This window comes from Paenibacillus sp. 1001270B_150601_E10 (assembly GCF_015558675.1).
Classification (GTDB): Bacteria; Bacillota; Bacilli; order Paenibacillales; family Paenibacillaceae; genus Paenibacillus_B.
Genome location: NZ_JADMOL010000001.1, coordinates 990,865 through 1,048,535, shown reverse-complemented (window position 1 = coordinate 1,048,535; position 57,671 = coordinate 990,865). Strand labels below are relative to the sequence as shown.

The window sequence follows — 57,671 nt, the reverse complement described above, 5'->3', positions numbered from 1 at the left end:
GTTTTCAATGGATGGGTAGGGCTTCTAGGCTCAGGTTCAAGCATGGTTGCACCGTGGCTGTCAGGGCTTCTTATCGGCTACTTTTCTGATATAGGCTACAACTATATCTTTATGGCATCCATCGTGATCTTCTCCATCGGTGTCGTTCTTAGCTTTTGGCTGAAAAAGCGACCGCCTGGATGCGCCTATCAATGGTCCATACCGTTAAAGCTGTGGATGAATGCTGACAGTCCATGGCAAAAAACCTTTTTTGCCTTAGCGGCACAAGGACTAAGAGACGGTTCCTATGGATTTTTGATCGGTCTTCTCGTATTCGTTGCGACTGCAAATGAAGTCAAGCTTGGCAATTATACCTTAATCACCTCTGTTGTGGGATTAATGTCTTACTATGTGGTTGGCCGCTTCATGAAATGGAAGTATCGATCGCTTGGATTGCTGGCGGGAGCGATCGCAATGGGGATCGTCGTCATTCCGTTGTTTGTAAAGGTGCAATATATAACACTGCTCCTGTTCGGCATGGGAATGGCACTTGCTTCGCCGTTATTCGTCATTCCTATGACCTCTACAACCTTCGATCTCATGGCGGAAAGCAATGAAGCAGTGGGGCAGCGCGTAGAGCTAACTGTACTGCGCGAATTGGGCCTGTTTGCTGGACGGTCCTTGTCTATTTTGACGTTTATTGTGATTGTATCCATCTCTAACAAGCCTGAGGTGATCGTTACCTATTTAGCCGTCATCGGGTGCATGCCGATACTAAGCGCATGGCTCATGCGAAGATTGGTTCAGCGCAAGTCTCCATCGCCTACATAGGCTATAAGCAAGGATATGAAGGTACGCAATGCCGCAGCAAGCGAGGTGTCTGGTCATAACAAAGAGGCAGGTCAGTTGTCATCTGACTTGCCTCTTTTTAACTTCCTTAACACTAAGAAACAGAAGGGGTGTGAGGTCGATCGAACCGAAACAGCTCAGCATCGGGATGGTAGCCATGCTCTATCAAAGCAGGGATAATGTCTGTTGCGATGCTGCAGTATACATCACCGTTGCCTCCATAGGCTTGTATAAAAGTTGAACGATTGTAGTTGGGGTGAGTGCCAATCATCGGGAGTCCATCGTGTGTGCTGCAGAAAGCAGCAGCCCATGGATACTCAGCATGAATGGGAGCCAAAGTAGGAAACAGCTTTTCAATTTCTGCTTCAAGCTTCTTCGCAGCTTGAGCCAGCATGCGCTCACGTTCTTCCCATATATTCGAACCGAAGTCAAACCCTCCAGCAACGATCCTATTATCCGTTGTCATTCGGAAATATTTATAGGGCCGAGCGGTTTCCCAGATCATATATTTGTCAGGCCACACCTTATCAATATCTTCTACTGGTTCTGTAATGATAGCAAATGAGCTTTCCAGTACGGCATTTTCGTCTTTCTTGTATTCTTGTGTTTCATAGCCAGTTGCATAAACGATATGCTTCGTCGTAATCTTGCTGCCGTTGTCGGTGAAGATCGTAATATGATCAGCATGATCCTCGCGTCTTGCTACTCTCGTATGCTCAAATAGCTGAAGGCCATATTTTTTGGTAGCCGTCTCAAAAAGAGATTGTACAAATGCTGCTGGATTTATCTCTGCATCTCCGTGCGTAACAATGCCTGCCGGCTTTCGGAACCCAAAAGAAGCCTCTATATGCTTTTCTTCCCGCCATTCCACAGAAAAACCATGCTGTTTCAGGGCCTGGTATTCCGCTTTCAGTCCTGGGACATCCGCTTCTTCGCTTGCAAAGTAAAGGCTGCTTCTAGGAAACATATCGGCTTTCGTTAGAAGGGAATCATGAATAGCAAGAAGCTTTTTTACAGCTTGCTCACAAAGTTTATAGAAGCGTACACCTTGATCAAGACCAAATGAGTTTATGCATGCAGACAAGGGCTTGTCATTGCAAAATTGAAGCAAGCCGGTATTCGCGCAGGTGCTGCCTGCACCTACACTTCGCTTTTCAACCGTAACGGTGCGTAATCCTTTCTTTGCCAACTCATGAGAAATCAGACCGCCGCTCATCCCTGCGCCAATGACTAGAACATCGCATTCCACATCTTCCTGCAACGCGGGATATGTCCAAGTGCTTGAGGTTAATTTCGGCCAACCAGGCGCGCCATTTATCAACTTCATGTATGTAATCTCTCCTTTACCAGTTACATATTTCCCTAATGAGAAGCTCATAATACGTCATATCCAGTCTTGAAAGGAGATGACAATCATGCACACATCCGGTATGAATATGAGACCATTGTCAGGTAAAGAGTTGGAGTACATCGTAGATAGCATTTCCAATGAAGACTTGCTATTGAAGCAAGCAGCAGCTACAGCGGCAAGCCAGGTCCATCCTGAAGTCAACCAGTTGCTGACGAACTTTATTCAAATGCACCAGCAGCACATCCATACACTTACAAATGCGATTGCTCAACACGCACAAATGGCGCCTACACAGCCGCAGCAGAATCAAGCATCTCAATAATAGATAGGAGGGAGATTCAATATGCACCAATCATCCTTTATGCAAGAAGAGGATTTGCTATACACGATCCTTGCTGATCTAAAGAGAACATCACGCGAGTATACCACAGCGGTGACAGAAGCAAGCTGCCCGGTTGTACGCCAAATGTTCATGAATCTGACCAATGATACGTTGAAACTGCAAAGCGATTTGTACTATTTGATGGATCAATTGAATATGTACAGCGCTTCAACTCCTGTGTTGAAGCAGGAAATTGACAAGCAGCTTCAGCAAAATCAGCAAACGATGCAAAAGACACAGCAGTTCGTGCAGCAGAAGCTAGGCAGTCATCAGATGCAGCATGGTACCGCTCATTATTATGGCACTTATGCCTCACAGCAGCCGCAGAGCTATCAAGGCCATTCGTATATGTAAGATTCCGTAAAATTGCGATAAGCTATTAGCATCATCTATATCGTGAATTCTTTGCGAGACCCGCAGATAGGTCGTTCCTATCGTGGGTCTTTTGGTCTATATAGGGGCATTTTAAAGGACTGATTGATATATTGAAAGGCTTTTAAAAGCCTCAGAACTCGATCTTAAGATTATGGAATTAAAAAGCTGACTCCTTGGCAGAAAGTTGCAATAGGTGTATCATATGGACATATCTAAAATGTAAACCACATCTTAAGATTGCATGCTGCTTCATACAGCGATACAATTTGTGTTGCATAACAATCGTGGGAGGACCGTCTTAATGAAGGAACTTAGTGATTTGAGTTTAAATATTTTGACCCTGCTTAAAGAAGATGCGCGCCGATCTCCAGAGCTTCTTGCAACACTCTTAGGCGTAAAAGAGCAAGAGATTCGCGATGCTATCGCTGAGATGGAAAAGGATCATGTCATTGTAAAATATGCGACCGTCGTCAATTGGAGCAAGGTGGATGAAGACAAAGTGACGGCGCTGATCGAGGTTCAGATTACACCAGAGCGCGAGCGTGGTTTCGAAGGCATTGCGGAACGCATTTATTTGTTCCCGCAAGTGAAGTCTGTATACCTGATGTCAGGCGCGTATGACTTGCTCGTAGAAGTAGAAGGCAAGAACCTTCGTGAAGTCGCGAACTTTGTTTCTGATAAATTATCTCCTATCGAGTCCGTGCTATCGACTAAAACGCACTTTATCTTGAAGAAGTACAAGCAGGACGGCATTATCTTCGAAGACCATGAAGATGATCATCGTCTTGTGATCTCTCCTTGAGGTGATGACACATGACGAATGATACGATAGGCACGACCAATATGGGAAAGTACTTGAATGCTAGAGTAAGGGATATCCCCCCATCGGGCATTCGCAAATTTTTTGATCTCGTCAGCGGCAATAAGGATATTATTACCTTAGGGGTGGGCGAGCCGGATTTCAGTACTCCTTGGCATGTTCGCGAGGCTTGTGTGTACTCCCTTGAAAAAGGCCAGACACGCTATACCTCCAATGCAGGGATTCCAGAGCTTCGCGAAGCGATCGCGGAGTACTTGGATAGCTCCTTTCAGGTGCAGTATGATCCAGGCAAGGAAATGATCGTAACGGTCGGAGGCTCGGAAGCAATTGATCTTGCGCTTCGTGCGCTTGTTGAGCCTGGCGATGAGATTCTCATTCCTGAGCCTTGCTATATTTCTTACTCCCCAATCGTATCCATCGGCGGAGGCGTGCCTGTAGGCATTGAGACCTTTGCGAAGGATAACTTCAAGCTGACGGCAGAAGCGCTGCAGCGGGCGATTACACCGAATTCCAAGCTGCTCATTCTTTGCTACCCTAGCAATCCGACGGGTGCAATCATGACTTATGAGGATTGGCTGCCGATTGCAAAGGTTGTAGAGGAGAACGATCTTATCGTCATTTCCGATGAGATTTATGCAGAGCTCACCTATGACCAAAAGCATGTAAGCTTTGCCTCGATCCCGGGCATGAAGGATCGTACGATTCTCGTCAGCGGCTTCTCCAAGGCATTTGCTATGACTGGTTGGCGTATGGGCTATGTGTGTGCACACCAAGACCTGACACAGGCGATGCTTAAGATTCATCAATATACGGTGATGTGTGCGCCGGTCATGGGCCAGATCGCTGCGCTAGAAGCGCTTAAGCATGGCTTGGATGAGAAGGATCGCATGGTAGATTCCTATAATATGCGCCGCCGCTTGGTTGTGAAGGGCTTCCGTGATATTGGTCTGGAATGCCATGAGCCTCATGGTGCTTTCTATGCATTCCCATCCATTCAATCGACTGGACTAACCTCTGAGGAATTTGCGACCCGACTGCTCTATGAAGCAAAGGTAGCTGCGGTCCCTGGAGACGTATTCGGCAAAGGTGGAGAAGGCTTTATTCGATGCTCTTATGCGACATCTGTCGCGCAATTAACGGAAGCGATCGAGCGAATGGGAGACCTTGTGACAAAAATCAGACAAGAACGTTAAAATCATGCATAATCAGATAAAAAATGCTAGTTTTTCATAAAAACGTTTGGTACAATGTGAAATGTGTCTATTAGATTTGTTCCATCATTTGGAAGATACACCGATTATCTAGCAGTGGAAGGAGGAAGTGGACTTGTTTTGTTCAGACTTGGCATTTACCAACTTATCTCGTCAAGTGATTCGTAAGGATCGCCAATCTGTTACATGGTCGGACAAAGCAAGAAACGTTTCATCCAGCCTGCTTGACCTTGAGCAAGAAATCCGTGTTCTCCGCAAGCAAATGGAGCAAATGTTTCAACAAGAGCAGTCTTTTACTGCAGACAATGTCATCGAGATTAGCAGCTTGTTGGACCTAAAGATTAATGAGTACATGAAATATTCCAGCATGAATAAATAATCGTACCCGCACTATTCACATACTTGTTAACGAATAAGCAGGCCCTGAGAGGGTCTGCTTTTGTTGTTTATTGCCTTTATGATAATATGATAAGGAATGACAAAGATAGAGGTTTATCGATGAGAGGGGAATAAAGATGAGAGGAATTAGACGCGGACTGGTTGTCCTCAGCTTGTTCATGAGTATGCTCTTGTTAAATGCATGTGGAGAAAAGCCAGCTGATTTCACCATGTTCATGATGGCACAGGGAGCGATCCCTAGCGAGATCACGACAGCCATTCAAGATGATCTGACGAATAAATATCAGGATCAATTCACGATTCAGGTTGTCTCGCCGCCTATGTACAACATTCAACGCTTATTGATTGAGTATGCAGCGAATCAGAACAGCTTGATCGTGCTGCCAAAGGATGACATGAAGGCCTATTCTCGAAATGGTGGACATGTTGTACTTGATTCCTATTTTGATAAAGAACAATATGCAGAAGGTGTCATGGAAGGTCTTGTCGAGCCTGGGAATGGAAAAGAAAAGCAGGATGTGCTTGAAGAGCATCTTTATGCGCTGCCGGTAAGCAAGCTTCCATTTTTGGAGAAGCATGGGGTTACCAATCCTGAGTTCCTAATCGCGATTCCGGCAAACACCCCGAATCTCGATCGTTCAGTAGAAGTGCTTAAAATGATGACAGAAAAGCAGTAATGTCCATAGATACAAGGTGAGGGAGGAACAAATGATGAACATTTATACGCGTAAAGGGGATGAAGGCATGACTTCACTCAAGGGAGGGCGCGTGCCGAAGGATCATCTCCGCGTGGAGGCCTATGGTCAATTGGACGAGCTGAATGCCTTTGTTGGCGTAGCCTTGACTCATTGTCAAGATAACGTTTATACACAGCTTCAGGAACAGCTTCTCGAGATCCAGCACGAGCTGTTTGATTGCGGATCGGATCTTGCCTTTGCCGAGGACAAGCTTGGCAAAGTAACATATAAAGTAACAGAGGATCTTGTACAGCGTTTGGAGCAATGGATCGACGAGCATAATGCTGCTAATGAGGAGCTGAGACGATTCATCCTGCCGGGAGGCAGTGCTCTCGCAAGTGCGCTTCATGTATGCAGAACCGTTTGCCGTAGAGCGGAGAGACATGTCGTAACCCTGTCCCGTACGGAAGAAATCAATCCTTTTGCCCAGCAATATGTTAATCGTCTATCAGACTACTTCTTCGTAGCTGCTCGCAGAGCGAATGGACTTGCTCAAGTGAAGGACATGGAATACGTGCGCAGTGCAGTCGTATTCAGCCGTAAGGAGTCGAAGGCCAAGCATGAAGGATGAGAAAGACTGTGAGGAGCAGCGACTAGGACATGCTGGTCCAGCAATCACAAGCAAAGAAGACGAAGATCAGCCGATATGGGAAGCGGCAGAGCTCAGCTATACCGTACCTGAGCATGAGGATGGCATTCAGCTTCGCACGGTCCTGTTATCGCGACTTAACCTGTCAAGAAGACTGATTACCAGATTGAAGAAGCTTGAGCATGCAATCACCGTTAACGGGGGGCGCTCTTATAATCACAAATCATTGCAGGCTGGAGATAAGGTCGTAATCCGTGTAGCAGAGCCGCAAAAAGAGACGATTGAGCCAGAACCTATACCGATTGACGTTATCTACGAGGATGACGATATTCTTGTCTTGAACAAGCCTCCTGGCATTGTTGTGCATCCGACCTATGGCTTTCCAAATGGGACGCTTGCCAATGGAGTTGTTCATTATTGGCGAGGCCGCGGGGAGCAGACGCGCTTTCGGCCGGTTCATCGCCTTGATCAGGAGACTTCAGGTGTGCTTGTTGTGGCAAAGCATGCGTATGCCCATCAACAGCTGTCAATGCAGATGCAGCGGGGAGAAATGGATAAGCGCTATATAGCCTTTGTAGAAGGATGTCCGAATCCTCTGAAAGGTACAATTGATGCGCCCATTGATCGCGATCCTGTCGAGCGGCACCTCCGAATTGTGACGCCTGATGGCTATGCGTCCATTACGCATTATGATACATTAACTTGCTATACGAGGAACGGGATGCATGCAGCGAAGGTCAGCTGTATATTGGAGACAGGCCGAACCCATCAGATTCGTGTACATATGAAGCATCTGGGTTGTCCCTTAATCGGCGATAAATTCTATAATCCTGAAGGTCAGTTGTACAAAGATATCGAGCGCCATGCTCTGCACGCTGCAGAGCTGTCATTTAACCATCCGATGTCGAAAGAGAGAGTCGTATACGAGGCGCCGCTTCCAGCGGATCTCGTTCAGTTGGAAGAAGATTTGAAGCGTAAGGAGTAGATAGACATGAAAACGTTGACGGTATATCACTATGCAAAGTGCGGTACGTGCCGAAAAGCGATCAAATGGCTTAACGAACATGGTCATGAGCTAAAGCTGATTCCGATTGTGGATGAACCGCCAACAGCCGATGAGCTGAAGGTCATGATCGAGCAAAGCGGGCTTGAGTTGAAAAAGTGGTTTAATACATCTGGAGAAGTATACAAAGAGATGTCGCTCAAAGACAAGCTTCCATCCATGAGCATAGAAGAGCAGATCAAGCTGTTGTCTTCTAACGGCAAGCTGATCAAGCGTCCGGTTGTTACAGATGGCAAGCAGGTTACTGTAGGCTTCCGTGAGAATGAATATGAGGCTCATTGGGCTTAAAGACATGTTCAAGTTAGTTCATTCACGACTGCCATAAAGCGGTATCGATATCTGTTCGTGACCCGTGATATACTGGTGGATGTGAGATTTATAGATTTATGTTAGAACGTTAGCGTTACTATAGGAGAGGAGTGCGTAAGTATCGTGGAAATGATCAAGCCAATAGATATCACTAGACCGAGTGTAATGCTCGTTGATGGGATGGCTGTATTGTTCCGTGCCTTTTATGCTACGGCATACGGCGGTTCGATTCGACGTATGAAAGACGGCACTCCAACGAATGCGGTATATGGCTTCATGCGTTATTTTTGGGATGCGGTCGAAACGTTTAAGCCTACTCATATTGCGTGCTGCTGGGATCTTGGAAGCAAGACGTTCCGCTCTGAGCAGTTTACAGATTACAAGGCGAATCGCGCAGAATGTCCAGAGGAGCTTGTGCCTCAGTTCCAGATGATGCGTGATGTGATGGATGCCTTTGGGATCCCGAATATTTCCTGCGAAGGCTTCGAGGCGGATGATTGCATCGGCACGCTGTCTCGGTTGTATCGTGAGGATTATGATGTGATGGTGCTGACAGGTGACCATGATATGCTTCAGCTCGTACATGAACATACTAAGGTCATCATTATGAAGAAGGGCCATGGCAATTATGCAGTCTATACTCCGGAATATCTCTTGGAGGAGCGTCAGATTAGCCCTGCTCAGGTAATTGATATAAAAGGATTGATGGGCGACACATCCGATAATTATCCAGGTGTCAAAGGGATCGGAGAAAAGACGGCACATAAGCTCATACAAGAGTATGGGTCTATCGATGGGATTCTTAGCAACATGGACTCGCTTGCGAAAGGCGTTCGCTCGAAAATTGAAGCGGATCTGGACATGCTTCATCTCTCTCGCCAGCTGGCAACGATTAATTGCGAGGCCCCATTGACCTGTGATATTGATTCCTGCTTGTATGATCCTGATCGGGAGCAGGTGTCGAGTCTAATGGAGAGACTTGAGATGACCAGTGTGATTCGACTTGTCGGTCTGCATGTCTAAACCCGCGTGTTATGTGTAAAAACGAAAAGCCGAGTGCAGTTCTGCTGCAAGCTCGGCTTTTTTTTGGTGATTAGACAGACTTGAGGATTAATCCGTAAAATGCGCTTCGCCAACCACAAGCTGCAGAAAGGCGCGCATCTCGCTTCCTTCCTCTTCATTCAAACGGAAGCGCTCCTCAAGATAGCCTTCTTCCTCTAGATCGTCTTGGCCAAGAATGGCAGTAATGCCGGATTGAAGGTCAGTCACTAGCTTCTTGCCATAGAATCTAGTTGTGGTTGTAATGGCGAGATCGAAGCGGCGCAAGCTCTCCCCGATAAACGTCACGAACCTTGTGGATGTATCTTCGGTATAATCGGATAAAAAATCAAATTCATTCGACATATGGCTCCTCCTTCGTGAATGACGAGTCCATTATAAGGGATGGGCATGGATGTTGGAAGCTTTTGTTTTTCATTTATCCTTATATTGACAGTGTCATATAGCTAGGATATGATAGGTAATAATACATAACTAGGACGAGGAAGCACCTCTCAGTCGGTTTTCACGATGAGAAGAGGTGCTTTTTCTTTTTGTCGTGAAGCCCTTTGGTTATGAGCATGAATCCATTGGAGGGATCAAACGATGAATGTCATCTGGATGACCAGACTAGAGAAGGAAACGACAGGCGAGCAAAGTGCAGGAGGGCTCCTAAGCGCTGGCGAACAAGAAGGGAAGTGGCTTGTCCTTTGGGAGGATACACCCGCAGGCATACCATCTGATAAGACGGCTGACATCTTATACGAAGGAGCGGTTTGGTCCGAGATGCGGGCAGCCCTGCGTGCAGGGGTGGCACGTCTGCTAAGTGCGGGCTATCAGCCAGCGCTCGGATTCATTCCGGATATGAATCTGCATGAGCGGCGGATGAAAGAGCGCAACGAATGGATTCACTGCTATGCAGATCTGAACCGCAATGATACGCTCTATGAGCTTCTGACAGCTTGGAGAAGAGACCAAGCTGTTGCAAGCCGCAGAGCTCCATATTGGATCGCGACGAATCGAATGCTGCGCTTAGTAAGCACGTATATTCCACATACCGAAGAGGAGCTTAGGCAGCTTCCTGGATTTGGAGAGTCAAAGGTAAAGGCATACAAGGATTCCATTCTGCGTATAACAACGGCGATTAATCGTGAGACGGAATTTCCGCTGGATTGGGTGCAGGAGAAGGTGCCGCAGGCTGACTTTCTAAAGTGGATCTATGAGCAGGAGGAACTGAAGATGAACCAGGAGCTCAGGCGGCTTACAGAACGCCGCTTGCTGCTCGAAGGCATCCAAGCGAGGACCGATGCCAAGGAGCTGATGAATCTTCTTAACATTGATCGACGGGAATTAATGGTGCGTATAGAGGCAATGTCTGGTGATGGTTACGATGTGCATCCGTTTATCGATCAAGAACTGCAGGATGTGCCTCTTAAAGAGCAGCGAGCCATTGAAGCAGCTCTTCAGGAGCTGGGCGGAGAATATTTGAAGCCTATATTTGCTCAAGTGTATGGAGAAGAGGCGCTTGAGTCAGCCGGTTCGGAGTTGCAGAAGCGGTATGAACGAATTCGTTTGCTGCGAATGAAGCAGGGGGATAGGCAGGCTGCCGTTACTGAACAGCCAAAGACACGATCGAAGCAAGACAAGGCGTCTGCTTAGTCAGTCATCCCTTTTTTATTCTCATTCATCATATGCATTGTTAATGCTGTATCGCAGCACTTTATGCTCCCTATACAATATCAAAGACCCGCTGTCCGGTATATGTCAGCGGGTCTATTTAATCGAAAGATTCATTCTGATAATAGCTTCACAGCCAATCCTTCTTGCGGAACCAATACAGCATGAATAGTCCTAGCACAAGCATAAAGCCGCTGGCGTATAGTGAGCCATGCTTGTCATGCAGGAAAGGAATACTGTCGAAGTTCATACCGTAGAAGCCCGTAATGAACGTCAGTGGCATGAATATTGTTGTAACAGCAGTAAAGATGCGCATGATTTCATTCGCTCGATTTGCAATGCTTGATTGATACGATTCTCGCAAGTTGCTCATAAGGTCGCGGAACGTCTCAAATGTCTCCGATACTTTAACTGCATTTTCATAAATATCTTGAAAGTACTTTTGCAGATTCTCATCGATAAGACGCAGATCTTTGCGATACAGCAGCAGCAGAACCTCTTTCTGTGGTCCAAGCGCCTTCTTCAGCCATAGAATCTCGCTTCGTAAGCTAATAATTTCGTTCAAATGCGATTTCTTCGCATTCATGAGCACAACTTCCTCGAGCGTCTCTATCTTCGCTTCGATTCGGTCCGATACGTTAAAATAATTGTCTACTACAAGGTCAGTAAGCAGATAGAGCATGCGGTCCGCTTCATTGACCTCCTGCTCCCACAGAATCGGTTTCACCGTACGCAGCTCACTAATCTTCTGCTTTGTAACCGTAATAATATAATGCTTGCCTAGAAAAATATTAAGTGCGCGCAAAAAGATTTCTTCATCGTCAAATCGAATGCTGTTAATCACAATGAAGTAATGTCCATCGTAGATTTCCAGCTTAGGCCGTTGTTCTTCATCGCTCAAGCAGTCCTCTACAGCCAGATCATGCATCTGAAATAATGACTGCAGGACGATAAGATCATCGACATCGGCATCGATCCAATAGAAGCCCTCTTCTGGCGGTGTCAACGTGACATCGATATCATCGATTGGTGTAAAGACACCGTTGTTGACGAGCCGTATTTTCATCACAATCACTCCTTCGTGCCACCCCACATGCGGCAGCTTGCATCGTCTTTGTACATGACGATTCACGCAAGATGAGGACCGGAAGGAGAATCATCGCGGGAGTGAAGGATCGTTTAAGAAGACCATACAGCTGCATTCAGGTGATATTCGCCGGAATGAAACGATTGGGCCTGCAAACGACATACGACGTTCTCGCTGCATCTACGCTCATGATCTTGTCGAATCGTCATATTCGGTTGTGTGTTCTCACCTCGGCACTGCCTCGGGTCGCCATCCATCCGAAATCACCTCATAAATCAAAAATTAGTGCACCAAGGCACTTCGTTTAGTATACGGGCTGTCCTATTGTCTTTCAAGGAAAAAAAGAGCTCACTCCTTATCCTATCATATGTTAACGACGGAATATGGTGATTTCACTCTTGACTAAATGGATGACAATAGATTAAATTATTACCAAGTGAAAAATAACCAATCAAATACGTATACGGCATTCTTATCAAGAGCAGGTGGAGGGACAAGCCCGATGAAGCCCGGCAACCGGCGTTAGCGTAACGTTAACGCAGCGGTGCTAATTCTTGCAGCGATCAGGTATTGCAACCTGTTGCTGACAGATGAGAGGGACCTAACACATGATAATGTGACCCTTTCTCATACTGCTGGGAAAGGGTCTTTTTAGTACATCTAGACTTCTACGGTACAACTCTCGAACCGCTAAGAGCCTCAATCTGAATTCTGGTACATGCTTATACGATGGTTGGAATTACTTATACAAAGACAAGGAGGAGTTCGTCATGCCGATTAAAATTCCAGATCATCTGCCGGCTAAAGAAATTTTGACTCAGGAGAACATTTTCGTAATGGACGATTCTCGAGCTTACTCGCAGGATATCCGTCCGCTGCGCATTGTTGTCTTGAACTTGATGCCGACTAAAGAAACAACGGAGACACAGTTGCTCCGCCTACTCGGCAATTCACCACTCCAAGTGGAAGTGACGCTGCTCCATCCCGTTACGCATCAGTCGAAGAATACTTCCGTTGAGCATCTATCAAGCTTCTATAAGACATTCGATGATATTGAGCACGAGCAGTTTGACGGTATGATTATCACAGGTGCACCAGTTGAGCAGATGAATTTTGAAGAAGTCACCTACTGGAATGAGTTGTGCAAGATTATGGAGTGGGCTGACCGCAACGTCACTTCAACGCTTTACATCTGTTGGGCCTCACAGGCTGGTCTGTACTATCACTACGGGGTACCGAAGCATCCGCTTGAGAAGAAAGTATTCGGTGTTTTCTATCACTACTTAACAAAGGAAAATGTAAAGCTGACTAGAGGCTTTGATGAATCATTCCTTGTGCCCCAGTCGAGACACACGGAGGTGCGCAGAGAGGACATCGAGAAGGTTTCTCAGCTTGAAATCTTGTCCGAGTCTGAAGAGGCTGGTGTGTATTTGGTATCAAGCTTTGATGGCAAGCACATTTTCGTTACAGGCCATTCCGAATATGATGCCTGTACCCTGAAGTGGGAATATGATCGAGATATTGCAAAGGGTATGGAAATGGAGATTCCATACAACTATTATCCGAATAACGATCCTACTAGAACGCCGCGCTCGACATGGAGAGCCCATGCCAACCTACTATTCTCAAATTGGCTCAACTACTACGTATATCAAGAGACACCATATGTCCTTGGCTCTGTAAGCTCGAATAAAGAAAGTGCAGGTGTGTAAACATGATTGAACGTGATGAATTGTCTTACCGTATTGAAAGTCAGTTAGCCCAAATCGGATCGATTCATGATCCGAAGACAGGGGCCATCAATTTTCCGATTTACCAAGCAACTGCCTATCGACATCCGAAGCTTGGACAGAGCACAGGATTTGATTATACACGTACGAAAAACCCAACACGCGCGGTGCTTGAGGAGGCTTCTGCACTTCTTGAGCGCGGGGATGCTGGATTCGCCTGCAGTTCAGGCATGGCGGCGCTTCAGACTGTATTTGCTTTGTTTAGTCAAGGCGATCACTTAATCGTCTCCCTAGATCTTTACGGTGGAACATATCGCATGTTAGAGCAGCTTCTGTCCCGCTTTGGCATTTCTGCTTCCTATGTTGACACTAATGATATGGATGCAGTAGAAGCGGCAAGAATACCTTCAACCAAAGCGATTTTCATTGAGACGCCAACAAACCCGCTGATGATGATTACAGATATCGAGAGAGCTGCTGCGTGGGCGAAATCCTATGATATTCTAACCATTGTAGACAACACGCTGCTTACGCCATTCTTCCAGCGTCCAATCGAGCTTGGCGCTGACATTGTGGTTCACAGTGCGACGAAATATCTAGGCGGACACAATGATGTCTTGGCTGGCATTATCGTCACAAAGGGAAAGGAATTGTCGGAGCAAATGTTCTTCCTGCACAATTCCATTGGTGCAGTGCTAGGGCCATCGGATTCCTATCAGTTGATGAGAGGCATGAAGACGCTAGCGCTTCGCATGGAGCGCCACGAGCACAACGCAACGCATATTGCCTGTTGGCTGAAAGAGCATGAAGCCATCGAAGCCGTGTATTACCCCGCTCTTCCTGACCATCCGAACTATGAGATTCAGTGCAAGCAATCGTCGGGCAACACTGGCATCTTCTCATTCCGCTTGAAGGATGCGCGCTATGTGGAGCCGATTCTTAGACATATTAAGCTGATTGCATTTGCCGAGAGCCTTGGCGGCGTTGAATCCCTTATGACTTATCCAGCTGTGCAGACGCATGCAGACATTCCGCTTGAGATTCGTGAGGCAGTAGGGGTAGATGATCGCCTGCTTCGCTTTTCTGTTGGGATCGAACACGTCGAGGATCTGATTGCTGACTTGAAGCAGGCGCTTAGCGCAGCAAAAGCAGAGGTCGAGCAGGAACAGGTTGCGGAAGGAAAAGGGGTGTAAGAGCATGAGTGAATCACATTCATCACAATCAAAAGGAAACGGCGCATCACAAGATCGATTTGCCACACGCTTGATTCATTTTGGCAGTGAAATATGCGAGCATACTGGAGCTTCCAGCGTGCCGATTATTCAAGCGACAACCTTCCATCACGAGGATATATACAACCCTCCAAAGCATGACTATTCGCGTTCTGGCAACCCGACGAGAGAAGCGCTTGAACAATACATTACTGTATTAGAGGGCGGCACGAGAGGCTTTGCCTTTGCCTCCGGCATGGCGGCAATTTCAGCCTCCTTTATGCTCTTTTCCGCAGGAGACCATGTCATCGTGACAGAGGATGTATACGGAGGCACGTATCGATTGCTTACATCGATTCTGAATCGATTCCAATTGGAAGTGACCTTTGTTGACATGACGGATTTGGAACAGGTGAAGGCGGCCATTCGAACCAATACGAAGGGCGTCTACATCGAGACTCCATCTAACCCAACACTAAAAATCACCGATATTGGCGCGGTGGCTGCGTGGGCAAAAGAACAAGGTCTTATTACGCTATTGGATAATACGTTTATGACTCCGTATCATCAGCGTCCGCTCGAGCTTGGTGTGGACATCGTGATCCATAGTGCAACAAAGTTCCTTGGCGGTCATAGTGACGTGCTCGCAGGACTTGTCGTTACGAAGGATGAAGAGCTTGGCGCTCGCGTAAAAATGCTGCAAAATGGTCTGGGCACGGTTCTGGGCGTCCAAGACAGCTGGCTCTTGATGCGCGGCATGAAGACGCTGGAAGCTCGCATGAGACACAGTGAGGAAAGCGCCAAGCGTCTTGCAGAATGGTTGAGCGCTCGCAAGGATATCGTGAAGGTCTATTATCCTGGCTTGGCCGATCATCCAGGCCGTGAGATTCAGGAGCGCCAGTCCTCCGGCTATGGTGCGGTCGTCTCCTTTGACGTAGGTTCTGGCGAGCGAGCGAAGCAGGTGCTAAACCAGGTTCGACTTCCGCTTGTAGCCGTGAGTCTAGGCGCAGTTGAAAGCATTCTGTCCTATCCCGCTATGATGTCCCATGCAGCAATGCCTAAGGAAGTGCGTGCGGAGCGAGGCATTACTGACGGATTGCTCCGATTCTCCGTAGGCCTTGAGCATATAGAGGATTTGCTTGCTGACTTGGATCAGGCGTTAAGCGTGGAATAATCGTTCAATTCATTTAAGATTGAGAATGGGTAGTGGATCACTACCATTATCAAACAACTGCTATATCTAATGCACCGCTTAAGAAACCCCATTTGCAGGCCGCTGCAAAGGTGTATCCTTAGGCGGTGTTTCCGTTTCATCAGGCGAGAAGGACTGGGTTTAATTGCCGGAAGAGAGGGTATTCATGCCGTCCAATCTATGTTACGATGAAAGATGAACGTGAAATGATGCTTATTCCAATCATATCCAGAATGATCATGGAATATAGCTACATCATACGACCTGCAGGGCGCTAGTCCGAGACGATGAAATCTAACGATATAAGACGAGAGGAAGTGACGGTGAGAATGAGTTCACCGGTAGATCGCATACTAGACAAAGCCGTTCGCGGCGAGCGCATCACTACAGAAGAATGTGTGACGCTGTTCGAATCCGATCAGATTGAAAAAATGGGACATGCAGCAAATCAGATCATGCTGAAATGGCATCCAGATCCGATTGCTACCTTTGTAATTGGGCGCAATATTAACTATACGAATGTCTGTGACGTGTATTGCCGCTTCTGTGCATTCTATCGTGCACCAGGCTCCAAGGAAGGCTACGTTCTTCCTAACGAGGTTATTTTCCAAAAGATCCAGGAAACGATTGACGTTGGCGGCACGGAGATTCTTATGCAAGGCGGCACGAATCCGAACCTGCCGTTTAGCTACTATACGAATCTGTTGCGAGAGATTAAGCAGCGCTTCCCTGACATTACGATGCATTCCTTCTCTCCAGCAGAGATTATGAAGATGAAGGAAGTATCCGAGGGTTTGCCGCTTGAAGAAGTTGTTAGAGAGATTCATGCTGCCGGCTTGGATTCCCTTCCTGGTGGCGGAGCAGAGATTCTTGATGACCGCACGCGCCGCAAAATCAGCCGTTTGAAGGGCTCCTGGCGTGATTGGATGGATGTCATGCAGACCGCTCACAAGATTGGAATGAACACAACGGCAACGATGGTTATCGGCTTCGGCGAAGGCGTGGATGAGCGTGCTCTTCACTTGGAACGTGTCCGTACCGCCCAAGACGAGTGCATCCATAACGAGTATCCTTCTAAAGGCTTCTTGGCGTTCATCCCTTGGACATTCCAGCCAGACAATACAAACATGAAGAAGACCGAGCGTGCGACACCTGAAGAATATTTGAAGACGCTGGCGATCAGCCGCCTATATCTCGACAATATTCCTAACTTCCAGTCCTCTTGGGTAACAATGGGACCTGAGATTGGCAAGAAGACGCTAAGCTTTGGCTGCAATGACTTTGGAAGCACCATGATTGAGGAGAATGTCGTGTCTGCAGCAGGCACAACGCATAAAGTGAACATCGAGAGCATCCTTCGTCATATCCGTGAAGCAGGCAAGATTCCTGCGCAGCGCAATACGCGCTATGACATCCTGAAAGTATTTGACGATGTCACTGGAAGCGTGGAACGCGATTTTATTATGCAGAACTAATATCAATAAAAGCCTCAGCTTGATTCCATTAGGCGATGGCTTCTCATAGAAGCGTGCTAAATTCAGTTCGTAAACTGAATTCAGCGCGCTTTTTTTATCAGGATCACGCTGTCGAGAAAGGTACTGATGATGCAATAAGGATGACGAGTATGGTTTTTAGTATGTGTATGAATACTTTTCAATAACGCAGCTGTCACAAAACGAAGTCATGAAACGTAGTTGCGCATGCACACGTATCTTCATCATTGAACGCATTCATTTACTGTTGCTGTCAACGACTGAACAGATTACCATACCGCTCTTCGTATATCTCATTTCTGCCTCCCATATACTTAATAAGGAACAGAAAGGAGTGAGTTCATGGAGCTGTTCACGATAACGATTCCGAATCAGTCCGATCCACAAATCCCTTCCTTGATTGCGCTTCTTGAGCTAGAATTGGGCGATTTACATAAACATCCGTGCGGCGTGACTTTAGAGACGTTTGAAGCTTCGTCCGTATCCGGAGTCACTTGTGTAGGTCAGCTACCCGGCTTTCAGCTGAGTCTTCATGGTCAGGAAGTGTGGAACCGTGCCTCGCGCGCGCTGGCGGAGTACATCTTAGTTACAAAAGAAGAACCACTCATTCGAGCTTTATTGGATAAAGAGCGGTATCTGGATCCACAGGAGAGAGGGAAGATTGAGGATTACTGCCTTCAACTGTTAAATGGGCATGAAGAACTGCAAAGCACGGAAAGCAGACAGCGCCGCAAGACGAAGCTGAGCCGTGCGCTGAATAAGTACTTGGAGGAGCATACTTCGCTCCATCTGGAAGGCTTTATACGCTTTCGCTTGGACAACTATTTGTCCGAGCTTCGTGAAGTTGTGGATTATGCAGTGGACGAATATGTGCTTGAACGTCAGTATCAGGAGTTTATCGGACTTCTGAAATACTTTGTATTTATTCAGGACACGAAGATTCCGTTAGCGCATCTTCTCCACAAAGGCGGGCATGAATTTTTCCTCCTTAACGAAAAATGGGAGCCGCTTGAACCCTCACATGTTGTTGAGGGGATGATCGTCGAAATGATCGATTGCGATATGGAGATGGAGGATATGATTGTGAGCACGCTCATCAATGTCTCTCCAGGACATATTGTCATTCATACTCGGGAAAAAGACTCTCAAGTCATTAAGACGATCCAGCAGATCTTTGATACACGCGTACAGGTATGCGATTTTTGCAGCTCCTGTGAATCGTATTTATCGCCTGGATGGAAGCCCCAAGATCAAGTCATTGATGTGCAGCATTAGTGAAAAGACTGGAAAGGACTTGACCTTGTCCTATTAAATCGCATATAATATGCCATATTATTAGTAAAGAGCACTGGACTCTTTTATGGATATGGCGTTGAAGAAGACATGATGGCAGGATGGAGCCGTTGCAGAGAGAGGAGACAAGGCTGAGATCTCCTTACGGATTACGCTTGCGATTACCACTTCTGAGCTTTGATTGGGAATTTTGCCCGGAGCAGCTACCGCTCTGATGGCTGTAATTAGTATCAATCAACGGTTCATTCCCGTTAGCGAATGCTCAAGGATCATATGCCATTTTGGATCACACATCGACGATTCAATAGGGTTTTGGTCGAATGAGGGTGGAACCACGGGTTAGCTATCAACACTCGTCCCTTTTTGCGGACGGGTGTTTTTTATTTTGTTTAGATTATGGAACTGGAGGCTACAAACATGTCTATGGTACGAATTTCTTTGCCTGACGGCGCTGTGCGTGAGTATGAGCAAGGCGCAACAATCGAAGACGTCGCTGCTTCCATCAGCAGCGGTCTCAAGAAAAGTGCAATTGCAGGAAAATTGAACGGGAAAGTGGTGGATCTGTATACAGCTTTGGAAGACGGAGCACAAGTGGAGATTGTGACACCGGATTCCGCAGACGGTCTGGAGGTAATTCGCCACAGTACAGCTCACTTAATGGCACAAGCGATCAAGCGTCTATACAGTGATGCGGAAGTGAAGCTCGGCATCGGACCAGTTATCGAAGACGGCTTCTACTACGATATCGATATGAACATTTCCCTCACACCTGAGGATCTTCCTAAGATTGAAAAAGAAATGGAGCGGATCGTGAACGAAAATCTTCCGATTCGCCGTCGTGAGGTATCACGCGAAGAAGCGCTTCGCATCTATACTGAGATCGGAGATGAGCTGAAGCTTGAGCTCATTAACGATCTTCCTGAGGATTCTGTCATCTCGATCTACGAGCAAGGCGAATTCTTTGACCTTTGCCGTGGTCCTCACGTGCCAAGCACTGCGAAGCTGAAAGTATTCAAGCTTCTGAATCTTGCCGGCGCTTACTGGCGCGGAGATGCAAAGAACAAAATGCTTCAGCGTATTTACGGTACTGCCTTTACGAAAAAAGCGCAGCTTGACGAGCATCTTCATTTCTTGGAAGAAGCGAAGAAGCGCGACCATCGTAAGCTTGGTAAAGAGCTTAAGATCTTTACCTTCTCTCGTGAAGTGGGACAAGGTCTTCCAATCTGGCTGCCAAATGGCGCCACGCTTCGCCGCACGATGGAGCGCTACATTGTCGATCTTGAAGAGAGACTTGGCTACAATCACGTCTATACACCAGTGCTTGCGAACGTAGAGTTGTACAAGATCTCTGGTCACTGGGAGCACTATCAAGAGGATATGTTCCCTCCAATGCAATTCGATAATGAAGAGCTCGTTCTTCGTCCTATGAACTGTCCGCATCATATGATGGTCTACAAGAGCGAGATGCACAGCTATCGCGAGCTGCCTATCCGTATAGCAGAGCTTGGCAACATGCATCGCTATGAGATGTCCGGCGCATTGACGGGCCTTCACCGCGTGCGTTCCATGACGTTGAATGATGCGCATATCTTCTGTCGACCCGATCAGATCAAAGAAGAGTTTTCTCGCGTTATTAAGCTCATTCGTCAAGTCTACGCTGACTTTGGAATTAAGGAATCGAACTTCCGCTTGTCTTATCGTGATCCACAGGATACAGAGAAGTACTTCCAAGATGACGAGATGTGGGAAACATCCCAGCGCATGCTGCGTGAAGTTGCTGAAGAGATGGAGCTTCCGTTCTACGAGGCAGAGGGCGAAGCGGCGTTCTACGGTCCTAAGCTCGACGTACAGATCAAGACAGCGCTCGGCAAGGAAGAGACGTTGTCAACGGTTCAGCTCGACTTCCTCTTGCCTGAACGCTTCCAGCTGGAGTATGTCGGAGAAGATGGCCAGAAGCACCGCCCAGTTGTTATTCACCGCGGCATTATCAGTACAATGGAGCGCATGACAGCTTTCTTGCTTGAGAACTTTGCTGGCGCACTTCCACTATGGCTTGCACCGGTTCAAGCGAAGATTCTTCCGGTATCGCCTAACTATGAAGAGTATGCGAAGCAAGTGGAAGAGCAGTTCCGTGATGCGGGCATCCGTGTAGAAGCGGATCTTCGCAATGAGAAGCTTGGCTACAAGATTCGTGAAGCGCAGCTTGAGAAGACGGCTTACATGCTTGTTGTAGGCGAGAATGAGAAGAACGGCAACGCTGTATCCGTTCGTAAGCGCGGCGAAGGAGATCTCGGCATGATGACTGTCGCAGAAGCGATTCAAATGATCGGTGAAGAGATTGCTTCGCGTAAAGTGCCTGAGCAGCCTGTGAAGGAACAAGCTTATTTAGGAAAATAGATGCGTGACCGAAGAGCATTCCCCAGTGTGGGAGTGCTCTTTTTTTTGCAGCCGCATGCTACAACATGCATAACTTATCGTCCTCATGGTTATCCTTCGGTTTAAGAGATATGGATTCATCCAGAAGTTAACACTTCGTCCAATTGTGATTGACATCAGGAAACCATTTTGAAAGTTGGAGTGACGATTAGTGAAAAGTTACAGGTTGCGTACTTCGATTGTAATCTTAGGTGGAATGCTTGTTGCAGCCATGCTGTATTCCACTCTATCTCGAGCAGCTTCACCGCAGCTTACGAAAGAAACCTCGGCTATTGCGCTAAAGGAAACCCACATACAAGAGCATGCTTCGACCCACGCAAGGAATACAGCTCAAAATAAACGGTCAGAAGGCAAGATGGATACAGAGGAAACAGCTGCTTCTGTTAGTGCGAACCGTGCCTTGCTGTTTAGTGATTCGGTGCTTGCTCCCCAGCATGAGCAGATTATTAAGCAGGTTAACGTGACAGCGACCGGCTATACGGCAGGAGAAGAATCGACAGGCAAGCGACCAGGACACCCTGCCTATGGCATTACCTATTCAGGTGTTAAAGTAAAGCGGAGCTACGTTTCAACGGTTGCAGCCGACCTTAGCATCTTTCCGCTTGGCAGTATTTTGTACGTGCCTGGTTACGGCTACGGTGTAGTGGCTGATATTGGGGCTAAGATTAAAGGCAAGAGGCTTGACTTGTATTTTGATACGACACGCCAAGTTTACGCTCAGTGGGGGAAGAAAAACGTGGATGTCCTTCTTATTAAACGAGGTAATGGGAAGGTTACAGAGACCATGCTGGAGGATCTTAATGAGGCTGTTATGAAGCACGGCGGGATTCCGAAGACCTCGTTATGATGATATGATGTTATGATGTTGGAAAAATCAGCTGGATTGTTCGACGTGCTTCATTTGAATAAACTCCATAGGGTCATCGCATAATACTTGAGGGGAAATCACCAAGGTGATCCTCGATTGAAGCTCATGAGGACATGGAATCATGGCCCATGAGAACCATTAGGAGGTGAAACGCGATGGCTAACAACAAAAACAAAAACAAATTTGGCGCAGCTCAAGCTGGTGCAGCTGATGCTGGTGTAGGCGCTGCTGGATTTGGTGCAGCTGATGCAGGTTTCGGTGCTGCTCAAGCTGGTGCTAGCGAAAACTTTGATGCTGAGTTTGCTACAGAGCAAGCTACTGGTGTACCAGCATCCAAGACTGCTAAAGCTTCCGAGAAGCAACAATAATTTGCTCATCATGAGCAAATCACATCTAAATACGATAGCAGATCTAATTCAGAGTTCCTTATCGAACTCTTAATAATCTGCGAGAGGTAGCAGAAGCATATAAGGAAATCGTTCCTGCATGATTCTTATCTCTCACCCTGAAAAAGTCGTCTTAGCCGCTTTCTTAAGCTCTAAGGCGGCTTTTTATATGTTAATCTGTACTTATTGGCGAATCGTTACTTTGGTATGCAAGGGAACGATTGCAGCAAGCTGAAGCACATCCTCATTGTACATGCGAATGCAGCCATGAGACACCAAATGGCCAATGGAAGCTGGATTATCCGTTCCATGAATCCCGTAGTGAGGCCGTGATAAACCCATCCAGAAGGCACCGAATGGTCCTCCAGGGTTAGGTGCTTTATTCATTATTTCATATTCGCCTACAGGTGTTTGGGTAAGCATCGTGCCAATTCCAATAGGGAATCCGCGGACAACAGTATTCTCGTCAAGAAGATACAGCTGGCGGCTGGACAAATCTACAATAATGCGATAATTCGGCAATGAAAACACTCCTATCATGAATAAAATGCGGAAAAAACGATTACCTTCAAATGCAGGGTCATCCATAATTTGTTTAAGATCTCCGTCTCTAGACCGAGACAAGTTCAATCTCACGTTGCTGTTCGTACATATTGCGTTCCTTTATACTACGGATATAAGATGAAGATGAACTTACAAAGAGAGGGATTGATCATGAATAGACGAAGCTCTTGGTTAGGAGGCTTAATTCTAATCAGCATAGGCTTGATATTCCTGCTTCAGCAGTGGGGGTATATTGTCATTGATTTTAGCATTGGGGAACTGATCGGCACTTTCTGGCCTTTGATCCCAATATATGTGGGACTTAGCGGTTTGCTGCAAGGCGGTTTCTGGGGCATCTTCCCCCTTGCTGTCGGTGTGTATTTCCAGCTGTCTAACCTGAACATCATCACGATGTCCATGGGAGAGTTTATCCGCATGGGAGCGCCGGTAGCCTTGATTGTAGCAGGCTTATGGCTGTTGTTCCGCCCAAGATCCAAAAAGAAACGCCATAAGCATATGAATCATATGGATGACTATCTGAACCAATCAGAGTATCCGCAAGGCGGGCCGAATGGATCGCCGAACAACAGCAAAGGTTCAATGAACGTGGATATGGGATCAGCATCTCATGAAGATCCACTAGCGAAGTATGAAAATTACCCAGATCCATTTAAGGATGTGGACTATACCAAGGATACCGGTCCGAACTTCGAAGAGATGGAGAAGGAAAAGGAGAACGCAAAGTTCAAAAGCCAAGCACACCAATCCTTCCAGGATCACGATGCCAAGCATAAGCAGAGCAATCATCACCATCACAGCTCACACTGGGGACATGATGGAAAAACCATCAACAAATCAGGTTTCATTGGCGACTATAATATCGGACAGGATTACTGGGAGCTTAAGCCGATGAATGTCTCCCACTTTATTGGAGATACGTCGATCGATTTGACGAAGGCGCAGATTCCTTACGGCGAGACGAGACTTAACATTTCGGCATTTATTGGCGACGTAAAGCTGTACGTGCCAAATGATATCGATCTGGGCGTAGCCGTAACTTCAAGCTCTTTCCTAGGAGATGTAAAGGTGTTTGGAGAAAGGCTTGAAGGCTTTATGCGGAATGTTCAGACTCAAACGCCGAACTATCCGGAGGCCAACAAGAAAATCCGCATTATCGTAAGCGGCTTTATCTCTGACATTAAGATCGTAAGGGTGGGATAAGCCTCATGATTAAAAAGCTGTACCTGAATGCACGCAGTGTGAAATGGGAGCTGTTGGTCACCTTTATCATCTCGGGATGCATTATCATTAGCGTGCTCTGGATAGGTTTACTCTACGGCGATGATTGGCTGAATGGCTTCAACTGGTGGACGTATGGAATGCTCACTGTTCTCATCGTGTCCACCTTCACAGGATACATTGCAGGTCTTCGGCTACAGCGCAGGCTTGATGTCCTTCATGAAGGCATGATGCAAGTTTCCAAAGGAAATGGATCTTACCGGATTAAAGAGAACGACGAGGATGCGTCGTTCTCTCGTTTGTATGATGATTTTAATAAAATGGTCTCAACCATGGAGCATAAAATTAAAGTGCTGCAGAAGCTTACCGAGCAGCAGGACTACGAACGGGAGCGAGTGAGTGAAACGATCGTGCAGGAAGAGCGCAAGCGGCTGGCGCGTGATTTGCACGATACGGTAAGCCAGCAGCTATTCGCCATGCATATGGCGTCTTCTTCTCTTCCTAAGATGATGGAGTTGGACCCAGAGCGGGGGAAGGCTGTCATCGAACAGCTGATTGGCATCTCTCATACCGCTCAGCGTCAAATGAGGGGCCTTATCGCACAGCTCCGTCCAATCGAGCTGGACGGCAAGACGATTGTAGAGGCTCTGCATTATTGGTTCCCAGACTACTGCAATCAAAATGGACTGCAAGGGAAGCTTGATCTACAAGTGAATGATTCCTTGTCTGATGCGAAGGAGCATCAGCTGTTCCTCTTAATTCAGGAAGCAATGGCGAATGTCGTTAAGCATGCAAAGGCTCGCCAAGTGACGTTAACGCTGCAGGAAGAAGATAATCGGATCATGCTTCATGTTGCGGATGACGGTGTCGGCTTCAACCGCAATGCAGTCTCGAATGGCGGCAGCTACGGACTGTCAACGATGAACGAGCGTGTGGATAAGCTTGGCGGTCATATGGAGCTCATAAGCACACCTGGAGCGGGGACGACGATTCGAGTCTTGATTCCGCTATTTGAAGATAAAGAAGACAGCGATGCATCAGAGAGAGAAGAAGCAAACCAGGACGAAGAGGGAGGAACCATGAATGGAACGGAAGATGAGCATCTTTCTCGTGGATGATCATGAGATGGTTCGAATGGGACTCAAGACTTATCTGATGCTTGATCCTGAATTAACGGTTATAGGAGAAGCGGGCGGAGGGCATGATGCGATCGCTCAGATCGATGAAATGGAGGATTTGCCGGACCTCGTGCTTATGGATTTGAAAATGCCTGATCTTGACGGTGTCGAGACGACGAGGCAACTGATTGAATCCTATCCGAATCTTCGCATCGTCATGCTGACCAGCTTTATGGAGGATGATCAGGTTGTAGCCGCGATTCAGGCAGGGGCAACAAGCTATGTGCTGAAGACCGTATCCGCAGAAGACCTGATCTATGCCATACGCGGCGCTATGAAGGGGATGCCGGTGATGAGCGGCGAAGTGTCGCAGGCGCTAACAAGGGGAATGCGCAAGCAGGCGTCAAGCGCAGACGATGCAGGGCTTACGGAGCGTGAAAAGGAAGTACTCCTGCTTATCGCAGATGGCAAGGCGAATAAGGAGATCTCGGATGAGCTTCACATTAGCATTAAGACGGTGAAGACCCATGTATCCAATCTGCTGATGAAATGCGAGCTTCAGGATCGAACACAGCTCGCTGTATATGCTCACCGCAAAGGCTGGGTGAAATAATAGGAAGCCGATACACTGTCTAGGAATGAGGGGAATCCCTGTCGACAGGTGTCGGCTTTTTTCGTTGGATTCCGATGGAGAGGGTTCCGAAGTGTAATCTGCTCATGCTAAACTAAACGTAAAGGCTTTAATGACTCTAGTGCCTGGGGCATGCATGTTTTATCCTGTTTTATGATGTTTTTAATGTCGATTTAAGGTTCGAGGTCCATTATATAAACATAACGATACACCAACATGAACCATGATCATGATCATAGACATCATTTTCATCTTAGGGAGGGTTACTTAATGGACGATCAGCGTAAATTCGATTCCAATAATGACAATGGGCAACAAGGCGATGCAAACAGAGAGCAAGCAGCCGCAAGCCAAAATGGGGAAGCAAAAGGAAACTCCCATTACTATTATGCATACGGGCCTTATCAATCTGTAAAAAATGAAGAGCCTGAAGCAAGCAAGATGGATGCCAAGGATGTCGAGATGACGCCGCCAACACCAGTAAAGCCATTGCCATTCTCAAGCACGACTCGTACTTCCTATGGGCTGAATGCCCAAGGCTCAAATGGAGGAGGAACTCCTCCGCAAAGCAACTGGCAGTATAAACAGCCAGAGAAGAAGCGTTCTTCGTTCCGCTCTATGTTCGTTTCTTTCCTGGCAGGGGCGCTAGTCGTCTCCACGCTTATGTTCACAGCCGATTACTATAATCTGTTCACAGGAAACAATGTGCCGGCAGCTTCATCGAACAAGAGCAGCAACGCTCAGACGGTATCGACATCGTCTCAGCAAGCGCCATTCCCTAACGGAGCGGCTTCCGTTGCCGATGTCGTGAAGACAGCAGGCCCTGCAGTCGTGAAGATTGAGACATTCTCCAAATCTGGGGGCAACAATTCCAGCAACAGCTGGTGGTACAATGATCCGTACTTCCGTCAATTCTTTGGCGACAGCTTTGGAGGCAACGGCAGCAACGGCGGCAACGGCAATAACAGCAATGAAGGCGGACAACTGCAGCCACTTGGTCTTGGCACAGGATTCATTTTTGAGAAAGACGGCTACATCTTGACGAACAATCACGTTATCGAGGGTGCGGATCAAGTTCAAGTATATGTAGATGGATATGAGAAGCCATTCGATGCTAAGGTACTTGGTAAAAGCGATGAGCTTGACCTTGCCGTACTGAAAATTGAAGGGGAAGCTGATCTGCCAACGATACAATTAGGTGACTCTGATCAGATTGCCGTTGGTGAGCAGGTTGTGGCAATTGGTAACCCATCAGGCTTTGACCACACTGTAACGACTGGTGTACTGAGTGCTAAAGGCCGTGAGATCGAGGCAAGCGATAATGGTCAAGCGAAGAAGTATACGAACTTGCTTCAAACAGATGCATCCATCAACCCTGGTAACTCAGGCGGCCCTCTTTTGAACATGAATGGCCAGGTTATCGGGATGAACGTTGCTGTGAGCAAGGATGCACAAGGCATTGGCTTTGCGATTCCATCAAATACCATTAGCAAAGTCGTAGAAGACCTTAAAGCGAATCGCGAGATTCCAAAAGAGCCTGTGCCTTTCATTGGCGCAACGCTCGCATCCATGACGGAGCAAATCGCGAACCAATTGGGTACGGACGTGAAGGAGGGCGCTTTGGTCACAAATGTCGTCTTCGGCTCCCCTGCTTATCAGGCTGAGCTCCGTGCCTATGACATCATCACAGCAATTGATGGTCAGACGATTAAGACCAACCAAGAGTTGATCGAAGCGATTGGCAAGAAAAAAGTCGGCGACACGGTTAAATTGACGTTACACCGCAATGGAAAGTCTGCTGAAGTGTCGATTAAGATTGGTGACCGCAACAAGTTCGAGGAGCAAATTAATCAACAGCAGCAGGTTCAACCATAATAGCATAGAGCAGAAATGAGGAGTGGCGAAGGGACGATCCTTCTCCACTCTTTTTTTTGTCCGATTAGGCAGCAGGGTGTTTAACACGCCCGTACCCTGTGTAACAAAGCATTAGACATGATACAATAGACTTATTATGGACACATGCATACCTTATATCGTTTGTGGAAGGGAAGGATACGATGCGTTCCTATATTCTTGTAGTAGATGATGATGAGAAAATTACGTCCATGCTAAAGCGTGGACTTGTATTTGAGGGCTTTGAGGTCCTGACTGCGAATAATGGTGCGGAAGGACTCAGAGAAATGATGATCAGAGAGCCTGATCTGCTTATCTTAGATGTTATGATGCCTGAAGTGGACGGACTTGAGGTCGTTCGGCGGATGCGAGAAGCGGGCAGCAACGTGCCTGTGCTCATGCTGACAGCTAAGGATGCGATTCAGGATCGAGTGAAGGGGCTTGACCTTGGAGCGGATGATTATCTTGTCAAACCATTTGCGCTTGAAGAGCTGCTGGCGCGTGTGCGTGCTCTACTTCGCAGACGCTCGGAAAGCGAAGGCAGCAACCATATTCTGCGCTTTGAGGATCTGGAGATGGATCTTCACTCCCGTGAAGTGAAGCGCAACAATATGTCCATTGAGCTCACGGCCAAGGAATTTGAGCTGCTGCACCTCTTTATGCAGAACCCGAAGCGGGTGCTGCCTCGAGATGTGATTATGGAGAAGATCTGGGGATACGATTACAGCGGAGAGTCGAATGTGCTGGAGGTGTATATAGCGATGCTCAGACAGAAGACCGAAGAGCATGGTGGCAAGCGTATTATCATGACTATACGTGGAACAGGCTACGTTTTGAGAGGGGACGCGTAACGGATGTCGATTAGACTTCGGCTTACGGTCTGGTATTCGACGCTTCTAGCTTTCACGTTGTTTTTCTTTTGTATCTCCATCTATACTTTTGTTGATTACAATCTCTATAACGATGTGAAGGCTCATATTAACAAGAGCCTTGCGAAGCTGAAGATTCAACCGACCATTAACTTTGAAAAGGGATTGAATCTTGATCTTTCGGCATCAAGCGGTGCTAGCTTGAGTGAAGAGGAGCTGTTCGTTCAAATTATCAACTTTACGAACGGGGAGCGAACAATCTCGAACAATTTGGAGTTTTTTGAGCTTAATATCCCTCTGCCGCAGAAGCCCAATGATATTGTGGAAGGCTACCGCAAAGTAAGCGACCCTAATAATGGGGAATTCCTGCTCTACGAACAGAGTATCGACATTCGCAATCAGACAGTAGGCGCGATTCAAGTCTTCTCCTATACAGGCAGAGAGGCGAAATTTACGCATGAGCTAAGGAGCATACTGGTCGTATCCTCCTTAGTGACGATCGTTGTTGCCTTCTCGTTAGGTTTATTTTTGGCTCAAAAATCGCTTCGACCGATTGAAAATATCATTCGAGCTACGAATCGCATTCAGACCGGGAATGACCTAAGCGTCAGAATTCCAAGGGTCGGTCCGCCTGAGGATGAGATTGGTCAGCTGACCGAGACGATCAACCGAATGCTCGGGCGTATGGAGACGTTCTACAATGAGCTCGATGAAGCCTACAGACATCAGCGGCGCTTTGTATCCGATGTCTCGCATGAGCTTCGTACACCGCTTACGACGATCCGCGGAAACGTTGATTTGCTGCAGAAGATGAATACGAATGTAGATAAGGCACTCGCATTGTCCGAGGCTGAGCGCGATCAGATGATGACAGAGGCGTTGAAGGATATTTCCGATGAGTCAAGAAGAATGAGCCAGCTCATCAACGATATGCTCTCCTTGGCGCGGGCAGATGCCGGCCAGAAGATGGAGATGTCTGTAATAGAGGTGAAGCCGCTTGTGGAAGAGGTGGCAAGAAGGGCACAATTCCTCCCTCGCAAGGCGGAGTGGCATCTTCAGGACATTGAAGTACTGGATGGTGCTTATGTGCGAGGCAATCGGGACTATCTCCAGCAGATGCTGTTCATTTTTATTGAAAATGCCTTTAAGTATACGTCTGAAGGCGAGGTTGTTCTTAGTGCGGTAAGACAAGATGATCAGATTGGACTAAGAATTAGAGATAGCGGAATTGGGATGAATCAAAAAGAAGTCCCGTATATCTTTGAACGGTTCTACCGAGCGGATGTATCTCGAGGCGTGACACAAGGCACAGGCTTAGGTCTTGCGATTGCGAAATGGATTATCGATGAGCATGCAGGCTCGGTTGAAGTGCTCACGAAGCCGGGCAAAGGAACGACCTTCATCGTATGGCTTCCTTTAACTGTAGTCGACGAAGGGGATATTGTTCCCTTATAATAGAGAGAGGCTTGATAAGATTCAGATTGAGCAACGATAAGCTTGAGATAGACACAATATGGAAGCAGGTGGATTCGGTGGAAGTGAAAAAGATAACGCCTAGAGGCTATTGCTACGGAGTTGTCGATGCTATGGTTATCGCACAGCAAACCGCTCGCAATCTTGATTTGCCTCGACCGATTTATATAATTGGGATGATTGTACACAATAGTCATGTGACGAAATCATTCGAAGAAGAAGGAATCATCACCCTGGATGGTCCTAATCGGCTGGACATATTGGATCAGGTTGATTCCGGAACGATCATCTTCACCGCTCACGGCGTATCTCCAGAGGTTCGCAAGAAGGCGCGCGAGAAGGGATTAACGTGCGTAGACGCCACTTGCCCAGACGTAACAAGAACACACGACCTGATTCGTGAGAAGACAGGCGAGGGCTATGAGGTCATTTATATTGGCAAGAAGGGGCATCCTGAGCCGGAAGGAGCGATCGGGGTCGCTCCGCATGCCGTACATCTCATTGAGCGTGAAGAGGAGATCGATGGCCTTCAGATTCATGCAGATAAGATTATCATTACGAACCAGACGACGATGAGTCAATGGGACATCAAGCATATCATGAATCAGCTGATTAAGAAGTATCCTCATGCCGAAATTCATAATGAAATTTGCATGGCGACCCAAGAAAGACAAGCTGCGGTTGCTGAACAGGCTGTAGGCTGCGACTTAGTCATTGTCGTTGGTGACCCGCGGAGCAATAACTCCAATCGTTTGGCGCAGGTGGCTACCGAGATTGCGGGAGTCCCTTCCCATCGAATCGCGGATCTTACAGAGCTCGATGTGAATTGGTTTAAGAATGTGAAGGTGGTAGGTGTAACCTCAGGCGCATCAACTCCTACACCAATAACGAAAGAGGTCGTTCAATACTTAGAGCAATATGATCCAGACGATGAGTCGACCTGGGAGAAAAAACGTACTGTCAATATGAAGCGTCTCTTGCCAACGGTTCGGGACAAAGCTAAATCTACGAAGTAAGCAAAGGACAAGAATAGCAAGGTCTATTCTTGTCTTCTCTTTAATCGTTCTCTATACAGATTAGGCGACCGACAGGAGCTCCGCTAGGAAAAGAGGGTTAACGATGAAGCGATGGTTCAAATATCAAGCCCTAAAGCTTGTCCGTACGCGGGGCGAGGTGACGGCAGTTGCAAGAGGATTCTGCATCGGACTGGCTATAGAAATGTTCACGCTCCCAACGGCTGGTCTGGCCTTCTTCCTGATCTTCCCGTTTGTCTTTTTATTAAGAGGGAGATTGGCATCAGCCTTTATTGGCTTCGTCATCGGGAAAGTGGTTTATCTGCCATTTGCCGTGCTGAATGAGCGAGTGGGACATTGGCTGCTCCCCGAGCAATTTGCTGTTCACTTTCATGTTCTGCCGGATTGGCTGAATCAGCTGCTTACGATTAACCTATACTTAATTGCTGGCGGGATCGTGGATGGATGTATTCTTGCTATGATCGTTTATTTCCCTCTTAAAAAGGTGCTGCTCTGGGTGCAGAAGCATCGCCGAGAAAAACGACGCCGTGCAGCTCATATTATAGCGGATTAAGTTGGTCGCAAGGATGACTTGCATCGTGCACGTTCCCATATTATCTGGAGATAGCTGGGGAATATCATACAGATATGAATCGTTGTATCATAAATAAAAGGTTAGAATAGAGCGGACACGCTCGCGATGTTTGAAAAGCATGGCGGGTGCGCCAATAAAAAGACAGGATCTCTCCTAAGGGATCCTGTCTTTTTATGCTTAGGGTGGAAAGAAAACAAAAAACATAGTTGACACATCGGAATTATGGTAGTAAAATCCAATTACAAGAAAAACCAAAATGCCGATTGGTCAACCAAAGGCGCTAAGTAAGCTTATAAGCAGCTATCCAGAATCCTATGAATGTGCATGAAGCACAGCAATGGGAGGGAAGCTGACTTGCTTGCCTAGCGTCTTTTTTGCGCCTTTTTCGCCATGGGAGTGAATTGCAAGGGGGAATGCAAGATGCGAAAAAATCAAATCCAATGGTTCACGTTGATTACCGTGATGAGTCTGATGGTGGTTGCTGCAGGCTGCGGCAGTTCTTCGAAAGCAAGCATCGATTCCCAAGCTTCAGCAGATCAGCAAGCGAATGTGACGAAGGTAAGGATTGGCCTTGATACAGCGGGCAATGGTTCACCACAATACAGGGTGGCTAAGGAGGAAGGCTTTTTCAAGAAGTATGGAATTGAAGCTGAAACTTCAGACTTTGCTTATGGCATCGATACGATCAATGCCATGCTGGTAGGGCGGACCGATGCTGGAATTGCGGCAGATTATGCGATGCTGAATTCGCTTGGCAAAGGAAATATGAGTATCGTGGCGACAATCTCCAGAAGTACGCCAGAATCAGCTAAGCGAAGCTTTCTGCTCGTTAACGACAGCATCCAGACGGAGCAGGACATTAAGGGGAAGCGTCTTGGCGTCCCTCGCGCAACCGTAGGGGAATACGTCTGGTTCAAATATTTAGAGAAGCTAGGAATTAATGATAAGGATGTGACCTTTGTAAATTACACTTCTCCAGACGAAGCGATCGTGGCTGCGAGAAAGGGAGATATTGATGCAATCTGGGCTTCAGGAGACCTACTTGCCAAACTGGAGAAGATCGAGACTCTTCGTAAGCTTGTCGATGGAACAGCGAACAACCATTTTGTGAGAGCCTACTTCTTGGTTCAAACAGAATATGTGAAGGACAATCCCGACGTTGTGGGCCGCATTCTGCAAGCGCTGGATGAATCCACATCCTATACCGTTGAGCATCCGGATGTAACAGCAGATATCTTATATAAGTCTATCAAGATTCCTAAGGAATCCACATTGCGCAATATGGAAGCAACTGGGCTAGTGCTTGGCTTCTCGCAAGAGGATTACGATCATCTGAAGAAAATGTACGATTGGCTTATTGATCGCGGCATTCTGGACAGCTCTCTTTATAAGCTTGAAGAAAAAATCAACATTGATCCATTAAAAAAGGTGCTGCCAGACGCTGTAAGCTACCAGCCATAATCTAAACGTAAAGAAAGGATGATGAACATGTCCGCTGTGCTGCAGACGAACACGATTGTGATCGAGAAGCTGAATAAGACGTTTCAATCCCGATCCATTGCAAATCCGCACTACATTATCAAGGATGTCGACCTTGTCGTTCGCGGAGGGGAATTCTTTATCCTGCTTGGGCCGAGCGGCTGCGGAAAGTCTACGCTTTTAAATATGATTGCTGGGTTTATCAGCAAGACCGATGGCAGCTTGTCGGTGGATGCGAAGGAGATCAAGAAGCCGGGCAGGGACAGGGCGATGGTGTTTCAGCAGGCGGATGCTTCCCTATTCCCGTGGCTAACGGTCAGACAAAATGTGGAGTTTGGCTTGAAGATGAAAAGGGTGCCCAAGCTTAAGCGAAGGGAAATCTCCGATCAATATATTGAACTTGTTGGACTTAAAGGTCATGAGGACAAATTTCCTAAGGAGCTGTCCGGTGGGATGAAACAGCGCGTTCAGCTTGCGCGCGTACTCGCGATCAGTCCTTCGATTCTGCTTATGGATGAACCGTTTGGAGCGCTTGATGCGATGACGAGAAGAACGATGCAGAAGGAATTGATTCGCATCTGGCAAGAGACGAAGAAGACGGTTATCTTCGTTACGCATGATCTGCAGGAAGCGCTGCTGCTGGGTCAGCGAATCGGCATTATGTCAGTGGGCCCAGCTTCTAAGATCACCGAGATTTATTCGGTTGATCTTCCTTATCCGAGAACGTATGCAGATCCGCGCTTCCATGAACTGCATCAGACGATACAGGAGCATTTTGACAAAGAGTAAGGAGGATGGACGATGGATTATGTAAAACGATTGGTGAATACAGGAATGGTCACATGGATTCTAAGCTTGATCGTGTGGCAGCTGTTGTCCATTCTTGCAACCCCAGAATTTTTGCCTGGACCCTATGAGACGTTGCTTGGCGCGATCGAACTGATATCGGATGGAACGCTCGTCTCTTATATTGGCGTTAGCTTTGCAAGAGTGCTGTCTGGCTGGATCATCGGCAGCTTCATCGCGATACCGATTGGACTTATTATGGGCCAGGTGACGTTCATCCGAATCCTGACGGAGCCGTTTTTGAACTTCATTCGCTTTATTCCTCCTCTCGCCTTCATTACGCTGTTCATGCTGTGGTTTGGAATCGGCGAGCAATCGAAGGTCGTGCTGATCATTTATGCCACCTTGTTTATCGTTATTCTGAATACGATGACTGGGGTCTTGTCGATTGAGGATGATAAGATTCGGTCGGCTAGAAGCATGGGGGCTTCGGAGGGGCAAATTCTCATGCACGTGGTTATACCGGCTACGATTCCTCATATTTTTACAGGCGTGAGGCTTGCGATGAGTACGTCCTACATGGCCATTATTGGGGCGGAAATGATTGCGGCTGATAAAGGTGTAGGCTTTATGATCTGGAATGCCAGATTGTATTTCAAAATGGATTGGATCTTTGTAGGCCTTGTCTCGCTTGGATTAATGGGCTTTATTACGGATCGGCTGCTTGGCTGGCTTGGAAGTACGGCCTTGTCTCGATACGGAGTTGTGGATCGTGCCAAGTTCAGAGGCAAGCTGCAGGTAGGCGACTAGAAGCATGACGGCACTTCAGGACTGAATCCATCATGAGTTGCTTTTGAAAAAATAGAATAGAGCTCTCTTCGAAAAGGCTCACAGGAGGGATATCGAGATGGCGCAGTGGGAGAAAGAAACCTTTCAAGGTCAAATCGGAAAAACAGTTGCAGATTCCAAGCCATGGTGGAAGGAAGCGGACAAACCAAGAGATGGAGCACCAAATGTAGTTGTTGTGCTGCTCGACGATCTGGGCTTTGCTCAGCTTGGCTGCTATGGATCGGACATCGCCACACCGAATATCGACGCATTAGCGAGCGGCGGGCTTCGCTATAACAATTTCCATACGACAGCCTTATGCTCACCAACAAGGGCTGCGCTGTTAACAGGACGTCATCCGCATGCAGTGGGGTTACGGAGTGTTTTGTCCCAAGATGGAGGCTTTCCGAATGCGAGAGGACGTGTAAGCAAAGAAGCGGCTCTTATTAGTGAAGTCTTGGTGGATCATGGCTATAACACCTTTGCAGTCGGAAAATGGCATTTGAGTCTGGACAACGAGCAGTCCTTCGCTGGTCCATTTGATAATTGGCCGCTTGGCCGCGGCTTCGAGCATTACTATGGTTTCTTAGGCGGAGCAACAAGCCAATGGAATCCTACACTTGTTGAAGATAATCGCCGAGTTCCATTCCCTGCTGAAGAAGGGAAGGCGTATCATCTGACGGAAGATATCACCGATAAGTTCATATCGTATATTCGGGAGCAGAAGACTGCCTCGACGGAGAAGCCGTTCTTTGGCTACGTCGCATACGGAGCGACACACGCCCCTCACCATGCTCCGCAAGCATACATCGATAAGTACAAAGGCAAATTCGATCAAGGCTGGGACGTTGCGCGCGAGCAGACCTATAAGCTTCAGCAGGAGCTAGGCATTATTCCCAAGGATGCAGAGCTGCCCCCTAGAAGCCCAGATGTCAGGGCGTGGGACTCCCTAAGTGTTGAGGAAAAGAAGCTGTATACAAGATTGCAGGAGGCGTTTGCAGGCTTCTTGGAGCATACGGATGAGCACATCGGCCGCATCGTTCACTATTTGAGGGAAATAGGGGAATTGGATCGCACACTCTTCATCCTGTTGTCGGATAATGGGGCATGCGCAGCGGGCGGTGAACACGGCAGCCTGAACCATTGGGCCGACTTTGCAGGACAGGAATCCTATGAACAGAAGTTAGCGCGGTACGATGAGATCGGAACGCCACTCGCGAATAATCATTATCCTAAGGGCTGGGCTCAAGTAGGCAATACCCCGCTTAGATGGTATAAATCCTTTGTCCATGCAGGCGGCATTAAGGATCCCCTTATCATTCACTATCCAGAAGGAATCCAGGATAAAGGAGGAATCCGGAATCAATATCATCATGTAATTGATATTGTGCCGACGATTCTTGAGATTATCGGCATCGAAAGCCCTTTAAGCTACAAGGGAGTACCGCAGCTGCCAATTCATGGTGTGAGTCTTGCTTATAGCTTTGCCAAAGCAAGTGCTCCGACTACCAAACAGACACAAGTGTACGAGATGGTCGGCAACCGAGCTATCTATCATGAGGGCTGGAAGGCTGTTGCAATTCATAAACCGGATACGGATTTTGATGCAGATCGATGGGAGTTGTATCACGTAGAGCGGGATTATAGTGAGTTAAATGACCTCTCGACGCAATATCCAGAGAAGCTCGAAGAGCTGAAAGCATTGTGGTGGAGCGAAGCAGAGAGAATCGGCATTCTTCCGATCGAGGAGCGCTCCTTCCATCGCGTGCTGGCAGAGAGCAGGCGTGCACAGGCATCAGCAACACCAATAGCGCGTGTCTTCTATCGCTCCGAGCAAGGGCTTCCGATCTCGAAGGCACCAGATGTTCGCGATAAGAGCTTTGAGATCGAGGCAGATCTTCTTCGAGGCTCGATTGAAGAGGAAGGAGTCATCATCGCCGCTGGCGCAAGAGCAGCAGGTTATTCCCTTTATATTCAAGGCAACCGGTTGTTCTTTGCCAATAACCTCAGAGGAACCTCCGTGCAGATTATTGCTTCTGAACAGGAGCTGCCAACTGGGGCGCTTAAGATCATATTTCGTTATGTCAAGACAGGAGATGGAGAAGGTTTAGGCACCCTACTGATTAATGATAAAGAGGCAGGACAAGGTCAGCTGACGGGAACTGCGCAGCTTGGCTTCTCCTTTGGATTATTCAATATTGGACAAAATGATACGACACCGATTGTTCCATTTTATGAAGCACCGTTCCGTTTTGCAGGCAAAATTCTGAAGGTTGTCTATCGTGTGAGTACACCAGAGCTTGATGCAGCCTCAGCTGAAGTACTGGAGCTTGCTTCAGAGTAAAGGCAGGCAGCACGCGATAGATAGGAAGACACCTAATATACTAAAAAGCTTCCCTATATTGCGGGGAGGCTTTTCTTTATTTCATGTGGCGTGTAGAAAGAACGGAACATGCTTAATGGGGAGGGAGATGGTCAGTAAATGAACATTCATTCATCATTTCTTGAGGATCATAGAACCAAAAAAGCTTGATATTGCAGCTGTTCGAGACTGTCCATACAAAGGATGATCAGAAAAAATATGCTAAAATACTATTGACGAATGGGCAATAACAAGATATAGTTTCGGTTGTAAGACATATAAATACTTTAACAGTTAAAAGCATAAACGCGAACAAGCGTCTAAGTGCGAAAGAATTGAAACAGAGAGGGCGGGGAGTGCCATGATCGTAATTGTATCCAATCTGACACCAGAACATCGTATAAGAGAGATCATGAAGTATATAGAAGGGAACGGATTGCAGCCACATGTATCAAAAGGTGTGGACAGAACGGTTATTGGCATCGTCGGTTCAGTCCAGCCTAAGCACGCGGAACATTTGAGACAAATGCACGGCGTAGAGAATGTCGTTAAAATATCCAAGTCCTATAAGCTTGCGAGTCGTGATTTCCATCCTGAGGATACAGTCATTGAGATTGGAGACGTTCGTATTGGCGGCGGAGAGCTGGTTGTCATGGGTGGCCCATGTGCTGTTGAGTCTCCGGAGCAGATTGATGAGATTGCAAGACTTGTGAAGGCGGCTGGTGGACAAATTCTTCGAGGCGGAGCGTTCAAGCCGCGCACGGGTCCATACAGCTTCCAAGGTGTGGGCGTGGAAGGTCTCGTGATGATGCAGGAGGCAGGCCGCAAACACGGACTCTTGACGATTACGGAGGTCATGACGCCGGATTATGTGGATGTGTGCGCAGAATATGCGGATATTCTTCAGGTTGGCACACGCAACATGCAGAACTTTGATCTCTTGCGGAAGCTAGGCGAATGCAATCGTCCGGTTCTTCTCAAGCGCGGCTTTAGCGCAACATACGATGAATGGTTGAATGCAGCGGAGTACATCCTCGCTGGCGGCAACCCGAATGTAATGCTCTGTGAACGCGGAATCCGAACATTCGAAAGTTACACGCGCAACACGCTTGACCTTGCGGCGATCCCAGTTATGAAGGGATTAACGCATCTTCCAATCATTTCTGACCCGAGTCATGGCACAGGCAGACGTGAATTAGTGGAACCAATGACTAAAGCATCCGTGGCAGCTGGAGCTGATGGACTTATAATTGAGATGCATAATGATCCTGATAATTCGATGACGGGAGACGGGGTTCAATCCTTGTTCCCTGATCAGTTTGCTCGTCTTTTGAAAGATCTGGAACAGCTGGCACCCCTTGTGGGGAGCACGTTTAACACTGAGAAGCAGCCAATGAGCTTCTTTGAGAACGTAGCGGTCGAACAGTAACAGATAGAGCCGATTCCTTGCTTAGGAATCGGCTTTTTTTGATAGAAACAACAAAAAGTAAAGCTAATCTTTTTGCACTAAATCATTCATTTTTTATACATGTAAGCATATCTGACATGAAATTCAAAAAAACCTTACATAAGTATTGACATCATTTTCAAGTCCTTCTATAATGACATCAATATCAAATTGAAGTTGAACATTTAACCAAGGATAGGGAGTTAATGTTCGGAATTGGGGAGGAATTACGATGTCGGTAAATCAAGTGTTGGGGTTAATTAAGGAAAAAAATATTGAGTTTGTTGATTTTCGTTTTGTGGATTTGAGCGGACGTGCTCACCATATAACACTTCCGGCATCAGAGGTTGACGCAGATACGTTTGTTAATGGCGTGGCTTTCGATGGATCCTCCATCCCAGGCTTCCGCGGCATTGAGGAATCCGATATGGTTATGATGCCAGACCCAGAGGCAGCATTTGTTGATTCTTTTACTTCTCATCCAACATTAAATATTATGTGTAACATCTTTACACCAGATGGCGAGCGTTATGAACGCGACCCGCGCAGCATCGCCCAGAAAGCAGAAGAGTTCCTTCAAACGGCTGGCGTTGGAACGGCTGCATACTTTGCTCCTGAGTCCGAGTTCTTTGTATTCGACGATGTTCGTTATGAGAACACGATGAACAGCTCCTCCTTCTATGTCGATTCAGAAGAAGCGGGCTGGAATACGAACCGCAAGGAAGAAGGCGGCAACCTTGGCTTCAAGATCCGTACGAAGGGCGGTTATGTTCCTGTTGCACCAATGGATACTCAGCAGGATCTTCGCAGTGAAATGTGCCGTTTGCTTGAGGAATCGGGACTTCGCATTGAGCGCCATCACCATGAGGTCGCGACTGCGGGCCAAGCTGAGATCAACTTCCGTTTTGATACGTTGACAAAGACAGCAGACAACCTGCTCAAATATAAATATATCGTGCATAATACAGCACGCCAGTTTGGCAAGGTAGCGACATTCATGCCGAAGCCATTATTTGGCGATAACGGAAGCGGAATGCACGTTCATCAATCGATCTTCGATGGAGATACGCCATTGTTCTATGAAAAAGGCGGCTATGCTAACTTGAGTGCAATGGCCCTTCATTATATCGGCGGTATTCTGCATCATGCTCCAGCGCTTATTGCACTTACAAATCCAAGTACGAACTCCTTTAAGCGTCTTGTTCCTGGCTACGAAGCGCCTGTAAACTTGGTTTACTCCAAAGGTAACCGCTCAGCAGCGATCCGCATCCCTGTCGCGGCAGTTACCCCTAAGGGCTGCCGTATCGAATTCCGTACGCCGGACTCTACAGCAAACCCATACTTGGCATTTGCTGCTATGCTGATGGCTGGTCTTGACGGCATTAAGCGCAAGCTTGATCCAAGTGTACTTGGCTACGGCCCATTTGATACAAACATTTATGAGTTGTCTGATGCAGAAAAGAAAGAGATTCGCAGTGTGCCAGGTACATTGGATGAAGCACTCGACGCACTTGAAGCTGATTACGAATTCTTGACGGAAGGCGGCGTCTTTACGAAAGAATTCATCGATAACTACGTTTCCGTTAAGCGTGCAGAAGCGAAGTCAGTATCGATCCGCATCCATCCGCAAGAATATGCTCTTTACTTTGATTGCTAATCATTTCTTTATAAAATAAAGGGTGAGGTTGTCTCTTAAGATATGATAATCTTAGAGACAGCCTCTTTTTATTTCGATTCGTTATGGTGGGGGCAAATCGCAGGGTGAAAAAGTCTTAAATTCGGAATTTGTCTCCCTATAGAGGACAAATAGCGTGAAATGAACACGAAAACCATTCAATTCCGAACAAATATCCATTTTTTATCGTTTATTTTCGTATTAACGTGTTGAAGGAAAGTCAAAATACTGCTATTATGGCAATAATCATTTTTCAAGAGAACGAGAAGGTGGGATGAGAGAATGGTACAAGAGAGACGTGCTTACAATTTTAATGCGGGACCTGCTGCCTTGCCTCTAGAGGTACTAGAGCGCGCTCAGGCAGAGTTTGTGGACTTTCGCGGCAATGGAATGTCGATTATGGAGATGTCGCACCGCGGCGGCGTGTATGAAGCCGTTCATCAGGAGGCGAAGGACCTGTTGAAGGAGCTGTTCAGCATTCCAGAGGGATATGATGTGCTGTTCCTTCAAGGCGGTGCAAGTACTCAATTTGCAATGATTCCGATGAACTTGCTCGCGCCGGGCAAGGTTGGCGCATATGTAGACACGGGAAGCTGGGCAAAGAAGGCCATTAAGGAAGCTGAGCTTATCGGCGAAACGGCAGTCATTGCTTCATCCGAAGCTGATCGTTACACGCGTATGCCTGATCTTGCGGCGATTCAGGTGCCTGAGCAGGCAGCTTATGTTCATTTGACTTCGAACGAGACGATTGAGGGGACACAGTTCCGATCCTTCCCGAACACTGGAGATGTTCCGCTTATCGTGGATATGTCAAGCGACATTCTTAGCCGTCCATTGGATATCTCTCAATTCGGCATGATCTATGCAGGCGCACAGAAGAACCTAGGACCTTCTGGCGTAACAGTTGTCATTGCGAAGGAAGAGCTGCTGACTGTAAGTCCAAAGCATATTCCTACAATGCTGCGCTACGATATTCACCAGAAGAATCAATCCTTGTACAATACGCCTCCATCCTTCTCCATCTATATGGTCAATCAAGTGCTTCATTGGCTGAAGGAGCAGGGCGGGCTGAAAGCGGTAGAGAAGCATAATGAAGAGAAGGCTCAGCTTATCTATGATACGATTGATGGCAGCCAAGGATTCTATAGCGGAATTGCCGCAGTAGACAGCCGTTCTCGGATGAATGTAACCTTCAGACTCGAGACAGAAGAGTTGGAGAAGCAATTTGCAAAGCAAGCTGAACAGGAAGGCTTCGTAGGGCTAAAGGGGCATCGCAGCGTGGGTGGACTTAGAGCCTCGATCTACAATGCTGTTCCGAAGAGCAGCTGTGAAGCGCTCGTTCAATTTATGAAGGAATTCAAGCAGCAGCATAGCTAAAAAGAAGATGGCTCATCTTAATCCCAATCTCTGTCATGGAGGTTGGGGTTTTTACATATGAGAATCCCCTGCCGACTCGGGATATCGACAGGGGATGTATGAAACCAAAAATGAGGGATATGTTATGCTAAATGGCTTTTGGATGTAGGCTCCATAAGCTTGTATCCAACGTTGCGAATGGTACGAATATATTCGGGACTGCGCGCGTTCTTCTCAAGCTTGTCGCGAAGGTGACTAATATGGACATCGACAATTCGCGTATCGCCTAGGAAGTGATAGTCCCATACCCCATGCAAGAGCTGCTGGCGGCTTAATACTTTTCCGCGATGGCGGCATAGGAAGAGCAGTAGCTCGAATTCTTTAGGGGTTAACTCAATGATGCGGCCTTCAAGCGTAACTTCACGCTGATCAGCAGAAACGTGCAGATGTCCTATCTCATATTGCTGGTCTTCATTTGTTTGAGGAAGGGAGCGGGCACGGCGCATAACGGCCTGAATGCGGGAAATGAGTTCCTGCGGGCTGAAAGGCTTCGTCATATAATCATCTGCACCATTATCAAGCCCCACGATTCGATCATGTACGTCCTGCATCGCTGTAAGCATAATAACCGGAACCATATTCTGCTGTTCACGAAGCTTCCGGCATACTTCGATGCCGTCCTTCTTTGGCAGCATCCAATCGAGGACGATGAGGTCGGGACGGAAAGTAGTTAATACATCAAACACAGCATCACCGTCATACACGCACAATACCTCAAATCCAAACAGCTTCAAATTGTATTCGATTAAAGTTGAAATGGACGGCTCATCATCAACAACTAACACTTTGTATTTACTCACGCGACGATCCTCCTGTACCTCATCTCATTTTGGAATAACAGGTTCATTTACAATCATTATGAACCCGAATGATCATCGCCACATTAAGAGTACGTAAACGGGATGTAAAATGTTAACTAAATTATGCAGAAATGAGCTCGTCTGTATGTCGATGATACAGCTCCGAGTACTTGCCGCATTGATCTAAGAGCTCTTCGTGTGTACCCCGTTCTACAATTTGGCCATTTTCGAGAACAAGAATTTCGTCCGCATGCTGGATCGTCGTTAATCGGTGCGCGATAACCAGCGTAGTGCGTGTCTTCATCAGACGGGTTAGGGCTTGTTGAACGAGCACTTCAGATTCATTGTCGAGAGCGGCTGTAGCCTCATCTAAGAGCAGGATTGGAGCGTCCCGCAGAATAGCCCGTGCGATCGCAATGCGCTGCTTTTGACCGCCAGACAGACGTGTTCCTTTTTCGCCGACATACGTATGGATGCCTTGCGGCAGCTCTTTGACGAAGTCATAGGCATTGGCCTGTTTCAGAGCTTCTTCAAGCTCAGCATCGGTTGCATGCTCGTTCCCATCAAGCAAATTGTCTCGAATAGAGCCGCTGAATAAGTACGTCTCTTGAGGCACGTATGCAAAATGGCTGCGCCACTCCTCAAGCGGAAGTGCATCTATTTCACGGTTATTTAATCGAACCTGGCCTTTGTTTAATGGGTAGAAGCCAAGCAGGAGCTTGAACAAGGTCGATTTGCCGCCTCCGCTAGGTCCGACTATTGCAACGGTTTGTCCAGCTTTGGCCTTGAAATTCACTTGCTCCAAGATGTTTTTTTCCTCCTCTTCGCTATAACGGAAGGTAACATTCTGAAGCTCTAGGCTTACAGATTGTTTGCTTGGCTTAGGAGAAGTCGGGATGTCTTCATATTCCGCAGGTCCGTCAATGACCTCAAATACGCGGTCTGCACCGCCTAGTGCCTGTTGAAGATTCGCCCATGTGCTTGGAAGCTGTGTGAACGGGTTCACCAAGAAGTTCATGAGCTGAATAAAGGCACCCATTGCTCCTACCTCAAGAGAGCCTGTTGCAACATAATAACCGGCCATAAGAATGGCGATCATGAATGTTAGAAAGTTAACAAATGCGCCCATGCCGTGCGCAAACCCATGAATGCGAGCTTCTTTGATTTCGCTTGCAACGATCCTGTTGCTATTTTGCTGGTAGCGGCCAAACAGCTTCCGTTCTAAGCCGAATGTTTTCAATACCATAAACGATTGCAGAATATCTTGAAGGATCGTCGTCGTTTCGGACTTCTGCTCCTGAATTTGTTGACTGATTCGGCGCATAATCTTGCCAAACAATGCTCCCATGATGAGCATGATAGGCCCCATTGAAAGACAGATTAAGGCAAGCTGCCAATGGATGAGTGACAAATAGATAAAGGAAAACAAGGCGAGCAATGGATTCCGAATCAAATCCATCAACGTAAATGAGCATGCTCCGCCAATCGTGGCATTGTCGTTCGTCATTCGAGACATAAGATCGCCGGAATGCTTGGTATGAAAATGCGCAAACGGATATCTCAAAATATGGCTTAACGACTCCTGCCGAAGATCATTACGTAAACGCGCGGCAACGGAATTCTTCAAATAGATATCTGTGAAGTACGTCATGGTCATCAAGATAAGGATACCTAGACCGATAAGGATGAGCCCTCCCCATTTTTCCGTTTGATATGATACAGCAGCATCCAATACGGCGGCGAGAAACCAAGCGAAGGCTAGATTGAGCCCAATATCAAATACCATCGTTACACTTAATCCTGCATAAGAACCCTTATACTTCCCCATGTACGGAAGAAGCCGACGAAAAGTCGATCTCTTCTTAACTGTCATATCCCCATCTCCTGTTCGATTTTCTCTATCTATGCGATTGGCATATTGATGATCCAGAACCCTACATCGCATGAATATGTTAACATACTATCATGATAGCGTTAACATCAACACGAACCTAGAGCCGATTGTTAGGTCAGTCTCTAGATGTATATTTATTCATCCCATGGATTGTGGCATTGTGATAAGCTGCTTAAATGAATGAGAATGTTATGGATAACATGAAGAAAGCCAAGAAGCAGCCTCGGTCGGTCCGTGATGGTTGACTCAGCGGAAAGACTGGGGGATAGGCGATAGAATGATGCAAATTGGATTGAACTCGGCTCCCTCGACTCGTCCATTCAAAAATCGTGTATAATAGATAGGACTAATTGTGAGGTGAGCAAAACATGGCTTTACACATTGTGCTGGTTGAACCGGAGATTCCAGCGAATACAGGAAATATTGCAAGGACCTGTGCGGCGACAGGCATTCACCTGCATCTCGTCCGGCCGCTAGGCTTTAATACCGATGATCGCACCCTAAAGCGTGCCGGTCTTGACTACTGGTATGCCGTCCAAATTGAATATCATGATTCATTTGCAGAAGTGATGGAAAAGTATGCAGGATCAAGATTCTTCTATGCGACGACGAAGGCGGACAAGTATTATACGGATTTTCAATATCAAGACGGAGATTTCTTTGTATTCGGCAAAGAAACAAAAGGACTTCCGATGGAGATCATTGAGGCTAACCGTGAAACTTGCATGAAGATGCCAATGAGTGACAAGGTTAGATCGCTGAATTTATCCAACTCTGCTGCCATCGTCGTCTATGAGGCGTTAAGACAGCTAGACTTCCCTGAACTTGCATAATGCAGGTTCATTTTACATTTAATTATATGGGGGTCAATTTCGAAAAAAGTTAGAAGATTTACTTTATCGAATATTAAATTTCAACAATTGACAATATTCAGCAGGAATCTACTAATCTTTATCGAAGTTATTCAGGCAGCGTTATCAAGGGTAAGCATGAGATAGAACATATATAAGAGAGGTGTTACTGATGAAACCTGCCGGTGTTGTCCGCAAAGTTGACCAATTAGGACGCATTGTTCTTCCGAAGTCGCTCAGAAAGCGTTATCAGATGAATGAAGGGGATCCTGTCGAAATATTGGTTCAAGGCGACCATATTATTTTAGAGCGTTATCGTCCCAAATGCGTATTCTGCGGCTCTATGGATGAAGTCGCTGAATTCAAAGAACGATACATATGCACGCAATGTATGAGTGATATGATGCATCTCGTAAGATAATAGCACTTATTCGTTAAAACGTTAGTCCAATCATTGGCCTGCACTGCGATTACTCCTAGGGGAAGAGGTCGCTGGTGCAGGTCAATTTCATTTTGCAGGGAAAAGAAAAAGACTCCCCGATCTTACGCGAGAAGTCTTCTTCATTCCATTAGAGTCCCTTAGTCTTGTCCTCATTGTAGCCAGATGTAAGAATCGCCGTTAAGAACATGACGAGAACGAGCATAATAATCCAGAAAGTCAAGGACATGCTGCACACCTCCAACTAGACTTCCTACATTATAACCAAAACATTCCAAAAAGGAAATACATTCTAATCAAGGAATGCGACTATTTGAAAAAGAGAAAGTGAGTAGGCAAAGGCCTAAGCTGTCCGTCAGAAGGAGAGTTCACGACTCTTCCTTTAAAGATCAAGGATGAGGATCCTCCGCCATCCAAGTTGTAAGCATCCTGCACACCTAGATTCGCCATCTTTTGCTGCATTTCGGATAAGGTGGCGCCGGAGCTTCCGCTCTCATTGTATCCGTCGATAACCAAAAACAAAAGTTGGTCATCTTTGTAGTTGCCGATAACAGTACGCGGAGCGCGAAGCGGTGACGAGTTCCATTTCTCCGGTATCGTCAGCTTAATGCCTCGGCTAAGCAGCTGCGGCACGAAGGTCGCGCCAAAGGCCGGGTCCAGCTGGTCAAGCTGTTCCTTTGCATGGAATTTGCCGCCGATCAAGCTTCCCTGCTTGTCCATTCCGACAAATGTAAGGTCCTTATATGTGGACTCAAACCCAGAAATATAGTTTCCATTCAGCACCGTTGTGCTTAAAGGATAACGCTTGCCTCCGCCATCCGCGAACCCGCCTGCATTGACTCCAGCAACGGCTCCGTAACGATTGACGGCCTGCATGGTCGTTTCTGATCCGCCATACTTGTCATATCCAAGCGACATCGTCATAGCTGAAGTGTCCTTCAGCTTCACTTTCAGCGCATAGCCTGAATAGGTTGGCTGGTGAATGCGATACAGTTCTGCAGTGAGTTTATCGCTATTTACGGAATCGATAGGGGTGCCGAGCTTCGCGGTAATGCGACGATTATAGATCGTCTCTGGCCGTTTTGCTTGCGAGGCAGCAGTATCGACGATATTTCCGGTGACCGTCGTGATTTGATTGTACAAGGTGGAACTGCGCTTTATGGTATCAACGGTATAATGGACTGAGGAATCTGCACCATCCAAACCTTGCATAATTTGTGAATGTTTCACATTCCAGTCATCTAGAGTTGGTATGCTTACTGAAGGTGTATGTAGCTGAACAGATAAGGACGAAAAGAGCATCCAGAGCATCATGCCGACGAAGGGGGCGATGATCATCATAAAGGTACGGTTTACCTGTTTGATATTCAACATGAGCATTCCCCCTTACTTCAATAGATCCATTTTCTTCTTCAGTTCATCCAGCTGCTTTTTCACTTCATTAAGCTGTGTATAGAGCTTGTTGCTGTTGTCCGTCTTATTCGAAGCGTTGTCCTTCGTAAAGGTCAGCAGCTCATTAAACGATTGAATCTTGCTCTGCATCTCATCCAGCTTGCCGTTCATTTGCTTCAGCTGATCTTCATAGCTCTTCTGAACGGTTGCGATTTGCTGTGCGGTTTGAACCTCCAACTGCTTCAGCATGCTTTCCTTCATATGCTGGCTATAAAAATAAGTGGCAGTAATGCCTACTCCAATCATGACAACCCAAAATAGCAAAAACCATAACGGATTGACTTTTTGATCCTTCGTTCGGGTTCTCTTTTCGGTTGAAGGGCGGGGTTCCAAAGAAGGCTGCATCTATCCATCACCTCAAAACATAGAGTCCTACTGCAGGACTCCTCTTCAAATTCATTCTATCATTCTACCATGACTGTCAAGGGGTGACAAAAGGTCGGAAGTCGTGTATATATTTGTCGATAAAGTACCTCATTAATGAGGAATAATCCTGCATGAAAATAAATATTTCCTCGGAAATATTCATGGTATTAGAGCTAGAAAAATGAAGAATAACGTTAGCCTAGTACGCCTTACGGTGAAGAAATCAAAAGTACAGCCGCACTTATAAAATGTAAAATAATAGAAAATGTATTTTTAGAATGCATAATTGGATGCATGAGTCATATTTACTAGTTCTATAGAAAAATTGGAGATTGAGTTATTTCAAGGGAGAAGTATGGCCGTAATCTCTTCTGTCAGACGGTTCAACCCATGAACGATAGAGATAGGCTGTGCACGAAAGGCGAGATACCTCCATTGATGATGATTGCACGCTGGGAACGTAAAAAGCCTTTCAAGGAAGAGGAAGCACGGCTTCATTCTTTCTTGAAAGGCTTTATAAAGTTAAACTTGCAGCATGAATATTTGCGCTGGTCTTAAAATGAAATTGCCGCCCGAACGGCTCGCTTCCATCCATCATACAGCGAATCTCGGAGCTCTTCTAGCATTCGAGGCTGATATTGCTGGCTTGCCTGCCATTGCTTAGCAAGTTCTTGGTAATTGCTCCATAGGCCTGCGCCAAGACCTGCAAAATAGGCTGCTCCAAGGACCGTTGTTTCATGCTGTGCCGCCCGCTCTACCGGAACATTTAAGATGTCACTTTGGAACTGCATTAAGAACGGGTTGGAGGTTGCGCCACCATCAACCTTCAATGTATGCAAGGAAAGCTCTGCATCTGCTTCCATTGCCGTGAGGACGTCGCGTGTTTGATAGGCGATGGATTCCAGCACGCCTCTTACGAGGTGCTTGCGCTCTGTACCGCGAGTCAATCCAAAGATGGCTCCCCTCACATCGCTCTCCCAATAAGGTGCCCCTAGTCCGACAAACGCAGGCACCACGTACACGCCCTCCGCAGATTGAAGTTCTTCTGCGATCGTATCCGTGTCAGAAGCGGACTGTATGATCTGAAGGCCATCTCGCAGCCATTGGACGGCTGAGCCGGCAATAAAGATGCTGCCTTCCAGCACGTAAGTGACTTGGCCTTGCAATTTCCAGCCGACTGAGGTAAGCAGTCCATGCTGAGAAGCTACAGCAGTAGAACCGGTGTTCATCAGCAGAAAGCACCCTGTACCATAGGTGTTCTTCGCCATGCCGCTGTGAAAGCATGCCTGCCCGAATAGAGCTGCTTGTTGATCCCCGGCGATTCCTGTAATAGGCGTTCCATCGAGAAGACAGGAGTGATTCTGCACGGTGCCGATGAGTTCAGCGTTGCCTCAAAGCTTCGGCAGCATGGAAGCAGGAATATCAAGCAGTCGGAGCAGCTCGTCATCCCAGTCTTGCGTATGTATATTGTACATTAATGTACGTGAAGCGTTTGAATGGTCCGTGACGTGCTTCTTGCGATTCGTCAGGTGCCAGATGATCCAACTGTCCACGGTACCGAAGAGAATGTCTCCATGCGAAGCGCGTTCACGTATGCTGCTATGCTGGTCAAGCAGATAACGAACCTTTGTACCTGAGAAGTAGGGGTCAAGCAGAAGACCAGTCCGTTCTCGAAAGAAGGGCTCATGGCCTGCGTCCTTTAATGCTGTGCAAATGGGCTGCGACTGTCTAGACTGCCACACGATGGCACGGCCAATCGGCTGTCCCGTATGTGTATCCCAAAGGATCGTGGTTTCACGCTGATTCGTAATGCCGATGGCTGCGATCTGCTTAGGTTCTATGCTCGCTTGTTCGAGGCAGTCCTGAATCGCTTGGTTTAAGCTATGGATAATCTCCATTGGATCATGCTCTACCCAGCCTGGTTCTGGATAATATTGAGTAATCTCATGTTGGACCATATGCCGAATGCGGCCTTGCTTATCCACTAGAGCCGCACGAGAGCTTGTTGTGCCTTGGTCAAGGGCTAGGATATAAGTGCTCATACAATAGGTACCTCCTTCTATATTCGTTGAACCTTGCATTTATAGAACACAGAGGAGATGGTTCTAACGTTGTCTTATCTATAGAACATAAACCTCGGGGCGGCTCTACATCATCAGAACAGGCTCTATCCGCATGGTTAAAAGGGAAGTGTGAAGTATTGGAGAGAGCCGCGTTCGTTCAACTAATATAGACTCTTCATTCATTTTCAAATAACGTAGCGTGCTGGATAGCAAGAAGCGCCTCCTGCTTATGCTGTTCGGTCTGCCTGGTACTCCAATGAAGCCAGGATGCCATTATTGATGATACACCATTTAAGATATGCTGTGCATGCTTAATATCAAAAGGAACGAGCCCTGTTCGCCGGACAATAAAGTCGGCAGGGGTGACAGCCATCTCGTGATGAACGGCATGGTGAAGCTCAGCAAGCCATTCGAGTGTGAGCGGTGTATGAATGGCGTCAGCATTTCTTGCCCCTATGAGTTCGTCATACTGCTCCTTATACCATTGAACAAGCTGCTCTGCTGTTGTACCATATCGCTCCACCCAAGCTTGGAACACGGATGTCGACAGGTTGGATGGCAGCTTGTTATGAAAGGAAAGTATGTATTCCTTCATTGTACCATGGATAGAACCTGTCAGAGGAATATGGACCGTTGTGCTCGCTGGGTAGCTTTTTCCTGTCTTGCGATGAAGCAGCCGAGCAACCCGATCGACGGTTCGCTCCGACATTTTCCGATATCCTGTGAGCTTCCCTCCTGCTATGGTAATAAGTCCGCTTGGAGAGACGAAGATCTCATCCTTTCTTGAGCATTCAGAAGGAGATTTGCCTTCCTCATAGATGAGCGGGCGGAGTCCAGCCCAGCCACTCAGGACATCCTGTGCCTTGATCCGAACAGTAGGAAAGATATGATGGATCGCTTGCAGCAAATAATCACGGTCAGCAATCGTCATCGGAGGATCTTCGATCTTCTCGCCCGTATAGGCGGTATCCGTGGTGCCGATATAAGTAATGGACCCGCGAGGAATGGAGAAAATCATGCGTCCATCGCTTGCTTCTGCATAGATTGCTTGCTTAATCGGAAGCTTCTCTCTCGACACGACAAGATGAATGCCTTTCGAGAGGAGCAGGCGCTTATTGTGCTTGGAAGAATCCAAAGCTCGAAGCTGATCGACCCAAGGGCCTGCTGCATTTACGATGGCGCGCGCCCGAATCCGATAGAACTGCTTCGTGATCAGATCCTGAATGACGACGCCGCTGACGCGCTCCTGATCATACTGAAACCGCTCGACTTTTGCATAATTAACAGCACGAGCCCCTTTTTCTACAGCAGTCTTCAACAGGCTGATCGTTAACCGGGCATCGTCTGTGCGATACTCGAAGTAGGCGCCTGCTCCAACTAGTTGATCAGCGGAGAGCAAGGGTTCATGCAGCAGCGCTTCATCGGCGGTGAGTATCCGGCGCCTCTCTTGCTTTCTGACTTGTGCCAGCCGATCATAGATGGAGAGAGCAAGCGAGATGGCGAGCTTGCTGTGGGCACCACCCTTGCGGATCGGAATAAGCATAGGCTCAGCATGAACGAGATGAGGCGCATTTCGATGTGCGATGGCGCGTTCGCGTCCTACCTCGCGAACAAGCTTTAGATCGCCCTGCTGCAGGTATCTCAATCCTCCATGTATAAGCTTTGTCGACCTGCTGCTTGTGCCTGCGGCAAAGTCCTGCTTATCTACAAGCAGAACATTCATTCCTCTTGCGGCTGCATCCAGTGCGATGCCGGCTCCCGTCACGCCGCCGCCAATGACGACAAGATCAGGCATTTTCACTGCAGCCTGCTTCAGCCACTGGCTGCGATCCCACGCTGAGAAGGACATGAGCTTCCCTCCTTAATACCTGAGTTATTGTTTCATTTCAGAATAGAAAGAACGTATATGATATGAACGAAAGGGTGGGTGTAATCAGCAAAGAATCCTTTGATAAATTAAAAAAAGAAAGAGCATAGAACATAATATGAATTTGTATACGCTTACATGTGACTATAATCGCACAATTGGTAATAGAAGTTCGTTGCCAGAACGCGAGTTTTGGGTGTATGATCTTGGAAATGGAAAGGGGAGTTCATGATGCAATATTCGTTCTCATCACGCATTCAGGCCGTTGAGAGTTCGGCTGTCCGTGATATATTGAAACTTACGCAAGGACAATCTATTATTTCATTTGCTGGCGGACTTCCTGCCGAAGAATGGTTCCCGATCGAACATATTCGCGAGGCCGCTGATAAAGTCCTTTCTCAAGCGCCACAAGCTTTGCAATATGGTCTAACAGAAGGCGTGATTTCGCTTCGCGAACAGATTGCGAAAAGACTAAGCAGTGTTCGCAACATTCAAGCATCTCATGATGAAATTATGATTACTTCCGGTTCCCAGCAAACGCTTGATTTATTTGCCAAGGCGCTTATCAATCCTGGCGATGTCGTGCTGGTAGAAGATCCTACATATCTGGCTTGCCTGCAGGTTCTCCGTTTATACGGGGCTGAAGTTATCGGTGTAAAGAGCGATGAAGAGGGCATGATCGTTGAAGATCTGGAACAGAAGCTTAAGGCGCATCAGCCGAAGTTTGTTTATGTCGTGCCGACGTTCAGCAACCCGACCGGACGCGTATGGAGCGTGGAACGCCGTCAAGCCTTGCTGGATCACTGTAGAGCTCACGAGGTGCTGATCTTGGAAGACGATCCTTATGGCGACCTTCGCTTCAGCGGCGAGCCTGTTCCGAATATTGCTTCACTCGAAGGAGCTGTTCAGGACCGGCTGGTCATCTACACAAGCACCTTCAGCAAGACCGTTGCTCCAGGCCTTCGAACAGGCTTCGTCGTCGGCGACAAGCGCATTCTTGCCATGATGGCAAGAGGCAAGCAGTCCAGCGATTTGCACTCCAGTGTACTGGACCAGCTCATCTTAAGCGAGTTAATGCAATCGGCAACCTTTTCTTTGGATGCGCATATTGAGAAGCTGTCTCATATCTATAGAGAGCGTATGGAGACAATGGCAACCCATCTAAGAGAAGATCGCTGTTACCGCGATGCAAAGTGGACAACGCCACAGGGCGGCATGTTCATCTGGGTAGAACTGCCTGAAGGACTTGAAGCTGATGCGCTCCTAAAATGCGCGGTGCAAAAGGGAGTGGCCTTCGTTCCTGGCGCGCCATTCTATGCGCAGGTACCTAAACGCAATACGATGCGCCTTAATTACTCCTTCGCTGAGCCAGCCATTATTCATGAAGGCATGAGCCGACTCAGCGAAGCCATCGAGGAATTCCTTGGCCGTTATGATGGCTGATGATCCGATGACTGCACAGAAGTCGGCAGGGCATTCAGCACGTCCGCATAGTGTTCCAGGGCGTGCGTCCCGGCTTCTGTCAGCGCATAGGTTCCGCGTTCGATGCGTTTGAACCATCCATAGTAATTATGTCTTAGAATTTGTGCGGCATCGCCAACACCGCTTGCATTCTTCGCTTGAACAGGACGGCTGCAACCTTGACTAAGCGACTCAGCCACTCGAAGCGCACGTTCCCGATAAGCGGTAACAAGAGGGCGCTTGGTGCTGCCGCCAACATTGTAATCACCGCTTCTCCCGCTGAATTCTTGGATGAGCCTTGCTTGTCTCGTCTTGTTTGGATTGCTTACGGGTGCATAGCTTAAAGCATGCTGATCCTGCTGTTCTGACAGAGTCTCTGCTGCTGGGACACAGTGAATCTCAACAAATGGCTTCTTTCTCGTATAAAAGGTTACCGTTATAAGCCCAAGTCCCACTTTGCGGCACAGTTCCTCTATTCCCCTCCAGCGCTTTCGGCTCTGTTTGCCTTCGCGCTTTTTTTCCGCTGCTATATATACATAAGAGGATGACTTCATTCGTTCTAGACCTTGAAGAATCAACGTTAAGTTTATGGAAGCTTTCAATTCTATAATGACGGGAACCTCTGGCGAGGAGGGGTGGATCGCCACGAGATCACAATGCTTAACTTCTCCCCGCACCTCATACCCCCGTTCCTCCCAATACTGTTTGATGGGTGGATATAAATCGGTCTCCATTCTTGCCTTGGGGGCTTTTTTCGTTGTCATTCCATCTTTGTTCGCCATATGTAACCTCTTTCTTGCGAATGAACCTGCTAAGCATCATCCGCCAAATCCTGAATCCATCAATCCCTCTCATTATAGCACGCAGAAAGCGGGGGAATGACCGATTATCAGCTGCAGTTTTATTGAGGGGTGTCCTACAAATTTCGTGAAACTATTCCAATGCGGCCGCATAGGTATGTAATACACTAAATTTGCTAGACGGTCACACGAACCCGTTCTTGTGACCGTTAGGTAATCAACAACATGAATATACAAATAGAAATGACGGCGATGGAGGTTGTGTTGCAAATCGGGAGCATTGGAGGTAAGAGGGATGGACATATTCAAACGGATTGCAGAGCACCGCGCCGAGAGTGAACGCTTAACTTGGACGGGGACGTTCAAGGAGTACGTCGATCTGCTAAGAAGAGACCCTTCTCCGGCCATGACCGCTCATGCAAGAGTGTATGAGATGATTGCGTCGCATGGTCTCGAGGAAGTCGATGGCCAGGTTAGATATAAGTTTTTTGAGAAAGAAATTTTTGGCCTTGATCGTGCTATTGAGAAGCTGGTAGAAGAATACTTTCACTCTGCGGCGAAGCGTCTCGATGTCCGTAAACGGATCCTGCTGTTGATGGGTCCTGTAAGCGGAGGGAAGTCCACAATCGTAACGATGCTAAAAAGAGGGCTTGAGCAATTTGCTCGTTCAGAGCGTGGGGCGGTATACGCGATTAAGGGCTGCCCCATGCACGAAGAGCCGCTGCATCTGATTCCAAATGAGCTTCGTGCTGAAGTGGAAAAGGAACTGGGTGTTCGCATCGAAGGCAATCTTTGCCCTTCATGCCAGATGAGGCTTCGAACGGAATATAACGGAGATATCGAGCAGGTGCAGGTGGAAAGAGTGCTTATCTCCGAAGAGAACCGTATCGGAATTGGGACGTTCAGCCCTTCTGATCCGAAGTCGCAGGATATTGCAGACCTAACAGGAAGCATTGATTTCTCCACCATAACCGAATACGGCTCGGAATCCGATCCAAGAGCGTACCGATTCGATGGAGAATTAAATAAAGCGAACCGTGGCTTGATGGAATTCCAGGAGATGCTGAAGTGCGATGAGAAGTTTCTATGGAATCTATTGTCCCTGACACAGGAGGGCAACTTCAAGGCAGGGCGGTTTGCGCTCATTTCAGCTGATGAACTCATCGTGGCACATACCAACGAATCCGAGTACAAAGCCTTCATTTCCAATAAGAAAAATGAAGCACTCCAATCTCGGATGATCGTTATGCCGATTCCTTACAATCTTAAGGTATCGGAAGAGGAGAAGATCTACAGCAAGCTGATCGAGCAAAGCGACATGAAGCATGTCCATATTGCACCGCACGCGCTAAGGGCATCTGCCATCTTCTCGATACTGACGCGATTGAAAGAGTCGAAGAAGCAGGGTATGGACCTTGTCAAGAAAATGAGAATGTATGATGGCGAAGAGGTAGAAGGCTATAAAGATAATGATCTGAAGGAAATGCAGAATGAATTTACAGAGGAAGGCATGTCAGGGATTGATCCAAGATATGTCATTAACCGGATCTCCAGTGCTTTGATTAAGCAGAACCTTCAGTGCATTAACGCACTAGATGTGCTGAGAGCGCTGAAGGACGGGTTGGATCAGCATGCGTCGATAACAAAGGAGGAGCGGGAGCGCTATTTGAACTATATTTCGGTAGCCAGAAAAGAGTTCGACGGCCTGGCGAAGAAGGAAGTGCAGAAGGCGTTCGTCTATTCCTTTGAAGAGTCGGCAAAGACGCTGTTTGAGAACTATTTGGATAACATAGAAGCCTTCTGCAATTGGAAAAAGATCCGCGATCCGCTTACTGACGAGGAGATGGATCCAGATGAGCGCTTGATGCGTTCGATTGAAGAGCAGATCGGAGTCTCCGAGAACGCGAAGAAGGCGTTTCGTGAAGAAATCTTGATTCGTCTGTCCTCCTATTCACGCAAAGGCCGGAAGTTCGATTATTTGAGTCATGATCGGCTGCGCGAGGCAGTAGAGAAGAAGCTGTTTGCAGATCTGAAGGACATTGTAAAGATCACGACCTCCACAAAAACGCCGGATGAGAATCAACTGAAGCGAATCAATGAAGTAACGGCGCGCTTGATAGATGAACACGGATACTGCCCGGTGTGCGCTAATGAACTGCTGCGATATGTAGGAAGCTTATTGAACAGATAACAATCCTGCGAAAAATAAGAAGGTGTCCCTTGTCACGAAATGTATCGTGGCAGAGGACACCTTTTTGCTTAATAGGCAAAATGACCATCTAAGAGTGAATAGCTTCCGCCTGTCATGTGTGTTCGTGCGTGCATGCTTTCTCCTATTTGCTCCCGAGCTTAAGAGAACAAAATAAACCAAGCACCATAGCCAATAAACTAATGGCAATGGCTGCGAACCCTGACGGTAATCCAGGGAAGATGACATAAAGGGAACCGACAACCATTCCGATAATGATTGCATACATGATACTAGGATGTGTGGCAAGCAAATGCTTAATGAGCTTGCTGCTAAGAACGAATCCAAAGATAACACCGCTGCCGATAATGGCGATAAGCGGCAGATTGAACGTAGACAGTGCTTCAATTGCGACTGGGTATACACCGATTAATAGGAGCACAAAGGAGCCGCTGATCCCAGGTAGAAGCATGGCCATACTGGCAAGCGCCCCTGCGCCAAACAAACCTAAGCCATACATAAAGGTCAGATCAACCGCTACATGGCTGTGTGCATCGGCTGGGACAAGCAGGCCTGTTAATGCAATTGCAATCGTGGCAAAGACGAATAGAACGTAATGAAGGACTCCAAAGTTTTGCTTTACGCCTGCTGTTTTATAGAGATAAGGAATAATTCCTAAGATGAGTCCGATAAAAAAGAAGTATGTCGGCTGTTCATGATTCGCAAGCAGCCATTTCATAACCCGACTTAGAATAAGTAAGGCGGATACGACGCCAATGCCTAGCGGAATTAGAAAGCCAAGATGTTTCTTCCAATCCTTACTGAAAAACCCGCTAATAGCTTGTATTAAACGGTCGTAGAATCCTAAAATAACAGCGATCGTACCTCCGCTAATGCCAGGGATCAAGTCAGCCGTGCCAATCATCATCCCTCGCCATATGTTGCTCCATTCAAACATGGATCCTCTCCCTTTCCTTAATAAATGCTTAATATGCTCATATTTTGGAGAAATGCATATCCGATTATTTTACAATGGTTATCACTGACTTACAATTCTTTTAAAGAAGATAAATAGATGCATAATATTCCTGAGGTTGGAAGAATAATAAGTTTGTCAGCTGAGTAGGACTGCTCAGATGGATAACCTTAAGCGATCTAGGGAGGAATATACCCATGCAACAATCAGGAGAATTCTATTCGCAAGCATCACAAGGAACAGGCTTTCCAACGAATCGTGCGGTGACTTCGTTCACGCAATCCACAGGCTCTACATACGGAGCAGAAGCGTCCTCGTTCAGCACAACTCCGCAAAGCTATACGTCGAATATCGGCAGCGGATTCAGCTATACTGGACCAAGCTTCACATCAGCGACTTCTAATTATTCACCAGCTGGTCAAGTACAAAGCATCACCGCACAAACACATGGCGCACATAACAATGTGGTACCGCAAAGCTTCCAACCATATGGTCAGGTGCAAAGCATCACGGCACAAACACATGGCGCACATAACAATGTGGTACCGCAAAGCTTCCAACCATATGGTCAAGTACAAAGCATCACGGCACAAACGCATGGCGCACATAACAATGTCGTACCGCAAAGCTTCCAACCATACGGTCAAGTGCAAAGCGTCACAGCTCAAACGC

Annotated in this window: 52 protein-coding genes, 1 pseudogene and 1 riboswitch (1 of these 54 running past the window's edge); of the genes and pseudogenes, 40 read left to right on the top strand and 13 right to left on the bottom strand. The window is 47.1% G+C overall.

Annotation, left to right across the window (positions count from 1 at the left end):
- Positions 1-810 carry the 3' portion of an MFS transporter gene (locus tag I2H74_RS04780; protein ID WP_195572008.1) on the top strand. Its footprint begins 396 nt before the window's first position, so the window shows 810 of its 1,206 coding nt (coding positions 397-1,206); the start codon falls outside the window, past its left edge; the stop codon is at positions 808-810.
- A 112-nt stretch (positions 811-922) separates the two neighbouring features.
- On the opposite strand, the gene I2H74_RS04775 is transcribed toward I2H74_RS04780, so the two are convergent.
- Positions 923-2,155, bottom strand: a complete 1,233-nt coding sequence (locus I2H74_RS04775; protein ID WP_195572007.1) for an NAD(P)/FAD-dependent oxidoreductase — start codon at positions 2,153-2,155, stop codon at positions 923-925.
- Positions 2,156-2,243: 88 nt separating this feature from the next.
- Here I2H74_RS04775 and I2H74_RS04770 point away from each other — a divergent pair, with 88 nt between their 5' ends.
- The 10 genes from I2H74_RS04770 to I2H74_RS04725 all read left to right on the top strand — a co-directional run bounded on the left by I2H74_RS04770 (position 2,244) and on the right by I2H74_RS04725 (position 9,087).
- A complete protein-coding gene (locus tag I2H74_RS04770; RefSeq protein ID WP_195572006.1) occupies positions 2,244-2,501 on the top strand; it encodes a hypothetical protein in 258 nt (85 codons plus the stop codon).
- A 21-nt stretch (positions 2,502-2,522) separates the two neighbouring features.
- On the top strand, positions 2,523-2,915 hold the full coding sequence (locus tag I2H74_RS04765; RefSeq protein ID WP_195572005.1) for a spore coat protein: 393 nt from the start codon (positions 2,523-2,525) through the stop codon (positions 2,913-2,915).
- Positions 2,916-3,237: 322 nt separating this feature from the next.
- Positions 3,238-3,738 carry an Lrp/AsnC family transcriptional regulator gene (locus I2H74_RS04760; protein WP_195572004.1) on the top strand — a complete coding sequence of 167 codons (501 nt, stop codon included), beginning with the start codon at positions 3,238-3,240 and terminating at the stop codon, positions 3,736-3,738.
- A gap of 11 nt (positions 3,739-3,749) precedes the next feature.
- On the top strand, positions 3,750-4,949 hold the full coding sequence (locus I2H74_RS04755) for an aminotransferase class I/II-fold pyridoxal phosphate-dependent enzyme (protein ID WP_195572003.1): 1,200 nt from the start codon (positions 3,750-3,752) through the stop codon (positions 4,947-4,949).
- 238 nt (positions 4,950-5,187) lie between these two features.
- Positions 5,188-5,346 carry a Spo0E family sporulation regulatory protein-aspartic acid phosphatase gene (locus I2H74_RS25250; RefSeq protein WP_420707419.1) on the top strand — a complete coding sequence of 53 codons (159 nt, stop codon included), beginning with the start codon at positions 5,188-5,190 and terminating at the stop codon, positions 5,344-5,346.
- Positions 5,347-5,482: 136 nt separating this feature from the next.
- Positions 5,483-6,043, top strand: a complete 561-nt coding sequence (locus tag I2H74_RS04745) for a hypothetical protein (RefSeq protein ID WP_195572001.1) — start codon at positions 5,483-5,485, stop codon at positions 6,041-6,043.
- Positions 6,044-6,077: 34 nt separating this feature from the next.
- Positions 6,078-6,674, top strand: a complete 597-nt coding sequence (locus I2H74_RS04740) for a cob(I)yrinic acid a,c-diamide adenosyltransferase (protein ID WP_195572151.1) — start codon at positions 6,078-6,080, stop codon at positions 6,672-6,674.
- A complete protein-coding gene (locus I2H74_RS04735) occupies positions 6,664-7,677 on the top strand; it encodes an RluA family pseudouridine synthase (RefSeq protein ID WP_195572000.1) in 1,014 nt (337 codons plus the stop codon). Before I2H74_RS04740 ends, I2H74_RS04735 begins: the two co-directional genes overlap by 11 nt.
- Before the next feature lie 6 nt (positions 7,678-7,683).
- On the top strand, positions 7,684-8,043 hold the full coding sequence (locus I2H74_RS04730; protein ID WP_195571999.1) for an arsenate reductase family protein: 360 nt from the start codon (positions 7,684-7,686) through the stop codon (positions 8,041-8,043).
- A 150-nt stretch (positions 8,044-8,193) separates the two neighbouring features.
- A complete protein-coding gene (locus I2H74_RS04725) occupies positions 8,194-9,087 on the top strand; it encodes a 5'-3' exonuclease (RefSeq protein WP_195572150.1) in 894 nt (297 codons plus the stop codon).
- An 87-nt stretch (positions 9,088-9,174) separates the two neighbouring features.
- Here I2H74_RS04725 and I2H74_RS04720 read toward each other — a convergent pair whose 3' ends face one another.
- Positions 9,175-9,468, bottom strand: coding sequence for a DUF3055 domain-containing protein (locus I2H74_RS04720; protein ID WP_195571998.1), 294 nt, complete (start codon positions 9,466-9,468; stop codon positions 9,175-9,177).
- A 240-nt stretch (positions 9,469-9,708) separates the two neighbouring features.
- On the opposite strand from I2H74_RS04720, the gene I2H74_RS04715 reads away from it, so the two are divergent.
- Positions 9,709-10,761 (top strand): HRDC domain-containing protein, encoded by a 1,053-nt coding sequence (locus tag I2H74_RS04715; RefSeq protein ID WP_195571997.1) that lies wholly within the window; start codon positions 9,709-9,711, stop codon positions 10,759-10,761.
- Between the two features lie 148 nt (positions 10,762-10,909).
- On the opposite strand, the gene corA is transcribed toward I2H74_RS04715, so the two are convergent.
- Complete coding sequence (corA, locus tag I2H74_RS04710; RefSeq protein ID WP_195571996.1) at positions 10,910-11,845, bottom strand: magnesium/cobalt transporter CorA; 936 nt, start codon at positions 11,843-11,845, stop codon at positions 10,910-10,912.
- 113 nt (positions 11,846-11,958) lie between these two features.
- Complete coding sequence (locus I2H74_RS04705; RefSeq protein WP_195571995.1) at positions 11,959-12,123, bottom strand: hypothetical protein; 165 nt, start codon at positions 12,121-12,123, stop codon at positions 11,959-11,961.
- A gap of 212 nt (positions 12,124-12,335) precedes the next feature.
- A riboswitch (SAM riboswitch) is annotated at positions 12,336-12,463 on the top strand.
- A 173-nt stretch (positions 12,464-12,636) separates the two neighbouring features.
- Here I2H74_RS04705 and metA point away from each other — a divergent pair.
- The 8 genes from metA to I2H74_RS04665 all read left to right on the top strand — a co-directional run bounded on the left by metA (position 12,637) and on the right by I2H74_RS04665 (position 22,457).
- Complete coding sequence (gene metA / locus I2H74_RS04700; RefSeq protein ID WP_195571994.1) at positions 12,637-13,578, top strand: homoserine O-acetyltransferase MetA; 942 nt, start codon at positions 12,637-12,639, stop codon at positions 13,576-13,578.
- A gap of 2 nt (positions 13,579-13,580) precedes the next feature.
- The gene (locus I2H74_RS04695; RefSeq protein WP_195571993.1) at positions 13,581-14,789 is read left to right on the top strand and encodes a PLP-dependent transferase; all 1,209 of its coding nucleotides are present in this window, start codon (positions 13,581-13,583) and stop codon (positions 14,787-14,789) included.
- Between the two features lie 4 nt (positions 14,790-14,793).
- Entirely contained in the window at positions 14,794-15,981 is a 1,188-nt protein-coding gene (locus I2H74_RS04690; RefSeq protein ID WP_195571992.1) for a trans-sulfuration enzyme family protein, read from the top strand.
- A gap of 347 nt (positions 15,982-16,328) precedes the next feature.
- On the top strand, positions 16,329-17,474 hold the full coding sequence (gene mqnC / locus I2H74_RS04685) for a cyclic dehypoxanthinyl futalosine synthase (RefSeq protein WP_229106331.1): 1,146 nt from the start codon (positions 16,329-16,331) through the stop codon (positions 17,472-17,474).
- Between the two features lie 360 nt (positions 17,475-17,834).
- Positions 17,835-18,767, top strand: coding sequence for a putative sporulation protein YtxC (gene ytxC, locus I2H74_RS04680; protein WP_195571990.1), 933 nt, complete (start codon positions 17,835-17,837; stop codon positions 18,765-18,767).
- A gap of 435 nt (positions 18,768-19,202) precedes the next feature.
- Positions 19,203-21,182, top strand: coding sequence for a threonine--tRNA ligase (gene thrS, locus I2H74_RS04675; RefSeq protein WP_195571989.1), 1,980 nt, complete (start codon positions 19,203-19,205; stop codon positions 21,180-21,182).
- 394 nt (positions 21,183-21,576) lie between these two features.
- On the top strand, positions 21,577-22,068 hold the full coding sequence (locus tag I2H74_RS04670; protein ID WP_420707418.1) for a 3D domain-containing protein: 492 nt from the start codon (positions 21,577-21,579) through the stop codon (positions 22,066-22,068).
- A gap of 176 nt (positions 22,069-22,244) precedes the next feature.
- The gene (locus tag I2H74_RS04665) at positions 22,245-22,457 is read left to right on the top strand and encodes a hypothetical protein (protein WP_195571988.1); all 213 of its coding nucleotides are present in this window, start codon (positions 22,245-22,247) and stop codon (positions 22,455-22,457) included.
- A gap of 201 nt (positions 22,458-22,658) precedes the next feature.
- Here the strand turns inward: I2H74_RS04665 and I2H74_RS04660 are convergent, their stop codons facing one another.
- Positions 22,659-22,997, bottom strand: coding sequence for a L,D-transpeptidase (locus I2H74_RS04660; RefSeq protein ID WP_195571987.1), 339 nt, complete (start codon positions 22,995-22,997; stop codon positions 22,659-22,661).
- Between the two features lie 192 nt (positions 22,998-23,189).
- Here I2H74_RS04660 and liaF point away from each other — a divergent pair, with 192 nt between their 5' ends.
- The 15 genes from liaF (at position 23,190) to serC (ending at position 41,803) form a co-directional block, all read left to right on the top strand.
- Positions 23,190-24,239 carry a cell wall-active antibiotics response protein LiaF gene (liaF, locus tag I2H74_RS04655; RefSeq protein ID WP_195571986.1) on the top strand — a complete coding sequence of 350 codons (1,050 nt, stop codon included), beginning with the start codon at positions 23,190-23,192 and terminating at the stop codon, positions 24,237-24,239.
- 5 nt (positions 24,240-24,244) lie between these two features.
- The gene (locus tag I2H74_RS04650) at positions 24,245-25,375 is read left to right on the top strand and encodes a sensor histidine kinase (protein WP_195571985.1); all 1,131 of its coding nucleotides are present in this window, start codon (positions 24,245-24,247) and stop codon (positions 25,373-25,375) included.
- Positions 25,341-25,988 carry a response regulator gene (locus tag I2H74_RS04645; RefSeq protein WP_195571984.1) on the top strand — a complete coding sequence of 216 codons (648 nt, stop codon included), beginning with the start codon at positions 25,341-25,343 and terminating at the stop codon, positions 25,986-25,988. Before I2H74_RS04650 ends, I2H74_RS04645 begins: the two co-directional genes overlap by 35 nt.
- A gap of 288 nt (positions 25,989-26,276) precedes the next feature.
- On the top strand, positions 26,277-27,881 hold the full coding sequence (locus I2H74_RS04640; RefSeq protein WP_195571983.1) for a S1C family serine protease: 1,605 nt from the start codon (positions 26,277-26,279) through the stop codon (positions 27,879-27,881).
- 182 nt (positions 27,882-28,063) lie between these two features.
- Positions 28,064-28,750, top strand: a complete 687-nt coding sequence (locus I2H74_RS04635; RefSeq protein ID WP_195571982.1) for a response regulator transcription factor — start codon at positions 28,064-28,066, stop codon at positions 28,748-28,750.
- 3 nt (positions 28,751-28,753) lie between these two features.
- Positions 28,754-30,223: a sensor histidine kinase gene (locus I2H74_RS04630; RefSeq protein ID WP_195571981.1), complete on the top strand. Its 1,470-nt coding sequence runs from the start codon at positions 28,754-28,756 to the stop codon at positions 30,221-30,223.
- 77 nt (positions 30,224-30,300) lie between these two features.
- Positions 30,301-31,257: a 4-hydroxy-3-methylbut-2-enyl diphosphate reductase gene (locus I2H74_RS04625; RefSeq protein ID WP_195572148.1), complete on the top strand. Its 957-nt coding sequence runs from the start codon at positions 30,301-30,303 to the stop codon at positions 31,255-31,257.
- A gap of 103 nt (positions 31,258-31,360) precedes the next feature.
- Positions 31,361-31,828, top strand: a complete 468-nt coding sequence (locus I2H74_RS04620; protein WP_195571980.1) for a DUF2062 domain-containing protein — start codon at positions 31,361-31,363, stop codon at positions 31,826-31,828.
- A gap of 441 nt (positions 31,829-32,269) precedes the next feature.
- Positions 32,270-33,310, top strand: a complete 1,041-nt coding sequence (locus I2H74_RS04615) for an ABC transporter substrate-binding protein (RefSeq protein ID WP_195571979.1) — start codon at positions 32,270-32,272, stop codon at positions 33,308-33,310.
- Positions 33,311-33,337: 27 nt separating this feature from the next.
- Positions 33,338-34,117 (top strand): ABC transporter ATP-binding protein, encoded by a 780-nt coding sequence (locus I2H74_RS04610; RefSeq protein ID WP_195571978.1) that lies wholly within the window; start codon positions 33,338-33,340, stop codon positions 34,115-34,117.
- Between the two features lie 12 nt (positions 34,118-34,129).
- Positions 34,130-34,924 carry an ABC transporter permease gene (locus I2H74_RS04605; RefSeq protein WP_195571977.1) on the top strand — a complete coding sequence of 265 codons (795 nt, stop codon included), beginning with the start codon at positions 34,130-34,132 and terminating at the stop codon, positions 34,922-34,924.
- Between the two features lie 97 nt (positions 34,925-35,021).
- A complete protein-coding gene (locus I2H74_RS04600) occupies positions 35,022-37,286 on the top strand; it encodes an arylsulfatase (RefSeq protein ID WP_195571976.1) in 2,265 nt (754 codons plus the stop codon).
- A 379-nt stretch (positions 37,287-37,665) separates the two neighbouring features.
- On the top strand, positions 37,666-38,733 hold the full coding sequence (gene aroF / locus I2H74_RS04595; RefSeq protein ID WP_195571975.1) for a 3-deoxy-7-phosphoheptulonate synthase: 1,068 nt from the start codon (positions 37,666-37,668) through the stop codon (positions 38,731-38,733).
- A 250-nt stretch (positions 38,734-38,983) separates the two neighbouring features.
- The gene (gene glnA / locus I2H74_RS04590) at positions 38,984-40,408 is read left to right on the top strand and encodes a type I glutamate--ammonia ligase (protein WP_195571974.1); all 1,425 of its coding nucleotides are present in this window, start codon (positions 38,984-38,986) and stop codon (positions 40,406-40,408) included.
- Between the two features lie 300 nt (positions 40,409-40,708).
- On the top strand, positions 40,709-41,803 hold the full coding sequence (serC, locus tag I2H74_RS04585; RefSeq protein WP_195571973.1) for a 3-phosphoserine/phosphohydroxythreonine transaminase: 1,095 nt from the start codon (positions 40,709-40,711) through the stop codon (positions 41,801-41,803).
- A 122-nt stretch (positions 41,804-41,925) separates the two neighbouring features.
- Here serC and I2H74_RS04580 read toward each other — a convergent pair whose 3' ends face one another.
- Together I2H74_RS04580 and I2H74_RS04575 are read right to left on the bottom strand one after the other, a co-directional pair.
- Positions 41,926-42,642, bottom strand: a complete 717-nt coding sequence (locus tag I2H74_RS04580) for a response regulator transcription factor (protein WP_195571972.1) — start codon at positions 42,640-42,642, stop codon at positions 41,926-41,928.
- Between the two features lie 121 nt (positions 42,643-42,763).
- Positions 42,764-44,515, bottom strand: a complete 1,752-nt coding sequence (locus I2H74_RS04575) for an ABC transporter ATP-binding protein (protein ID WP_195571971.1) — start codon at positions 44,513-44,515, stop codon at positions 42,764-42,766.
- A gap of 389 nt (positions 44,516-44,904) precedes the next feature.
- Here I2H74_RS04575 and trmL point away from each other — a divergent pair, with 389 nt between their 5' ends.
- Entirely contained in the window at positions 44,905-45,369 is a 465-nt protein-coding gene (gene trmL / locus I2H74_RS04570; RefSeq protein ID WP_195571970.1) for a tRNA (uridine(34)/cytosine(34)/5-carboxymethylaminomethyluridine(34)-2'-O)-methyltransferase TrmL, read from the top strand.
- A gap of 190 nt (positions 45,370-45,559) precedes the next feature.
- Positions 45,560-45,808, top strand: coding sequence for an AbrB/MazE/SpoVT family DNA-binding domain-containing protein (locus I2H74_RS04565; RefSeq protein ID WP_195571969.1), 249 nt, complete (start codon positions 45,560-45,562; stop codon positions 45,806-45,808).
- A gap of 327 nt (positions 45,809-46,135) precedes the next feature.
- Here I2H74_RS04565 and I2H74_RS04560 read toward each other — a convergent pair whose 3' ends face one another.
- From I2H74_RS04560 to I2H74_RS04545, 4 genes and pseudogenes are all read right to left on the bottom strand, one after another.
- Entirely contained in the window at positions 46,136-47,200 is a 1,065-nt protein-coding gene (locus I2H74_RS04560; RefSeq protein ID WP_420707411.1) for a phosphodiester glycosidase family protein, read from the bottom strand.
- 12 nt (positions 47,201-47,212) lie between these two features.
- Entirely contained in the window at positions 47,213-47,623 is a 411-nt protein-coding gene (locus I2H74_RS04555) for a hypothetical protein (protein WP_195571968.1), read from the bottom strand.
- 575 nt (positions 47,624-48,198) lie between these two features.
- Positions 48,199-49,686, bottom strand: a pseudogene (gene glpK, locus I2H74_RS04550) (glycerol kinase GlpK).
- 196 nt (positions 49,687-49,882) lie between these two features.
- Positions 49,883-51,556 carry a glycerol-3-phosphate dehydrogenase/oxidase gene (locus I2H74_RS04545; protein WP_195571967.1) on the bottom strand — a complete coding sequence of 558 codons (1,674 nt, stop codon included), beginning with the start codon at positions 51,554-51,556 and terminating at the stop codon, positions 49,883-49,885.
- A gap of 249 nt (positions 51,557-51,805) precedes the next feature.
- Here I2H74_RS04545 and I2H74_RS04540 point away from each other — a divergent pair, with 249 nt between their 5' ends.
- A complete protein-coding gene (locus tag I2H74_RS04540; RefSeq protein ID WP_195572146.1) occupies positions 51,806-53,017 on the top strand; it encodes a PLP-dependent aminotransferase family protein in 1,212 nt (403 codons plus the stop codon).
- Here the strand turns inward: I2H74_RS04540 and I2H74_RS04535 are convergent.
- Positions 53,005-53,817 carry a DUF2161 domain-containing phosphodiesterase gene (locus I2H74_RS04535; protein WP_229106329.1) on the bottom strand — a complete coding sequence of 271 codons (813 nt, stop codon included), beginning with the start codon at positions 53,815-53,817 and terminating at the stop codon, positions 53,005-53,007. The two genes, I2H74_RS04540 and I2H74_RS04535, sit on opposite strands and share 13 nt — an antisense overlap.
- A gap of 313 nt (positions 53,818-54,130) precedes the next feature.
- Between I2H74_RS04535 and I2H74_RS04530 the strand changes: the two genes are divergently transcribed.
- Positions 54,131-56,026 (top strand): PrkA family serine protein kinase, encoded by a 1,896-nt coding sequence (locus I2H74_RS04530; RefSeq protein WP_195571966.1) that lies wholly within the window; start codon positions 54,131-54,133, stop codon positions 56,024-56,026.
- 142 nt (positions 56,027-56,168) lie between these two features.
- On the opposite strand, the gene I2H74_RS04525 is transcribed toward I2H74_RS04530, so the two are convergent.
- Positions 56,169-56,981 carry a DUF368 domain-containing protein gene (locus I2H74_RS04525; protein ID WP_195571965.1) on the bottom strand — a complete coding sequence of 271 codons (813 nt, stop codon included), beginning with the start codon at positions 56,979-56,981 and terminating at the stop codon, positions 56,169-56,171.
- Positions 56,982-57,196: 215 nt separating this feature from the next.
- Here I2H74_RS04525 and I2H74_RS04520 point away from each other — a divergent pair.
- Positions 57,197-57,671, top strand: a 475-nt coding sequence (locus I2H74_RS04520) for a hypothetical protein (RefSeq protein ID WP_195571964.1), incomplete at its 3' end; no start/stop codon positions are given.

Excerpts from the sequence above, each read along its gene's own strand:
- I2H74_RS04775 (WP_195572007.1), bottom strand. The coding sequence starts at position 2,155 with ATGAAGTTGATAAATGGCGCGCCTGGTTGGCCGAAATTAACCTCAAGC.
- I2H74_RS04770 (WP_195572006.1), top strand. The coding sequence starts at position 2,244 with ATGCACACATCCGGTATGAATATGAGACCATTGTCAGGTAAAGAGTTG.
- I2H74_RS04765 (WP_195572005.1), top strand. The coding sequence starts at position 2,523 with ATGCACCAATCATCCTTTATGCAAGAAGAGGATTTGCTATACACGATC.
- I2H74_RS04760 (WP_195572004.1), top strand. The coding sequence starts at position 3,238 with ATGAAGGAACTTAGTGATTTGAGTTTAAATATTTTGACCCTGCTTAAA.
- I2H74_RS04755 (WP_195572003.1), top strand. The coding sequence starts at position 3,750 with ATGACGAATGATACGATAGGCACGACCAATATGGGAAAGTACTTGAAT.
- I2H74_RS04745 (WP_195572001.1), top strand. The coding sequence starts at position 5,483 with ATGAGAGGAATTAGACGCGGACTGGTTGTCCTCAGCTTGTTCATGAGT.
- I2H74_RS04740 (WP_195572151.1), top strand. The coding sequence starts at position 6,078 with ATGAACATTTATACGCGTAAAGGGGATGAAGGCATGACTTCACTCAAG.
- I2H74_RS04735 (WP_195572000.1), top strand. The coding sequence starts at position 6,664 with ATGAAGGATGAGAAAGACTGTGAGGAGCAGCGACTAGGACATGCTGGT.
- I2H74_RS04730 (WP_195571999.1), top strand. The coding sequence starts at position 7,684 with ATGAAAACGTTGACGGTATATCACTATGCAAAGTGCGGTACGTGCCGA.
- I2H74_RS04725 (WP_195572150.1), top strand. The coding sequence starts at position 8,194 with ATGATCAAGCCAATAGATATCACTAGACCGAGTGTAATGCTCGTTGAT.
- I2H74_RS04720 (WP_195571998.1), bottom strand. The coding sequence starts at position 9,468 with ATGTCGAATGAATTTGATTTTTTATCCGATTATACCGAAGATACATCC.
- I2H74_RS04715 (WP_195571997.1), top strand. The coding sequence starts at position 9,709 with ATGAATGTCATCTGGATGACCAGACTAGAGAAGGAAACGACAGGCGAG.
- corA (WP_195571996.1), bottom strand. The coding sequence starts at position 11,845 with ATGAAAATACGGCTCGTCAACAACGGTGTCTTTACACCAATCGATGAT.
- I2H74_RS04705 (WP_195571995.1), bottom strand. The coding sequence starts at position 12,123 with ATGGATGGCGACCCGAGGCAGTGCCGAGGTGAGAACACACAACCGAAT.
- metA (WP_195571994.1), top strand. The coding sequence starts at position 12,637 with ATGCCGATTAAAATTCCAGATCATCTGCCGGCTAAAGAAATTTTGACT.
- I2H74_RS04695 (WP_195571993.1), top strand. The coding sequence starts at position 13,581 with ATGATTGAACGTGATGAATTGTCTTACCGTATTGAAAGTCAGTTAGCC.
- I2H74_RS04690 (WP_195571992.1), top strand. The coding sequence starts at position 14,794 with ATGAGTGAATCACATTCATCACAATCAAAAGGAAACGGCGCATCACAA.
- mqnC (WP_229106331.1), top strand. The coding sequence starts at position 16,329 with ATGAGTTCACCGGTAGATCGCATACTAGACAAAGCCGTTCGCGGCGAG.
- ytxC (WP_195571990.1), top strand. The coding sequence starts at position 17,835 with ATGGAGCTGTTCACGATAACGATTCCGAATCAGTCCGATCCACAAATC.
- thrS (WP_195571989.1), top strand. The coding sequence starts at position 19,203 with ATGTCTATGGTACGAATTTCTTTGCCTGACGGCGCTGTGCGTGAGTAT.
- I2H74_RS04670 (WP_420707418.1), top strand. The coding sequence starts at position 21,577 with ATGGATACAGAGGAAACAGCTGCTTCTGTTAGTGCGAACCGTGCCTTG.
- I2H74_RS04665 (WP_195571988.1), top strand. The coding sequence starts at position 22,245 with ATGGCTAACAACAAAAACAAAAACAAATTTGGCGCAGCTCAAGCTGGT.
- liaF (WP_195571986.1), top strand. The coding sequence starts at position 23,190 with ATGAATAGACGAAGCTCTTGGTTAGGAGGCTTAATTCTAATCAGCATA.
- I2H74_RS04650 (WP_195571985.1), top strand. The coding sequence starts at position 24,245 with ATGATTAAAAAGCTGTACCTGAATGCACGCAGTGTGAAATGGGAGCTG.
- I2H74_RS04645 (WP_195571984.1), top strand. The coding sequence starts at position 25,341 with ATGGAACGGAAGATGAGCATCTTTCTCGTGGATGATCATGAGATGGTT.
- I2H74_RS04640 (WP_195571983.1), top strand. The coding sequence starts at position 26,277 with ATGGACGATCAGCGTAAATTCGATTCCAATAATGACAATGGGCAACAA.
- I2H74_RS04635 (WP_195571982.1), top strand. The coding sequence starts at position 28,064 with ATGCGTTCCTATATTCTTGTAGTAGATGATGATGAGAAAATTACGTCC.
- I2H74_RS04630 (WP_195571981.1), top strand. The coding sequence starts at position 28,754 with ATGTCGATTAGACTTCGGCTTACGGTCTGGTATTCGACGCTTCTAGCT.
- I2H74_RS04620 (WP_195571980.1), top strand. The coding sequence starts at position 31,361 with ATGAAGCGATGGTTCAAATATCAAGCCCTAAAGCTTGTCCGTACGCGG.
- I2H74_RS04615 (WP_195571979.1), top strand. The coding sequence starts at position 32,270 with ATGCGAAAAAATCAAATCCAATGGTTCACGTTGATTACCGTGATGAGT.
- I2H74_RS04610 (WP_195571978.1), top strand. The coding sequence starts at position 33,338 with ATGTCCGCTGTGCTGCAGACGAACACGATTGTGATCGAGAAGCTGAAT.
- I2H74_RS04605 (WP_195571977.1), top strand. The coding sequence starts at position 34,130 with ATGGATTATGTAAAACGATTGGTGAATACAGGAATGGTCACATGGATT.
- I2H74_RS04600 (WP_195571976.1), top strand. The coding sequence starts at position 35,022 with ATGGCGCAGTGGGAGAAAGAAACCTTTCAAGGTCAAATCGGAAAAACA.
- aroF (WP_195571975.1), top strand. The coding sequence starts at position 37,666 with ATGATCGTAATTGTATCCAATCTGACACCAGAACATCGTATAAGAGAG.
- glnA (WP_195571974.1), top strand. The coding sequence starts at position 38,984 with ATGTCGGTAAATCAAGTGTTGGGGTTAATTAAGGAAAAAAATATTGAG.
- serC (WP_195571973.1), top strand. The coding sequence starts at position 40,709 with ATGGTACAAGAGAGACGTGCTTACAATTTTAATGCGGGACCTGCTGCC.
- I2H74_RS04575 (WP_195571971.1), bottom strand. The coding sequence starts at position 44,515 with ATGACAGTTAAGAAGAGATCGACTTTTCGTCGGCTTCTTCCGTACATG.
- trmL (WP_195571970.1), top strand. The coding sequence starts at position 44,905 with ATGGCTTTACACATTGTGCTGGTTGAACCGGAGATTCCAGCGAATACA.
- I2H74_RS04565 (WP_195571969.1), top strand. The coding sequence starts at position 45,560 with ATGAAACCTGCCGGTGTTGTCCGCAAAGTTGACCAATTAGGACGCATT.
- I2H74_RS04560 (WP_420707411.1), bottom strand. The coding sequence starts at position 47,200 with ATGTTGAATATCAAACAGGTAAACCGTACCTTTATGATGATCATCGCC.
- I2H74_RS04555 (WP_195571968.1), bottom strand. The coding sequence starts at position 47,623 with ATGCAGCCTTCTTTGGAACCCCGCCCTTCAACCGAAAAGAGAACCCGA.
- I2H74_RS04545 (WP_195571967.1), bottom strand. The coding sequence starts at position 51,556 with ATGTCCTTCTCAGCGTGGGATCGCAGCCAGTGGCTGAAGCAGGCTGCA.
- I2H74_RS04540 (WP_195572146.1), top strand. The coding sequence starts at position 51,806 with ATGCAATATTCGTTCTCATCACGCATTCAGGCCGTTGAGAGTTCGGCT.
- I2H74_RS04535 (WP_229106329.1), bottom strand. The coding sequence starts at position 53,817 with ATGGCGAACAAAGATGGAATGACAACGAAAAAAGCCCCCAAGGCAAGA.
- I2H74_RS04530 (WP_195571966.1), top strand. The coding sequence starts at position 54,131 with ATGGACATATTCAAACGGATTGCAGAGCACCGCGCCGAGAGTGAACGC.
- I2H74_RS04525 (WP_195571965.1), bottom strand. The coding sequence starts at position 56,981 with ATGTTTGAATGGAGCAACATATGGCGAGGGATGATGATTGGCACGGCT.